Source organism: Kitasatospora sp. MMS16-BH015, from assembly GCF_002943525.1.
GTDB lineage: Bacteria > Actinomycetota > Actinomycetes > Streptomycetales > Streptomycetaceae > Kitasatospora.
The window spans coordinates 7,975,758-8,029,641 of the sequence record NZ_CP025394.1; the positions used below are offsets into that span (position 1 = coordinate 7,975,758).

At 73.3% G+C, this 53,884-nt stretch carries 57 protein-coding genes (2 of these 57 only partly in view); 29 read left to right on the forward strand and 28 right to left on the reverse strand.

The window, feature by feature from the left end; translation table 11 throughout:
• Window positions 1–190, forward strand: partial view of a solute carrier family 23 protein gene (locus tag CFP65_RS34275; RefSeq protein WP_254552715.1) — the 3' portion only. 1,142 nt of this gene lie to the left of the window's left edge; only the last 190 of its 1,332 coding nucleotides appear in the window; its start codon lies off the left edge, out of view; the stop codon is at window positions 188–190.
• A gap of 17 nt (window positions 191–207) precedes the next feature.
• On the opposite strand, the gene CFP65_RS34280 is transcribed toward CFP65_RS34275, so the two are convergent.
• Window positions 208–825 carry an FMN-binding negative transcriptional regulator gene (locus CFP65_RS34280; RefSeq protein WP_104819826.1) on the reverse strand — a complete coding sequence of 206 codons (618 nt, stop codon included), beginning with the start codon at window positions 823–825 and terminating at the stop codon, window positions 208–210.
• A gap of 12 nt (window positions 826–837) precedes the next feature.
• Complete coding sequence (locus tag CFP65_RS34285; protein ID WP_104819827.1) at window positions 838–1,494, reverse strand: pyridoxamine 5'-phosphate oxidase family protein; 657 nt, start codon at window positions 1,492–1,494, stop codon at window positions 838–840.
• A gap of 34 nt (window positions 1,495–1,528) precedes the next feature.
• Here CFP65_RS34285 and CFP65_RS34290 point away from each other — a divergent pair, with 34 nt between their 5' ends.
• Both CFP65_RS34290 and CFP65_RS34295 read left to right on the forward strand, forming a co-directional pair.
• Complete coding sequence (locus CFP65_RS34290; protein WP_104819828.1) at window positions 1,529–2,881, forward strand: aminotransferase class I/II-fold pyridoxal phosphate-dependent enzyme; 1,353 nt, start codon at window positions 1,529–1,531, stop codon at window positions 2,879–2,881.
• A 248-nt stretch (window positions 2,882–3,129) separates the two neighbouring features.
• Window positions 3,130–4,278, forward strand: a complete 1,149-nt coding sequence (locus tag CFP65_RS34295) for a GDSL-type esterase/lipase family protein (protein WP_254552716.1) — start codon at window positions 3,130–3,132, stop codon at window positions 4,276–4,278.
• A 1-nt stretch (window position 4,279) separates the two neighbouring features.
• Here the strand turns inward: CFP65_RS34295 and CFP65_RS34300 are convergent, their stop codons facing one another.
• Together CFP65_RS34300 and CFP65_RS34305 are read right to left on the reverse strand one after the other, a co-directional pair.
• A complete protein-coding gene (locus CFP65_RS34300; protein WP_104819829.1) occupies window positions 4,280–5,689 on the reverse strand; it encodes a glycoside hydrolase family 47 protein in 1,410 nt (469 codons plus the stop codon).
• A 135-nt stretch (window positions 5,690–5,824) separates the two neighbouring features.
• Window positions 5,825–7,183: an NAD(P)/FAD-dependent oxidoreductase gene (locus tag CFP65_RS34305; protein WP_104819830.1), complete on the reverse strand. Its 1,359-nt coding sequence runs from the start codon at window positions 7,181–7,183 to the stop codon at window positions 5,825–5,827.
• Window positions 7,184–7,372: 189 nt separating this feature from the next.
• Here CFP65_RS34305 and CFP65_RS34310 point away from each other — a divergent pair, with 189 nt between their 5' ends.
• From CFP65_RS34310 to purB, 4 genes are all read left to right on the forward strand, one after another.
• The gene (locus CFP65_RS34310; protein ID WP_104819831.1) at window positions 7,373–8,146 is read left to right on the forward strand and encodes a HipA family kinase; all 774 of its coding nucleotides are present in this window, start codon (window positions 7,373–7,375) and stop codon (window positions 8,144–8,146) included.
• Window positions 8,143–8,535, forward strand: a complete 393-nt coding sequence (locus CFP65_RS34315) for a DUF3037 domain-containing protein (RefSeq protein WP_104819832.1) — start codon at window positions 8,143–8,145, stop codon at window positions 8,533–8,535. The genes CFP65_RS34310 and CFP65_RS34315 overlap by 4 nt, the downstream gene beginning before the upstream one ends.
• 100 nt (window positions 8,536–8,635) lie before the next feature.
• Window positions 8,636–9,079 (forward strand): MarR family winged helix-turn-helix transcriptional regulator, encoded by a 444-nt coding sequence (locus CFP65_RS34320; RefSeq protein WP_104819833.1) that lies wholly within the window; start codon window positions 8,636–8,638, stop codon window positions 9,077–9,079.
• A gap of 83 nt (window positions 9,080–9,162) precedes the next feature.
• Complete coding sequence (gene purB, locus CFP65_RS34325; RefSeq protein ID WP_104819834.1) at window positions 9,163–10,593, forward strand: adenylosuccinate lyase; 1,431 nt, start codon at window positions 9,163–9,165, stop codon at window positions 10,591–10,593.
• A gap of 68 nt (window positions 10,594–10,661) precedes the next feature.
• On the opposite strand, the gene CFP65_RS34330 is transcribed toward purB, so the two are convergent.
• The 4 genes from CFP65_RS34330 to CFP65_RS34345 all read right to left on the reverse strand — a co-directional run bounded on the left by CFP65_RS34330 (window position 10,662) and on the right by CFP65_RS34345 (window position 14,055).
• Window positions 10,662–12,125, reverse strand: a complete 1,464-nt coding sequence (locus tag CFP65_RS34330; RefSeq protein WP_254552717.1) for an MFS transporter — start codon at window positions 12,123–12,125, stop codon at window positions 10,662–10,664.
• A gap of 70 nt (window positions 12,126–12,195) precedes the next feature.
• The gene (locus tag CFP65_RS34335) at window positions 12,196–12,459 is read right to left on the reverse strand and encodes a hypothetical protein (RefSeq protein WP_104819835.1); all 264 of its coding nucleotides are present in this window, start codon (window positions 12,457–12,459) and stop codon (window positions 12,196–12,198) included.
• Between the two features lie 39 nt (window positions 12,460–12,498).
• Window positions 12,499–12,819 carry a hypothetical protein gene (locus CFP65_RS34340; protein WP_104819836.1) on the reverse strand — a complete coding sequence of 107 codons (321 nt, stop codon included), beginning with the start codon at window positions 12,817–12,819 and terminating at the stop codon, window positions 12,499–12,501.
• A gap of 207 nt (window positions 12,820–13,026) precedes the next feature.
• A complete protein-coding gene (locus tag CFP65_RS34345) occupies window positions 13,027–14,055 on the reverse strand; it encodes a hypothetical protein (protein WP_104819837.1) in 1,029 nt (342 codons plus the stop codon).
• 231 nt (window positions 14,056–14,286) lie between these two features.
• Here CFP65_RS34345 and CFP65_RS34350 point away from each other — a divergent pair, with 231 nt between their 5' ends.
• A complete protein-coding gene (locus tag CFP65_RS34350; protein WP_104819838.1) occupies window positions 14,287–14,853 on the forward strand; it encodes a DJ-1/PfpI family protein in 567 nt (188 codons plus the stop codon).
• A 54-nt stretch (window positions 14,854–14,907) separates the two neighbouring features.
• Window positions 14,908–15,579, forward strand: coding sequence for an NAD(P)H-binding protein (locus CFP65_RS34355; protein WP_104819839.1), 672 nt, complete (start codon window positions 14,908–14,910; stop codon window positions 15,577–15,579).
• Here the strand turns inward: CFP65_RS34355 and CFP65_RS34360 are convergent.
• Window positions 15,563–16,003, reverse strand: coding sequence for a MarR family winged helix-turn-helix transcriptional regulator (locus CFP65_RS34360; protein ID WP_104819840.1), 441 nt, complete (start codon window positions 16,001–16,003; stop codon window positions 15,563–15,565). The genes CFP65_RS34355 and CFP65_RS34360 overlap by 17 nt on opposite strands.
• Before the next feature lie 67 nt (window positions 16,004–16,070).
• Between CFP65_RS34360 and CFP65_RS34365 the strand changes: the two genes are divergently transcribed.
• Together CFP65_RS34365 and CFP65_RS34370 are read left to right on the forward strand one after the other, a co-directional pair.
• A complete protein-coding gene (locus CFP65_RS34365) occupies window positions 16,071–16,457 on the forward strand; it encodes a VOC family protein (protein ID WP_104819841.1) in 387 nt (128 codons plus the stop codon).
• A 57-nt stretch (window positions 16,458–16,514) separates the two neighbouring features.
• Window positions 16,515–16,787: a hypothetical protein gene (locus tag CFP65_RS34370; RefSeq protein WP_104819842.1), complete on the forward strand. Its 273-nt coding sequence runs from the start codon at window positions 16,515–16,517 to the stop codon at window positions 16,785–16,787.
• A 51-nt stretch (window positions 16,788–16,838) separates the two neighbouring features.
• Here the strand turns inward: CFP65_RS34370 and CFP65_RS34375 are convergent, their stop codons facing one another.
• From CFP65_RS34375 to CFP65_RS34385, 3 genes are all read right to left on the reverse strand, one after another.
• Entirely contained in the window at window positions 16,839–17,069 is a 231-nt protein-coding gene (locus CFP65_RS34375; RefSeq protein WP_254552718.1) for a hypothetical protein, read from the reverse strand.
• Window positions 17,070–17,359: 290 nt separating this feature from the next.
• A complete protein-coding gene (locus tag CFP65_RS34380) occupies window positions 17,360–18,286 on the reverse strand; it encodes a M56 family metallopeptidase (protein WP_104819843.1) in 927 nt (308 codons plus the stop codon).
• A 2-nt stretch (window positions 18,287–18,288) separates the two neighbouring features.
• Window positions 18,289–18,711 carry a BlaI/MecI/CopY family transcriptional regulator gene (locus CFP65_RS34385; protein WP_104819844.1) on the reverse strand — a complete coding sequence of 141 codons (423 nt, stop codon included), beginning with the start codon at window positions 18,709–18,711 and terminating at the stop codon, window positions 18,289–18,291.
• A 263-nt stretch (window positions 18,712–18,974) separates the two neighbouring features.
• Here CFP65_RS34385 and CFP65_RS34390 point away from each other — a divergent pair, with 263 nt between their 5' ends.
• On the forward strand, window positions 18,975–19,553 hold the full coding sequence (locus CFP65_RS34390) for a TerD family protein (RefSeq protein ID WP_104819845.1): 579 nt from the start codon (window positions 18,975–18,977) through the stop codon (window positions 19,551–19,553).
• Here the strand turns inward: CFP65_RS34390 and CFP65_RS34395 are convergent.
• The gene (locus CFP65_RS34395; protein WP_104819846.1) at window positions 19,502–20,737 is read right to left on the reverse strand and encodes an MFS transporter; all 1,236 of its coding nucleotides are present in this window, start codon (window positions 20,735–20,737) and stop codon (window positions 19,502–19,504) included. The two genes, CFP65_RS34390 and CFP65_RS34395, sit on opposite strands and share 52 nt — an antisense overlap.
• A gap of 67 nt (window positions 20,738–20,804) precedes the next feature.
• On the opposite strand from CFP65_RS34395, the gene CFP65_RS34400 reads away from it, so the two are divergent.
• Window positions 20,805–21,770, forward strand: a complete 966-nt coding sequence (locus CFP65_RS34400; protein WP_104821334.1) for a helix-turn-helix domain-containing protein — start codon at window positions 20,805–20,807, stop codon at window positions 21,768–21,770.
• A 79-nt stretch (window positions 21,771–21,849) separates the two neighbouring features.
• Here CFP65_RS34400 and CFP65_RS34405 read toward each other — a convergent pair whose 3' ends face one another.
• Window positions 21,850–24,240 (reverse strand): germacradienol/geosmin synthase, encoded by a 2,391-nt coding sequence (locus CFP65_RS34405; protein WP_158702499.1) that lies wholly within the window; start codon window positions 24,238–24,240, stop codon window positions 21,850–21,852.
• A 378-nt stretch (window positions 24,241–24,618) separates the two neighbouring features.
• On the opposite strand from CFP65_RS34405, the gene CFP65_RS34410 reads away from it, so the two are divergent.
• Together CFP65_RS34410 and CFP65_RS34415 are read left to right on the forward strand one after the other, a co-directional pair.
• The gene (locus tag CFP65_RS34410; RefSeq protein WP_158702500.1) at window positions 24,619–25,113 is read left to right on the forward strand and encodes a GNAT family N-acetyltransferase; all 495 of its coding nucleotides are present in this window, start codon (window positions 24,619–24,621) and stop codon (window positions 25,111–25,113) included.
• Between the two features lie 214 nt (window positions 25,114–25,327).
• On the forward strand, window positions 25,328–26,701 hold the full coding sequence (locus tag CFP65_RS34415; protein ID WP_104819848.1) for an FAD-dependent oxidoreductase: 1,374 nt from the start codon (window positions 25,328–25,330) through the stop codon (window positions 26,699–26,701).
• A 31-nt stretch (window positions 26,702–26,732) separates the two neighbouring features.
• Here the strand turns inward: CFP65_RS34415 and CFP65_RS34420 are convergent, their stop codons facing one another.
• The 7 genes from CFP65_RS34420 to CFP65_RS34455 all read right to left on the reverse strand — a co-directional run bounded on the left by CFP65_RS34420 (window position 26,733) and on the right by CFP65_RS34455 (window position 32,694).
• Window positions 26,733–27,098 (reverse strand): DUF6188 family protein, encoded by a 366-nt coding sequence (locus CFP65_RS34420; protein WP_104819849.1) that lies wholly within the window; start codon window positions 27,096–27,098, stop codon window positions 26,733–26,735.
• Window positions 27,099–27,338: 240 nt separating this feature from the next.
• Window positions 27,339–27,530: a DUF1508 domain-containing protein gene (locus CFP65_RS34425; RefSeq protein ID WP_104819850.1), complete on the reverse strand. Its 192-nt coding sequence runs from the start codon at window positions 27,528–27,530 to the stop codon at window positions 27,339–27,341.
• Window positions 27,531–27,686: 156 nt separating this feature from the next.
• Window positions 27,687–28,394, reverse strand: coding sequence for an HAD family hydrolase (locus CFP65_RS34430; RefSeq protein WP_104819851.1), 708 nt, complete (start codon window positions 28,392–28,394; stop codon window positions 27,687–27,689).
• 80 nt (window positions 28,395–28,474) lie between these two features.
• A complete protein-coding gene (pyrE, locus tag CFP65_RS34435; RefSeq protein WP_104819852.1) occupies window positions 28,475–28,999 on the reverse strand; it encodes an orotate phosphoribosyltransferase in 525 nt (174 codons plus the stop codon).
• 77 nt (window positions 29,000–29,076) lie between these two features.
• On the reverse strand, window positions 29,077–30,474 hold the full coding sequence (locus tag CFP65_RS34440) for an FAD-dependent monooxygenase (protein WP_158702501.1): 1,398 nt from the start codon (window positions 30,472–30,474) through the stop codon (window positions 29,077–29,079).
• A 159-nt stretch (window positions 30,475–30,633) separates the two neighbouring features.
• Window positions 30,634–31,635 (reverse strand): sphingomyelin phosphodiesterase, encoded by a 1,002-nt coding sequence (sph, locus tag CFP65_RS34445; protein ID WP_104819854.1) that lies wholly within the window; start codon window positions 31,633–31,635, stop codon window positions 30,634–30,636.
• A 471-nt stretch (window positions 31,636–32,106) separates the two neighbouring features.
• The gene (locus tag CFP65_RS34455) at window positions 32,107–32,694 is read right to left on the reverse strand and encodes a 3'-5' exonuclease (protein WP_104819855.1); all 588 of its coding nucleotides are present in this window, start codon (window positions 32,692–32,694) and stop codon (window positions 32,107–32,109) included.
• Between the two features lie 111 nt (window positions 32,695–32,805).
• On the opposite strand from CFP65_RS34455, the gene CFP65_RS34460 reads away from it, so the two are divergent.
• Window positions 32,806–33,114: a putative quinol monooxygenase gene (locus CFP65_RS34460; RefSeq protein ID WP_104819856.1), complete on the forward strand. Its 309-nt coding sequence runs from the start codon at window positions 32,806–32,808 to the stop codon at window positions 33,112–33,114.
• Between the two features lie 66 nt (window positions 33,115–33,180).
• On the opposite strand, the gene CFP65_RS34465 is transcribed toward CFP65_RS34460, so the two are convergent.
• A complete protein-coding gene (locus CFP65_RS34465; RefSeq protein WP_104819857.1) occupies window positions 33,181–35,979 on the reverse strand; it encodes a right-handed parallel beta-helix repeat-containing protein in 2,799 nt (932 codons plus the stop codon).
• A gap of 227 nt (window positions 35,980–36,206) precedes the next feature.
• On the opposite strand from CFP65_RS34465, the gene CFP65_RS34470 reads away from it, so the two are divergent.
• A complete protein-coding gene (locus CFP65_RS34470; RefSeq protein WP_104821335.1) occupies window positions 36,207–36,935 on the forward strand; it encodes a class I SAM-dependent methyltransferase in 729 nt (242 codons plus the stop codon).
• An 80-nt stretch (window positions 36,936–37,015) separates the two neighbouring features.
• On the opposite strand, the gene CFP65_RS34475 is transcribed toward CFP65_RS34470, so the two are convergent.
• From CFP65_RS34475 to CFP65_RS34485, 3 genes are all read right to left on the reverse strand, one after another.
• A complete protein-coding gene (locus tag CFP65_RS34475; RefSeq protein ID WP_104819858.1) occupies window positions 37,016–37,594 on the reverse strand; it encodes a 1,4-alpha-glucan branching protein in 579 nt (192 codons plus the stop codon).
• 107 nt (window positions 37,595–37,701) lie between these two features.
• Window positions 37,702–38,817, reverse strand: coding sequence for an SDR family oxidoreductase (locus tag CFP65_RS34480; RefSeq protein WP_104819859.1), 1,116 nt, complete (start codon window positions 38,815–38,817; stop codon window positions 37,702–37,704).
• 631 nt (window positions 38,818–39,448) lie between these two features.
• Window positions 39,449–40,024, reverse strand: a complete 576-nt coding sequence (locus tag CFP65_RS34485) for a TetR/AcrR family transcriptional regulator (RefSeq protein WP_104819860.1) — start codon at window positions 40,022–40,024, stop codon at window positions 39,449–39,451.
• Window positions 40,025–40,342: 318 nt separating this feature from the next.
• Between CFP65_RS34485 and CFP65_RS34490 the strand changes: the two genes are divergently transcribed.
• The 10 genes from CFP65_RS34490 to CFP65_RS34535 all read left to right on the forward strand — a co-directional run bounded on the left by CFP65_RS34490 (window position 40,343) and on the right by CFP65_RS34535 (window position 49,410).
• Complete coding sequence (locus CFP65_RS34490) at window positions 40,343–40,801, forward strand: hypothetical protein (RefSeq protein ID WP_104819861.1); 459 nt, start codon at window positions 40,343–40,345, stop codon at window positions 40,799–40,801.
• Window positions 40,802–41,159: 358 nt separating this feature from the next.
• Window positions 41,160–42,386, forward strand: a complete 1,227-nt coding sequence (locus CFP65_RS34495; RefSeq protein ID WP_104819862.1) for an MFS transporter — start codon at window positions 41,160–41,162, stop codon at window positions 42,384–42,386.
• A gap of 301 nt (window positions 42,387–42,687) precedes the next feature.
• On the forward strand, window positions 42,688–42,990 hold the full coding sequence (locus CFP65_RS34500; protein WP_104819863.1) for an urease subunit gamma: 303 nt from the start codon (window positions 42,688–42,690) through the stop codon (window positions 42,988–42,990).
• Complete coding sequence (locus CFP65_RS34505; protein ID WP_104819864.1) at window positions 42,987–43,310, forward strand: urease subunit beta; 324 nt, start codon at window positions 42,987–42,989, stop codon at window positions 43,308–43,310. Before CFP65_RS34500 ends, CFP65_RS34505 begins: the two co-directional genes overlap by 4 nt.
• Window positions 43,303–45,045: an urease subunit alpha gene (locus CFP65_RS34510; protein ID WP_104819865.1), complete on the forward strand. Its 1,743-nt coding sequence runs from the start codon at window positions 43,303–43,305 to the stop codon at window positions 45,043–45,045. Before CFP65_RS34505 ends, CFP65_RS34510 begins: the two co-directional genes overlap by 8 nt.
• Window positions 45,045–45,755 (forward strand): urease accessory protein UreF, encoded by a 711-nt coding sequence (locus tag CFP65_RS34515; RefSeq protein WP_104819866.1) that lies wholly within the window; start codon window positions 45,045–45,047, stop codon window positions 45,753–45,755. Before CFP65_RS34510 ends, CFP65_RS34515 begins: the two co-directional genes overlap by 1 nt.
• Window positions 45,745–46,482: an urease accessory protein UreG gene (gene ureG, locus CFP65_RS34520; protein WP_371682495.1), complete on the forward strand. Its 738-nt coding sequence runs from the start codon at window positions 45,745–45,747 to the stop codon at window positions 46,480–46,482. Before CFP65_RS34515 ends, ureG begins: the two co-directional genes overlap by 11 nt.
• Window positions 46,479–47,309, forward strand: a complete 831-nt coding sequence (locus CFP65_RS34525; protein ID WP_104821337.1) for an urease accessory protein UreD — start codon at window positions 46,479–46,481, stop codon at window positions 47,307–47,309. Before ureG ends, CFP65_RS34525 begins: the two co-directional genes overlap by 4 nt.
• A 173-nt stretch (window positions 47,310–47,482) precedes the next feature.
• On the forward strand, window positions 47,483–48,028 hold the full coding sequence (locus CFP65_RS34530; RefSeq protein ID WP_104819867.1) for a hypothetical protein: 546 nt from the start codon (window positions 47,483–47,485) through the stop codon (window positions 48,026–48,028).
• Window positions 48,029–48,078: 50 nt separating this feature from the next.
• Window positions 48,079–49,410, forward strand: a complete 1,332-nt coding sequence (locus tag CFP65_RS34535; protein WP_104819868.1) for a DUF2254 domain-containing protein — start codon at window positions 48,079–48,081, stop codon at window positions 49,408–49,410.
• Window positions 49,411–49,422: 12 nt separating this feature from the next.
• On the opposite strand, the gene CFP65_RS34540 is transcribed toward CFP65_RS34535, so the two are convergent.
• Together CFP65_RS34540 and CFP65_RS34545 are read right to left on the reverse strand one after the other, a co-directional pair.
• On the reverse strand, window positions 49,423–50,400 hold the full coding sequence (locus CFP65_RS34540) for a cytochrome c oxidase assembly protein (RefSeq protein ID WP_104821338.1): 978 nt from the start codon (window positions 50,398–50,400) through the stop codon (window positions 49,423–49,425).
• A gap of 160 nt (window positions 50,401–50,560) precedes the next feature.
• On the reverse strand, window positions 50,561–51,355 hold the full coding sequence (locus CFP65_RS34545; RefSeq protein WP_104819869.1) for an alpha-N-acetylglucosaminidase C-terminal domain-containing protein: 795 nt from the start codon (window positions 51,353–51,355) through the stop codon (window positions 50,561–50,563).
• A 371-nt stretch (window positions 51,356–51,726) separates the two neighbouring features.
• On the opposite strand from CFP65_RS34545, the gene CFP65_RS34550 reads away from it, so the two are divergent.
• Both CFP65_RS34550 and CFP65_RS34555 read left to right on the forward strand, forming a co-directional pair.
• Window positions 51,727–52,602, forward strand: coding sequence for an SGNH/GDSL hydrolase family protein (locus tag CFP65_RS34550; protein ID WP_104819870.1), 876 nt, complete (start codon window positions 51,727–51,729; stop codon window positions 52,600–52,602).
• Between the two features lie 278 nt (window positions 52,603–52,880).
• Window positions 52,881–53,222 carry a cyclic-phosphate processing receiver domain-containing protein gene (locus CFP65_RS34555; protein WP_254552719.1) on the forward strand — a complete coding sequence of 114 codons (342 nt, stop codon included), beginning with the start codon at window positions 52,881–52,883 and terminating at the stop codon, window positions 53,220–53,222.
• Window positions 53,223–53,268: 46 nt separating this feature from the next.
• Here CFP65_RS34555 and CFP65_RS34560 read toward each other — a convergent pair whose 3' ends face one another.
• Window positions 53,269–53,884, reverse strand: the 3' portion of a protein-coding gene (locus tag CFP65_RS34560; RefSeq protein WP_104821340.1) for an ATP-grasp domain-containing protein. Its footprint extends 137 nt past the window's final position; 616 of the gene's 753 nt are visible here — the last part of the coding sequence; the start codon falls outside the window, past its right edge; it ends in the stop codon at window positions 53,269–53,271.

Below are 53,884 nucleotides of genomic sequence, written 5' to 3' on the forward strand. Positions count from 1 at the left end.
CGCGGGCCTGGCGGTCACGGCCGGGCTGCTGCCGGTGGTGACTCCGGCGCTGTACGGGGCCTTCCCCGGCTGGATCCGCCCGGTGCTGGGCAGCGGCGTGGTGATGGGCACCCTGACCGCCGTCCTGCTGCACGCCCTGCTCGCCACCGCCCGGACGCACCGGAGCGGGGCCGGGGCCGCCCCGGCCTGAGCGGCCGGGGTGGCCGCTCAGCCGGTGCGCCGGTCGAGGCGGCGCAGCAGCTGGGTGCGGGCGGCGGCGTCGAGGGGGCAGCCGCGGGCGGCGAGCTGGTCGGCGATGGCGGCCTGCTGCTCCGGGGTCTTCTTGTCGTCGTACTTGAACTTGGCGTCCACCCGGTCGATGGCCAGGCGCAGGCCGCGGATGCCGGAGAGCTGGGGGCCGAACGGGGCCTGGCCGGGGACGACGCGGTCCTCGGGGGTCTCGGGCTGGAAGTGGGCGAGCTGGCGGTTGAGGATGTCGGCCTTGGCCTGGGCGCCGTCGACGAGTTCGGCCGTGCAGTGGAAGTGGACGGCGGTGTAGTAGCTGGTCGGGGTGCCGGGCTCGCCGCGCCAGTGGCCCGGGGCGAAGGCGTAGTCGCCGGTGACGCTGAGGGTCACGTGCGGGTCGGCGCGCAGGGCGGCCCAGATCGGGTTGGGGGTGGCCAGGTGGAGCAGGATCTCGTCGCCGTCGAGGAGGAAGTGGGTGGGGACGAGCACCGGGCCGCCGCCGGCCGGCGCGTTGGCGGCCAGCAGGCCGAAGTCGCGGCCGGCGGCGATCCAGCCGCGCCACTCCTCTTCGGTGCCCCGGTCCCAGGTGCGGATCAGCATGGTGGTGGCTCCTCAGACGGTGTGCAGGTAGGCGGGCAGGGCGACGGTGGTGTACGGACTCGGCTCGGGGGTGCCCTGGACGGTGGCCACGGGCAGCACGCCGGCCCAGTACGGGAGGTCGTGGTCGGCCTCGTCCTCCTGTACGCCGCCGGCCCGGGCCTTGGCGGAGACCTGGTCCAGGCGGAGCCGGACCACGGCGGTGGCGGCGATCTCCTTGGCGCTGGGGCGGCGCACGTCGCCCGAGCGGCCCGGGACCACCTGGTCGACCAGCGCGTCCAGCGCGACGGCCAGCTCGGCGGGGTCGGTGACCTGGTGGGCGGTGCCGTGGGCGACCACCGAGCGGTAGTTGACGGAGTGGTGGACGGCGGACTTGGCGAGCACCAGGCCGTCCACCAGTGTCACCGTGACGCAGACCGCCAGGCCCTCGTCCTCGCCGGCGCCGCGCAGCGGGCGGCTGCCGGTGGAGCCGTGCAGGTAGAGGCGGTCGCCGACCCGGGCGTACAGGGTGGGCAGCACCACCGGCGCGCCGTCGGCTATGAAGCCGAGGTGGCAGAGGAAGGTGCTGTCCAGGACCGCGTGGATCGCCTCGCGCTCCCAGCTCGCGCGGTCGCGGTACCGGGTGGGGGTGGTGCGGTCGGTGCGGGAGTAGGGGGCAGCGGTGTCCGACATGACAGCCTCTATGTACTAGTGCATAATTGCTTTTGTGCTAGGAGACTATCGGATCACAGGTCGGCGTGCCAATGAGATCGCGGCCGACATCGAGCGGGCCGTCGGCGCCGGGCGGCTCCAGCCCGGGGCGGCGCTGCCGCCGCTGCGCGACCTCGCGGGCGAGCTGGGGGTCAACCCCAACACCGTGGCCGCCGCCTACCGGCTGCTGCGCGACCGGGGCGTGATCGAGACCGCCGGCCGCAAGGGCAGCCGGGTCCGGCCCCGGCCGGTCACCACCCCGCGCGACCAGGTCCGCATCCCGGTGCCGCCCGGCGCCCGCGACCTCTCGCTGGGCAACCCCGACCCGGCGCTGCTGCCCGCCCTGGCCCCCGCGCTGGCCGTCGCGGCCGCCACCGCCGACCGCACGCCGGTGCTCTACGGCGCCCCGCCCGCCGACCCCGCCCTGCTCGCGCTGGCCGGCGCCTCCTTCCGCGCCGACGGCGCCCCCGAGGGCGAGCTCGCCGTCTGCTCCGGCTCGCTGGACGCGATCGAGCGGGTGCTCACCACCCAGCTGCGCCCCGGCGACACCGTGGCCGTCGAGGACCCGGGCTGGGGCAGCCTGCTCGACCTGCTGCCCGCGCTGGGGCTGCGCCCGGTGCCCGTGCTGCTGGACGACGAGGGCCCGCTGCCCGCCTCGCTGGCCGAGGCGCTGGCCGCCGGGGCCCGGGCCGCCGTGGTCACCGTCCGCGCGCAGAACCCGACCGGCGCCGCGCTGACCGCCCGGCGGGCCGCCGAGCTGCGCGCGGTGCTCGCGGCCCACCCGGAGACGGTGCTGATCGAGGACGACCACGGGCACGGCATGGTCGACCAGCCGTACGAGTCGCTGGCCGTCGGGCCGGGCGGGGTGCTCACCCTGGCGCGCTGGGCCGTGGTGCGTTCGGCCTCGAAGGCGTACGGGCCGGACCTGCGGCTGGCGGTGATGTGCGGCGAGCCGGACGTGGTGGCCCGGGTGCTCGGGCGCCAGCGGCTGGACACCGGCTGGGTCAGCCTGCTGCTCCAGCACACCGTGGCCGAGCTCTGGCGCACCGACGCGGCGCCGGCCGGCCGGGTGGCCGCCGCCTACCGCGAGCGGCGGGCGGCCCTGCTGGCCGCGCTGGCCCAGCGGGGCATCCGGGCGCACGGGGAGAGCGGGTTGAACGTCTGGGTGCCGGTGCCGGAGGAGTCCGGGGTGGTGGCGGCCCTGGTCCAGCACGGCTGGGTGGTAGCGCCCGGGGCGCGGTTCCGCCTCCAGTCGCCGCCCGGGGTGCGGATCACCGTGGCGGAGCTGAGCCCGGCCGAGGCGACGCGGCTGGCGGCCGACCTGGCCTCGGTGCTCGGCTCGGCGGTAGGGCACTCGCGGCTGAGCTGAGTGCCGCCCGGATCGAGTTGATCTTCAACTCGGCGCGGTGCGTGTGGGGTTGGGCACGGAGTGCTGCGTTACCGGTGGTACGGACTAACGGGGGCGTACTCATCGGTAACGCAGCGAGTTTTCCGTGTGAGATACCTAGCGGTAACAAGCGCGCGCATGTCACATTCATCGCGCCACCGGCCGGCGGCCCCACCCTCACCCGAGCCTCTCCGACCCCACGCGGGGAGGCCGTCCGCAGGAGTTCCGCCGTGCTCACTTCCCCCCGAAGAAGCCTCAGTCGCACCGTCCTCCCGCTGCTGGCCGCCGGCGCCCTGGCCGTGCCGGCCGTCGCGCTCGCCACCCCGGCCCACGCCGCGACCGGCCCCACCGCCAGTGTCGCGATGGGCGACAGCTACATCTCCGGCGAGGCCGGCCGCTGGAAGGGCAACGGCGACGACACCGCCGGCAGCCGGGACGGCACCGACCGTGCCTGGAACGGCAGTTCGTACAATCCGGCAGCCGTCTACGGAGCCACCTACGCCAGCGGGTGCGACCGCTCGGACGGCTCCGAGATCCGCACCGCCGGCATCGCCCAGACCCAGCTCAACCTGGCCTGCTCGGGCGCCGTGACCGCCAACGTGCTCCGCGCCGCCGACGGCGGCCAGTCGTACAAGGGCGAGGCCCCGCAGGCCGACCAGCTGGCCGGGGTGGCCGCCGCGAACAACGTCAAGCTGATCACGCTCTCGATCGGCGGCAACGACCTCGGGTTCTCGGACGTGATCACCACCTGCGCCAAGGATTATTTGATCTGGTACTCCTATTGCCACGACGACCAGCAGGCCGCGATCGACGCCAAGATGGACTCGGCGATGGCCGGGGTGGCCCGGTCGATCGAGTCGATCCGTACGGTGATGGCCAACGCGGGTTACGCACAGGGCAGTTACCGCCTGGTGCTGCAGTCGTACCCCTCGCCCATCCCGCGCAGCAGCGAGATGCGCTACCCCGAGAGCGGCTGGAGCCGGGCCTCCACCGGCGGCTGCCCGTTCTGGGACGAGGACGCCGACTGGGCCCGGGACACCGTGATCCCGGAGATCTCCGACCACCTGGCCGCCGTGGCTTCGGCCGAGGGCGCGGAGTTCCTGGACCTGCGGGACGTGTTCCAGGGCCGCGAGGTCTGCTCCACCTCCGCCCGGATGGCCACCACCAGCTCGGCCCCCTCCGCCAGCACCAGCGAGTGGGCCCGCTTCGTGGACGCCGGGATGAGCGCCAGCCAGGGCACCGTCCAGGAGTCGATGCACCCCAACTACTACGGCCAGCAGGCCCTCGGCCGCTGCCTGAGCCTGGAGTACGCCAGCCCGGGCAACCACGCCTGCCGCAACACCCCCGGCCGGGACGGCTCCGGGATGTACCTGGGCTGATTCAGCGACGGACGGCGCCGCGCAGCAGCTTCCCCTCGGTCGAGAGCAGGCCGGTGCGGTAGTCGAAGCGCGGCGTCGCCGCGAAGAGCAGGTAGAGGTACTTGAAGTTCTCCGCGAAGAGGTAGCCCGGGGTGAGATCGCCCAGGTGGATCGGGGAGGTGGTCACGTCGCGGGCCACGGTGTAGCCGCCGGGCACGCGCTGGCCGGAGCGCAGGCCCTGGAAGTAGCGGTAGGCGGTCTGCTTGAACTCGGCCTCCCCGGTGAGGCGCCAGAGGTCGAGGGCGGAGTTCGCGTACTCGGGGCGCAGGTCGTTGCGGGTGTCCAGGACCTGGCCGGAGTCGTAGTCGAAGACCTCCGGCAGCACCGGGTAGCGGTCCAGGGTCAGGCTCCAACTGCGGTAGTACTCCCGGGCGGTGGCCAGGTCGCCGCCCTTGCCGAGCAGGCCGGCGTAGAAGGCGCCGAGCTCGGACTGCCGGCGGCCGGTGGTCTCGCCGGTGGCGTAGTCGACCTGGGCGAAGTAGAGGTGGCCGTTCGGCCGCTGGGCCTGGTGGCGCAGCACCGCGGCGGTCAGCATCCGGTACCAGCCGCGCAGCTCGTCGTCGGCGAAGAGCTCGGCGCCGGCCCAGAGGTACTCGTAGAAGGAGTCCACCGGCGGGTTGGGCGCGCAGGAGGTGGTGTCCGCCCAGCGGCCGGACTCCACGTCCAGGGAGGTGCCGAGCAGGTCGAGCGAGGAGCGGCGGGCCACCACCGCGCGGGTGGCCCGCTTGGCGCAGCTCCAGTACCTGTCGTCGCCGGTCAGGCGGGAGAGCAGGCCGAACTCGACCAGATTGGTGCCGAGTTCGGCCAGCGGGCTGACCGTGCCGGAGACCGCGCCGGTGCGCAGGTTGACGTACCGGTAGGGCAGCTCGGTCGGTGACTTGGTGAAGGCGGGCAGCAGGCGGTCGGCCAGCTGGCGGCAGCGGGTGAGCAGGGCCGGGCGGCCGGTGCAGAGGTAGCCCGCGAGCAGGCCGCCGACCAGGCGGATCACCGTTTCGAAGAGCTGCACCTCGGTGTCCTGGGCCGGGTCGAAGTGCTGCTCGATCCAGTCGGCGGAGAGCTTGACCTCCTCGTCCAGACCCATCAGCCACAGGGTGTCCAGCGCCTCGACGATGGAGAGCCCGAAGGTGTGGCCGTCGGCGAAGAAGTCGTGCCGGGTGCCGGAGACCGGCCGCACCTCGTCGTACCCCCAGGCGGCCCGCTTGTAGCCCTCCCAGGCGTGCCGGAACTCGGCCAGCACCTCGGCCGCCGCGGTGGCGTCGGCGGGCAGTCCGGCCGCCCGGGCGCCCGGGCCGGGGAGCACGGCGGTGGCGGTGGCAAGGCCGGCGGCGGCGCCGAGCAGGGTCCGGCGGCGGGGGTGGGGGAGCGGTCGCATGGCGCTGGAGGCTAGCGCCGGGGCGCGGCCGGGCCGAGCACCGGCCGGGTACGCGTGTCGGCGCTCCCGCCCAGGTCAGGACGGGAGCGCCGGAATGGGGCTGCCGGGTGGTTTCACCCGATCGGTGGGCCCGGATCAGCCCTTGGAGAGCAGCGACTGGGCGTGTGCGGCGACCTGGTCCTTGGTCAGGTAGGCGTCGGTGTACTCGAAGTCGCGCAGGCGGGCGGGCTGGCGGGCCAGGAATCCGGTGCGGACGAAGTCGTCGCCGGCCGTGGCGTTGAGCAGCCAGTTGGCGCCGACCCGGAACTTCGCCGAGTTGGTGCGCATGGCCATCAGGTGGTAGCCGCGGGCCACCAACTGGGCGGGTACGCCCTTGAGTTCGATGCCGATCGGCTTGGAGACGGCGTCCTTGCCGCCGAGGTCGACGACCAGGCCGAGGTCCTTGTGGTAGTACGGCTCCAGCGGCTGGTTGCGCAGCGCGGCGATCAGGTTGTTGGCCACCGCCTTGCCCTGGCGGGCCGAGTGCTGGGCGGTGGGCGGGCAGACCGCGCCGTCGCCCTTGGCCAGGTCCGGCACGGCCGCCGCGTCGCCGAGGGCGAAGATGCCCTCGAACTGCGGCACCCGCATCTCGGCCGTGACCGCGATCCGGCCGCGCACCGTCTCCGCGTCCAGGGTGTTGATCAGCGGGCTGGCCGCGACCCCGGCCGTCCAGATCAGGGTGCGGCTGGGCAGCACCCGGCCGTCGGTGAACTTGACCGTCTCGGCGCCGACTTCGGCCACCGAGACGCCGAGCGAGACGTCGATGCCGCGCTCGCGCAGGATCTTCATCGCGGTGGTGCCGAGCTTGTCGCCGAGCTCGGGCATCAGCTTCGGGGCGATGTCGATCAGGTGCCACTTGATCAGCTGCGGGTCGAGCCGGGGGTAGCGGCGGATCGCGGCCGTGGTGAGGCGCTGCAGGCAGGCCGCCGTCTCGGTGCCGGCGTAGCCGCCGCCGACCACCACGAACTGCAGCCGCGACTCGCGCTCGCGCTGGTCCAAGGTGGCCGAGGCCAGGTCGAGTTGGGCGATCACGTGGTCACGGACGTAGGCCGCCTCGGCCAGCGTCTTCATGCCGCGGGCGTAGTCGGTCAGGCCCGGGATGTCGAAGCTGCGGGTCACGCTGCCCGGGGCGAGCACCAGGTAGTCGTACTTCTCCGCCACCACCTCGTCGGTGATCTTGCGGACCACGCAGACCTTGGAACGCGGGTCCACCCCGATCGCGCCGCCCGGGATGATGTGGGTGCGGCGCAGCGAGCGGCGCAGCGAGACGGCCACCGACTGCGGGGTGAGCACGCCGGCCGCGACGTGCGGCAGCAGTGGCAGGTAGAGCTGGTAACTGAAGGGCGCGATCAGCGAGATCGACGCCTCGGAGGGGGCGAGCTTGCGTTCCAGGCGGCGCGCGCACTCGAGCCCGGCGAATCCGCCGCCGACGATCAGGATTCTCGGTCGCTCCATCGTCCATCCCTTACCCGTGCCAGCCCGTGCGCGGTACGCCCACGGGATACAGGACAACTCCTCGTCACCTTGGCACGGCCCCCTTGAGCCTGCCACCGCAGTGCCGCGCAGGGGGGACGCAAGGCCGGCTGAGGCGGTGTCGGGCGCCGGGGCGCGGGAGCGGGGGGAAAGGGTGGATAGGCTGGCCCGATGCTTCATGAGGTGACGGCGGTGCGGTACGTGACACCCCTGCGCGAGGGCGGGTCGATGCCCGGGCTCGTCGAGGGGGACGACCACCGGCTCTACGTGCTCAAGTGGGTCGGCGCGGCGCAGGGCCGCAAGGCGCTGATCGCCGAGGTGCTGGCCGGCGAGCTGGGGCGGGGGCTCGGCCTGCCGGTGCCCGAGCTGGTGCTGCTCGACCTCGACCCGGTGCTCGCGCGCAGCGAGCCCGAGGTGATGATCCAGGACCAGATGCGGGCCAGCGGCGGCGGCAACCTGGGCATGGCCTACGTCAGCGGGGCGCTCAACTTCGACCCGCTCTGCTTCGAGGTGGATGCGGAGCTGGCCGCCCGGGTGCTCTGGTTCGACGCGCTGATCGGCAACGTGGACCGCTCCTGGCGCAACCCGAACATGCTGGTCGCCACCGGCGGCCTGCGGCTGATCGACCACGGCGCCAGCCTGATCTTCCACCACCACTGGCCCGGGGCCCAGGGCTGGCGGCTGAAGCCCTACGACGCCTCCGACCACGCGCTGCGCCGGTCGGCCGGCCCGCTCGCGGCGGCCGAGGCCGAGCTGGCGCCGCTGGTGCCGGCCGCGCTGGCCGCCGCCGTGGCCGCGATCCCCGAGGTCTGGCTCGTGGAGGAGCCCGGCTTCGAGACGCCGGAGGCGGTGCGGGCCGCGTACGTCGAGCAGGTGACGGCGCGGTGGGAGGGGCGGTCGGTGTGGCTGCCGGAGCTGATCGAGCTGGTGGAGGTCGCGGAGTGAGCGGGTCCGTGGAGCTGTACGAGTACGAGTACGCGGTGCTGCGGGCGGTGCCCCGGGTCGAGCGGGGGGAGTGCGTGAACATCGGCGTGCTGCTCTACTGCCGGCGGCACGAGCACCTGGGCGCCCGGACCCACCTGGACCAGAGCCGGCTGCTCGCGCTCGACCCGGTGGCCGACGTGGCCGGCGTGCGGCGGGCCCTGCACGGCGTGGAGGCCGTCTGCGCGGGCGGCCCGGCGGCGGGCCCGGCGGCCGGGGACAGCCCGGGGCAGCGGTTCCGCTGGCTCACCGCGCCGCGCAGCGCCGTGGTGCAGCCCGGGCCGGTGCACACCGGGTTCACCGCGGATCCGGAGGCGGAGCTGCGGCGGCTGTTCGAGCAGTTGGTGCTGTAGTCGCTTCCGGGAGCGGGGGTGCGCCGGGGCAGGGGGCGCGCGGGAAGCTTGGGCGGGTCAAAGCTGGAGTCGCTTAAGCATGTGCGCGTACGCTGGGCTCATGGGCTCCACTCTCACCCCGGGTGTTCCGACCACTGCCGACCTGATGGAGGCGGTGGCCGCCGTCGGCACGGCGTACTTCCACGACTTCGCCGCCGCCGCGGCCCGGCACGGGCTGACCTCCTCGCAGGCCAAGGCGCTCAAGGCCGTGCAGGAGCCGGTGCCGATGCGGGCGCTGGCCGGCCGGCTCGGCTGTGACGCCTCGAACGTGACCGGCATCGTCGACCGCCTCGAGTCGCTCGGGCTGGCCGGGCGGGAGGCCGCCGCGGCCGACCGGCGGGTGAAGATCGTGACCATCACGCCGGCGGGCGCGCGGACGCTGGAGGCGATCCGGGCCGACATGACCCGGGCGCACGAGGCCTTCGGCTCGCTGGACGAGGAGCAGCGCGAGGCGCTGGGGCGGCTCTGCCGCCAGGTGCTGCCGCTGCTCACCGGCGGGCAGTAGTCGGCGGGCAGTAGCCGGCGCGGGCAGGCCTGCGGCGGGGTCGCGCGCGGGGTGGCTGAGCTGGACTGTTAGGCTTGCGAAGCGTGAGCGCGAAGCCCCAGATCCCCAATGTCCTGGCCTCCCGGTACGCCTCGGCGACCCTGGCGCACCTCTGGTCCCCCGAGCACAAGGTGGTGCTGGAGCGGCAGCTCTGGCTGGCCGTGCTGAAGGCGCAGCGTGACCTCGGCATCGAGGTGCCCGAGAACGCCGTCGCCGACTACGAGCGGGTCATCGACCAGGTCGATCTCGACTCGATCGCCGCGCGCGAGCGCGTGACCCGGCACGACGTCAAGGCCCGGATCGAGGAGTTCAGCGACCTCGCCGGCCACGAGCAGATCCACAAGGGGATGACCTCCCGCGATCTGACCGAGAACGTCGAGCAGCTGCAGATCCGCCAGTCGCTGGAGCACGTCCGGGCCCGCACGGTCTCGGTGCTGGTGCGCCTCGGCCGCCTCTCGGCCGAGCACGCCGAGCTGGTCATGGCCGGCCGTTCGCACAACGTCGCCGCGCAGGCCACCACGCTGGGCAAGCGGTTCGCCTCGATCGCGGACGAGCTGCTGGTCGCCTTCCGCCGCCTGGAGGAGCTGATCGCCCGCTACCCGCTGCGCGGGATCAAGGGCCCGGTCGGCACCGCCCAGGACATGCTCGACCTGCTCGGCGGCGACGCCGAGAAGCTCGCCGAGCTGGAGCGCCGGGTCGCCGGCCACCTCGGCTTCGAGAACGTCTTCACCAGCGTCGGCCAGGTCTACCCGCGCTCGCTGGACTTCGAGGTCCTCACGGCCCTGGTCCAGCTCGCCGCCGGCCCGTCCAGCCTGGCCAAGACCATTCGCCTGATGGCCGGCCACGAGCTGGTCACCGAGGGCTTCAAGGCCGGCCAGGTCGGCTCCTCGGCGATGCCGCACAAGATGAACACCCGGTCCTGCGAGCGGGTCAACGGCCTCGCCGTCATCCTGCGCGGGTACGCCTCGATGACCGCCGAGCTCGGCGGTGACCAGTGGAACGAGGGTGACGTCTCCTGCTCGGTCGTGCGGCGCGTGGCGCTGCCGGACGCGTTCTTCGCGTTCGACGGGCTGATCGAGACCTTCCTGACCGTGCTGGACGAGTTCGGCGCCTTCCCGGCCGTGATCGAGGCCGAGCTGGACCGGTACCTGCCGTTCCTGGCGACCACCAAGGTGCTGATGGGCGCGGTGCGCGCGGGCGTCGGTCGCGAGACCGCGCACGAGGTCATCAAGGAGCACGCGGTGGCGGCGGCGCTGGCGATGCGGGAGGGCGTGCGGGAGAACGCGATGCTCGACCGGCTGGCCGCCGACGAGCGGATGCCGCTGGACCGGGCCGCGCTGGACGCGCTGCTGGCCGACCGGATCTCGTTCACCGGGGCCGCGGGGGCGCAGGTGGACGCTCTCGTGAAGCAGATCGCGGAGGTTGCGGACCGGTATCCGGAGGCTGCTTCGTACGCTCCCGGGGACATTCTGTAGGTCCTGATTTGCGGGCGCGGGGAGGTGCGTGGTCGGTCGCGCAGTTCCCCGCGCCCCTTTCGCATGCCCTAGTCGAGTGGGGGGTTGGTGCTGTCGCAGTACCAGGTGCAGTCGGGGGTGGGGGCCGGCGTCCGGGGGTTGCGGATGGTGAGGGCGGCCAGGAGGGCTCCGGTAGTGAGGAGGGCGGCGCAGATGAGCATGGCGGTGCGGAAGGCCGCGTCCACCTCGGTGGGGACCTGGTAGGAGTCGCCGGAGAGGCCGGACAGGGCGGGGAGGGCGGCCACGGCGAGAAGGCCGGCGGCGCGGGCGGCGGCGTTGTTGACACCGCTGGCGATGCCGGCGCGGCGGTCCTCGACGGCGGCCAGGACGGTGGCGGTGAGCGGGGCGACCAGGACGGTCATGCCGCAGCCGAGGACCACCACGGCGGGCAGCACGCCCAGCCAGTAGGAGGAGCTCGGGCCGATCCGCAGCATCAGCAGCACCCCGGCCGCGCAGACCAGCGGCCCCAGGGTGAGCGGCAGGCGGGGCCCGACCCTGCGGCCGAACTGACCGGCCCGGCCGGAGAAGGCCAGCATCAGCAACGTGATGGGCAGCAGGGCGAGACCGGCGACCAGCGGGGCGAAGCCGGAGACGGTCTGGAGCTGGACCATCAGCAGCAGGAAGATCCCGCTGAAGGCGCCGTAGACGCAGAGCGTCACCAGGTTGACCGCCGTGAACAGGCGGGAGGAGAACAGCTCCGGCGGCAGCATCGGCTCGGGGCTGCGCCGCTCCGCCACCACGAAGGCCGCGCCCAGGAGGAGCCCGGCGACCCCGGCCAGGGCGGAGAACCCGCGCCCGCCCTCGGTGAGCGCGTAGGTGACACCGGTGAGGGCGAGGGCGGCGAGCACCGCGCCCCGGACGTCGAAGTGGCCGGAGGCCTGCTCGTCGCGGCTCTCGGGCACGTGGCGGGTGGTGACGGCGATGACCAGGGCGGCCAGCGGCACGTTGATCAGGAAGATCCATCGCCAGCCCGGCCCGTCCACCAGCCAACCGCCCAGGAAGGGCCCGACGGCGGCCGCGATGCCGCCGAAGCCGGACCAGACGCCGACCGCGCCCGAGCGGTCGTCCGGGTGGAAGGTGGCCTGGAGCATGGCGAGCGAGCCGGGGGTGAGCAGCGCGCCGCCGATGCCCTGGAGGGCGCGGGCGCCGATCAGCACGCCGACGTTCGGGGCCACGGCGCAGAGCGCGGAGGCGAGGGCGAACCAGGCGACGCCGATCAGGTAGATCCGGCGGCGGCCGAAGCGGTCACCGAGCGAGCCGCCGAGCAGGATCAGCCCGGCGAGGGTGAGCAGATAGGCGTTGACCGTCCACTGCAGGGCGGCGATCGAGGCGCCCAGGTCGGTGCCGATCCGGGGGAGGGCGACGTTGACGACGGTGCCGTCGAGCAGGGCCATCCCCGAGCCGAGCGTGGTCGCGGCGATCACCCAGCGCCCCCGCGCCGTGCCGAGGCGCAGGGCGCCGGCGTCCTGGTGCTGTTCGAGTCCCTTGGTCACACCCCCACCATCCTCCACGGCACCGCCCGGCGCACGCCGTTCGCCGGGCCTGCCTGACCTGCCGTCAGGCTCAGGGCCCCGCGTAGACGGTTTTGAAGGTGTAGTCGGTGAGCCGGGTGGGCCTGGCGAGCGTGACGCCGTGCTCGTCGACCATGGTGATGGCGTCGCCCGAGGTGAGCAGCCGGGTGCCGCTGGTGGTGTAGGCACTGATCTCGTCGAAGTAGACGACCCCGAACCGGGCCAGTGGGTGGAAGGGCTGGTCGAGGTCCCCGCGCGTGATCCCCGCGTTGATGGTGACGGCGGGCGGGAACCCCGTGTCCACGGTGGAGTTCATGGTCTGCAGCGAGGTCTCGTTGGCCAGGACGTAGTGCGCTCAGCCGGGCGGCTTGGTGTCGAGGCAGAGCGAACCGCTGATCACGTCGCCCGGCCGGACCGGGAGGTTGATCTGCCCGACGCTCTGCGCCCACAGCTGGCAGCTGACGTTCTGCGCCGTGTTCACCGTCATCTCCACGTGCAGGTCGAGGAAGCCGAGACCGACGAAGGTGTGGAAGTGGTTGACGCCAGCCGGGCTCGGGCTGAACTGCAGGTCGGGAACGGTCCAGGTGATGAACAGGGCGGTGAACGGGGCCGAGAGGCTGTCGAGGCTGTAGCCGCAGGACTCGATCGGGTCGGGCCCCAGGGCGCTCAGGGGCATTGCTTTCTTGGTGGCGGTGGCCGTGTCGGGCTGGGGCTGGAGGTGTTCGAAGCCCTAGTAGCGGCGTGCCTGTCGCGCCCACAGGGCGGCCAGCCCGGGTTGCGTCCGGGGGTCTGGCCATTGCGGCAGGCCGTGCCGCTCCAGGTCCGCCGGGCCGGCCGTGAACGGATCGAAGCCGCTCGGTGGAGGCGGCCGGAGCCGCTCCGGTCACCGGGAGGCCGGTGCGTGCGCCTTGTTGGACCACATGAGCTGGACCGGCACCTCGCTGCTGCCGTCCGTGAGTGCCACGAACCGGAAGACCCTGGTGAGGTCGGGTTCGGTCTCGCTGATGGGGAGATCGCCGATCTCGCCCCTGCCGGTCTCCGAGTACCAGCCGATCTTCGAGATGTCGTTCAGCCGGATGGCATCCTCCACATCGGGGTCGGTCCGTGCCTCGTTCAGCTCGTGGTAGAAGGTGGCGACGACGTTCGCCCAGGCGTGGTCCGCGTCGCCGAACACCGGAATGCCGTTGGCGCCCTCGGAGAACACCCCGACGGCGTAGTAGCAGGTGACGGTCTGGCCGTGCTGCGGCACGTGCACCGAGCCGTGGTAGCCGCCCAGCCCCACGGTCGAGTCGCTCGCGTCGTCGTCCACCTTGATCAGTGCGCGGGTGCGGCGGCCGTGGGTCTCCTCGTCACCGGCCGCCGGGCGGAAGCCCGGAGAGAAGTCGTCGACGAGGATGACCCCGCGCGGCAGCATCATGTTGACGACGCTCTGCGCGGGATCGTTGTCGCCCAGCACCCCGGCCGAGAAGAGCTCGGCGGCGAGTGCCTCCGCGTCGTCCTTGAAGAACCTCGACCCCGCAGGACGGGCCCCCTCCACCACGTCGGACGGCAGCATCGTGGAGGTGATCGGACCGTGGTAGTACTGGGCCATCACGGCCTGGAGCGTGGGGTCCGACATCGCGGCCTCGAGGGTCAGGTCGATGTTGTCGACGTCGCGCTTGTCCCAGGCCGCCGCGCCGCCGAGGAAGCGGTTGACGAAGACCAGGTCCGCGATCGTCCTCCCGCCGTGGGGTTTCAGGTCCCACTGCGGTCTCGGGTGGAAGCCGTCGGGCGTCGTCGTAGCCGCAGTGGCGGTGGCGGCCGTGTTCGGGGTGAGGGCTGCTCGCTGCTCGGCGTAGGCCCGGTGAAGCTTGGAACCGGGGCGCACCACGACGTTGAGCGGTCTGATTTCCCCGTGCTCGGAATGGAGCATGACAATCCCCTTTCTCCGTGAGTTGCCAGGGGTTGCCTCCTCGATCTCAGCCTGCCACCCTCCGCCGCCACCGCAACGCGGCGCGCCTGCGTGGGGTCAGGGGGGGTGGGGGCGCACACGGGGGGCGCATGTGGTGCGAAGGGTGTGCGCGGGATTGCCTGACGTGCCGTCAAGCGGAAGGCTGGGGCCGGGCCCACGGACGGTGGGCGGACGAACGGAGGGTGCTGGGGTATGGCTGCGAAGATCCTGATCGTCACGGGGGACGCGGCGGAGTCGCTGGAGGTGTTCTACCCGTACCAGCGGCTGCTGGAGGAGGGGTACGAGGTGCACGTCGCTGCGCCGAGCCGCAAGACGCTGCAGTTCGTGGTGCACGACTTCGTGGACGGCTTCGACACCTACACCGAGAAGCCCGGGTACACCTGGCCGGCCGACCTGGCCTTCGAGGAGGTGGACCCGGCCGAGTACGTGGCGCTGGTGCTGCCCGGCGGGCGGGCGCCGGAGTACCTGCGGAACAACCCCGAGGTGAAGCGGATCACCGCGCACTTCTTCGCGGCGGACAAGCCGGTGGCCCAGCTCTGCCACGGCCCGCTCATCACGCTGGCCGCCGGTGCGCTCGCCGGCCGGCGGACGGCGGCCTACCCCGCGCTGGAGCCGGACGTGGTGGCGGGCGGCGCCGGTTTCGTGGACGGGGACGCCGTGGTGGACGGCGTGCTGGTCTCTGGCCGGGCCTGGCCGGACCACCCGGGGTGGATGCGGGCCTTCGTGCAGGTGCTGCGGGAGAAGGCGCCGGTCGAGTAGCCCGGCTGCCGCGCCGGGGTGCCGTGCGCCTGCCGGGGGCTGATCCTGGGGCGTATGGACGTGGTGATCGCTGGTGGACACGGCAAGATCGCGCTGCGGCTGGAGCGGTTGCTCGCCGGGCGCGGGGACACGGTGACCGGACTGATCCGGCGGGCCGGGCAGGCGGGGGCGTTGGAGGCCCTCGGCGCCCGGCCCGTGCTGTGTGACCTGGAGGCCGTGGCGGCGGCCGAGCTGGCGGAGGTGCTGCGGGGCGCCGACGCCGTGGTCTTCGCGGCCGGGGCCGGCCCGTCGAGCGGGAGCGCCCGGAAGGAGAGCGTGGACCGGGGCGCGGCGGCGCTGTTGGCCGATGCGGCCGAGCTGGCCGGGGTGCGGAGCTATCTGATGATCAGCTCGATGGGCCTCGGCGCCGCCGAGACGGATGCCGTGGACGAGGAGTTCCGGGTCTACCTGCGGGCGAAGGCCGCCGCCGAGGAGGACCTGCGGAGCCGGGCCGGCCTGGAGTGGACGGTGCTGCGGCCGGGCGTGCTGACCGATTCGCCCGGGGGCGGGTCGGTCCGGTTGGCGGAGCCGCCGGTGCCGATGGGGGAGGTCTCCCGGGACGACGTGGCGGCGGTGCTGCTGGCCCTGTTGGACGCGGGCCCGGCGGTGGCCGGCCTGACCCTGGAGCTGACGGTGGGCGGGGTGGGGGTGACGGCCGCCGTGGAGGCCCTCACGCGTGGGGCGTGAGGCGGCTCAGGAGGGTGTGGAGCTGGGTGCGCTCGGCGGGGGTGAGTGGGGCGAGGATCTCGTCCTGGACCTCTTCGGCCTCGGTGGTGAGGGTGGCGAGCAGGGCCAGGCCGGAGGGGGTGAGGGTGACGCTGAAGCGGCGGCGGTCGGTGGTGTCGCGGCTGCGTTCGACGTAGCCGGCGCTGCCGAGCTCGTCGAGGATCTTCACCACGTCGCTCGGGTCGATGGCCAGGCGGTCGGCGAGTTCGCGCTGCGCGTGCGGCCCGAAATCGGCGAGGGCGGCGAGGACGGCCATGTGCCAGAGCCGCAGGCCGCGGGCGGCCAGGCGGGTGGTGAGACGGGTGCGGGCGGCCTTGCCGGTCTTGGAGAGCAGGTAGGTGGTGAGATCCGTGAGGGTGGGCGGGGCCGTCCGCGGGTTCGTCATGTGAGCTATCGTAGGCGATCTCCAATCATTGGTGTTGTCCTATGGATATCTTGAGGGGCGGGGCGGGATGGACGCGTTGCATCCGCGGTTGCTGGTGGGGGATTTCGGGGCGAGCTTCCGGTTCTACGCGGCGGTGCTGCCCGAGCTGGTCGGGGCGGAGCTGGCGCGGGGTTCGGCCGAGGGGCCGTACGCGAGTTGGGACGTGGGCGGGGAGGGCGTGCTGGCGCTGTTCGACCGGGCCGGGATGGGCGGGGCGGGCGATTCCGGTGGGGGTGGGGGCGGGGTGATGCTGGTGAGCCGGGTGGCGGATGTGGACGCCGGGTACGGGCTCTGCCTGCGGCACGGCGCGGTCGGCGTGGCCGAGCCGGCGGACCGGCCGGAGTGGGGGCCTGGGCTGCGGGTGGCGCACCTGCGGGATCCGGAGGGGAACCTCTGGGAGCTGCAGGCGTACTGAGAACGGGAGCGGGGTGCGCGGCCGGGAGCCGTGGTGGGGTGGGTTAGCCTTCCCGGCATGAGCAGGGAGAACGTCATCGCGGTAGCCACGGCCGGGCAGCGGATCACCGGGTGGTGGCTGCTCTTCCCGTTCGCCTTCGGGGTGGCCGCCGTGCTGTGGGGGCTCTCCGTGGTGATCGGGTACAACTCGCTGACGGCCCGGATCGAGGAGCGCGCTCGTGACCGGGCCGCACAGCGCACGGTGAACAGGCTGGTCGGCTACGTCTTCCTCGTGCTCGGCGCCTTCATGGTGGTCTCCACGCTGGTGCAGGGCGTGGCCGAGCTGATCTGATCCGGGCGGTCCGGAGCCGCCGGTCAGGTGCCTGCGGTCAGGTGCTTTCGGTCAGGTGCCTTCGGTCTGGAGCAGGCGGAGGCGGGCGGGGTCGAAGGTGACCCAGTGGGGGGCCTGGCCGCTGCGGGGGACGCGGAGGCGGCACCAGCGGCGGCCGTCGGGGGCGTGCCACCAGGCGTTGATCCGGCCGAGCTGCCAACTGCCGTCCTCGTGATGGATCTCCACGGGCTGGTAGACCCGGTGGACCTCGGTCTCGGGGGGTGTCGGGGGCTGGATCGTCACGGGGCTCGACTCTACAGGGGTGTAGTAGGTGGGCCGGTCGGGGGCGGGGATAGCTCGTCACGTTCGGCAGGGGCCATGTGTCGGGCGCGGGCTCGGTGGACACGGCATGAAGAAGCTCACCATGCGGGTTCGGCGGCCGCGGTGGGACGGGGCGGAGTCGGCGAGGGACGGTCAGGCGTCGGGGTCGACTTCGGGGTGGGTGAACCGCACGGGCTTGCCGAGGGACCGGGCGTAGCCGATTTCGGCCCGGGTGCTGTCCCCGATGTAGTCGCCGACCACGAGCACGTCGTCTAGAGCGGGGTGGCGGCCTTGAGGACGAGGAGGAGGGCGATGGCCGCGTTGGTGGCGGAGGCGGCCGAGGCGGCGGTGCCGGCGGCGGCGATGAGGGTGGCCAGGGCGGTGGGGGTGTGGGGTGGGGGCCAGTGGTGGGACGGGGGGACGGGGGCGAGGAGGGCGGCCACGCGGCGGGGGACGGGGCCGGATTCGGCGAAGGCGGCGAGGCCGGGGTGGGGGGTGCGGTGGGTGTGCAGGGCGGCCTTGCCGACGGCGCGGGCGGTGAGGCGGCGGTCGCCGACGGCCTGGGCCGCGTCCTCGTCGGCCCAGCGTTCGGTGCCGAAGGCGACGGCGGTGCGCAGCGGGCGGAGGAAGGGGTTGAGGCCCGCCGCGAGTTGGGAGGTGAGCAGGAAGCGGTGGTGACGGCCGGTCAGGTGGGCCCGCTCGTGGGCGATCAGGGCCCGGCGTTCGGCCGGATCGAGGCAGTCGAGCATCCCGGTGGAGACCACCACCCGCCCCGGGGCGCCGGGCAGGGCGTACGCGTACGGGTCCGGATCGGGCAGCACGGCGAGGGTGGCCGGCAGGCCGGCCAGGGCGCGGCGGGCGCGGTGGCGGACGCGGTAGTGCCGGGCCAGGATCAGGCCGCAGCGGAGCAGGACGGCCGCGAGGGCGGCGATGGCCACCGTGCCGGAGACCTCGGCGTACGGCACGGCGGCCCGCACCTCGGGGTCGGACCAGCTGTCCGGCAGCGGGTTGCCCGGGAGTTGGGCGGTGCCGACCACCATCAGGAGGGTCAGGCAGAGCGTGCTGCAGAGCGCGAGCACCGCGCCGACGGCCGTGAGCAGGCGGGTGGTGGCCCGGGGGTGCAGGGAGTGGCCGGCCAGTCGGGCGATCGGCAGGGCCGTCAGGGGCAGGACGAGCGGGAGGAAGACGAAGACGCCCACGGTCAGCCCTGGCGGCCGTGCTCTTCGGGGCCGGCATCGGCGAGGAGGGTGCGGAGCAGCTCCTCGTCGTGCGGGAGCAGGGCCGAGACGAAGCTCGCCAGGACGGCGCCGCGGTCGTCCTCGCTGTCGAGCACGCGGCGCATCCGCAGCGCGGCCAGCCCGGCCTCGTCGGCGGCGGCCAGCCAGACGTAGGAGCGGCCCGAACGGCTGCGGGAGACGGCGCCCTTGGTGTGCAGGCGGGAGAGGATGGTGACCACGGTGGTGTAGGCGAGGTCGCCGTCGAGGTGCTGCTGCACCCAGCCGGCGGTGGCCGCGCCCGGGGCGCGGCGGAGGGCGCCGAGCACCTGGGCCTCCAACTCGCCCTGGCCGCGGCGGCGGGCGCGCTGGTGCCGCGCGGTGGCGGGGGCCGTCCTGTCCTCTCCCACGGGGCGGGCTCCCTCTCCGTCGACTGGGGTTCCCGGGCATCCTACCGAGCCAGGGGAAGGGGAAGGAGCGGAGCGGACCCGAGGCGGAGGGGCCGAAGGAGGGTGCGAGAGGGGAGGGGAAGGTGGGTGGGGGTGCGGCGCCGAGGCCGGGGTGTGGTGAATACCCGGGGGCGAGGAGGGGGCCAAGTCTCTACAGTGTTGTAGATTTCAGAGGCGGGCAGGCCGGGCATCGGGTCTGTCATCCGGAACACCAGGAGGGGACCGTGGGAGTCACACTCGCCAAGGGCGGCAACGTCTCGCTGACCAAGGAGGCGCCGGGGCTGACGGCCGTGTCGGTGGGCCTCGGGTGGCAGGCGCGTACCACCACGGGCGCCGACTACGACCTGGACGCGAGCGCGCTGCTCTGCGGGCCGACCGGGAAGGTCATCTCGGACCTGCACTTCGTGTTCTTCAACAACCTCAGCAGCCCGGACGGGTCCGTGCAGCACACCGGTGACGAGCTAGCCGGTGGCACGGGTGAGGACGACGACGAGACCATCAACGTGGACCTGTCGATGGTGCCCGCCGAGGTCGCGAAGATCGTGTTCCCGGTGTCGATCTACGAGGCCGACACCCGGGGCCAGACCTTCGGTCAGGTCCGCAACGCGTACATCCGGGTGGTCAACCGGGCGGACGGCCGCGAGCTGGCCCGCTACGACCTGACCGAGGACGCCTCCACCGAGACGGCGATGCTCTTCGGGGAGCTCTACCGGTACGGCGCGGAGTGGAAGTTCCGGGCCGTCGGGCAGGGCTACGCCTCCGGGCTGCGCGGGATCGCGCTGGACTTCGGCGTCAACGTCTGAGTCGGTGAAGGGAGTCGGCCCGGCGCCACGGGAGTGCGGAGGCGCCGGGCCAAGGTGAGGGTGACCGCGACGGAGAGCGCGGCCATCAGCGCCATCGTGCGGGCCGGGGTGAGGGCCGCCGCCAGGGCGCCCGCGAGGGCTGCGGCCAGCGCCTGGCAGCTGAGCATGCCCGAGGTGTGCAGGCCCAGGGCCTGGCCCCGGACTTCGGCCGGGGTGAGGGCCAGCAGCCGCTCCTGGAGCGGCAGGCTGACGCTGAAGCCGGCCGAGGCGAGCGCGACCAGGGCGAGGGCCGACGCCGGGGCGGGGTGCAGGGCGAAGGCCAGGTAGGGCGTGGCGAGCAGCAGCGGGGCGAGGGTCAGCAGCGGGCCGCGCCAGGCGGGCGGGACGAAACGGCCCATCAGGGTGTCGCCGGCCAGCATGCCGAGCGCCGAGGCCATGAAGAGCGCTCCCGCCGCCGCGCCCCCGTACGGGACGAACATCGCCTCCGCGCCCACGATCAGACCGTTCGGCAGCCAGAGCGCCAGGTAGACCGCGCGGACGGCCGGATCGGCCAGCAGGCGGCGGTTGACCCGCCAGGTGGCCGAGACCGAGGGCCGGCCGGTGGCCCGGGCCGGGCGGCGGCGCAGGCCGAAGCGGGCGATCAGGGCGCCGAGGGCGTACAGGCCCGCGCTGAGCAGCAGGGCCGCGCGGGGCGAGAGCAGGTGGATCAGGGCGGCGCCCAGGCCGTTGCCGAGGATCTGCACCACGCCGCTGGTCATGCTGAGCACCGAGCGCCCGAGCAGGTAGCCATCGGCCGGCAGGATCTCGGTGACCAGACCCCAACGGATCGCGCCGCCAACTGAGTTGACCAGGCCCACGAAGAGCACCAGGCCCAGCTGCGCCGCCACCGAGATGCCCGGCCGGGCGAGGACCAGGGCGGTGGCGGCGAAGATCAGGGCGAGGCCGGCGGTGGCCCGGCGCGGTGGCAGGTGGTCGCCGAGGGAGAGCAGGGTGGTGGCCCCGAGCACCTGGGCGAAGGAGGCCCCGTACATCGAGAGGGCGGCCAGCAGGGCCGAGCCGGTGCGGTCGAAGACCAGGGTGCCCAGGGCCAGGCCGGTCACCGTGCCGCCGGCCACCAGACAGGTGACCACGGCGAACAGGGCCGGGAATTCGGGGACTTGGAAGAGGGAGCGGTACGTGCGCATGGTGGGGAGTCTGGGGTCGGCCCGGTGGCGGCCCTAGAGTTTCGGCCAGGGACGAAAGGTGGGCTTCGTGGGGCTCTGGCTGGTGGATGCGGACGTGCTGGCGCGCAGCCGGTTCGTGCTGTCGCCGTTGATCGAGACGGTGGCCGCGCTGGGGGTGCTGAGCGACGAGCGGCCGGAGCCCTGGCAGCGGCCCTGGCTGGCGCGGCACAAGGCGGCGTACCGGACCTACCTGGCCGGGGATCCGGTGGCGCGGGCCTGGGTGGGGTCGGTGCTGCGGACGCGGTGGATGCCGGATTTCGTCGGGATGCCGCCGCGGCCCGGGGAGGGCGACTTCGCGGCGGAGTTGGCCCGCTTGCGGGCCACGCCGCCGGAGCGGGCGCTGGCGGAGGTGGTGTACGCCTGCCGGGGCGAGGTGCCGGAGGTGTTGCGGGAGGCCGAACTGGCCGACCGGATCGGCGACTTGCTGGAGTGGACCTGGGAGCAGGCGGTGCAGCCGGACTGGGAGCGGCGGGCCCGGGTCTACCAGGCGGACGTGGTGAGCCGGATCAGCCTGCTGGCCCGGGAGGGGTGGGCGGCGGCGGTGGCGGGGCTGCTGCCCCAGATGCGGTGGCTGGGGGACGGGCGGCTGCGGATCAACGAATCGGACCGGCCGGACCGGGACTTGGCGGGTGCCGAGCTGGTCTTCGTGCCGAGCAGCGCCCGGCGGGGGTGGGTGGCCTGGGACCTTCCGGAGCGGTACGCGGTGATCTATCCGGCCTCGGGGGTACTGGCTGCGCCGACGGGGGCTGCGGCGCCGGCGGCGCTCGGCCGGTTGCTCGGCGGCACCCGGGCGGGGTTGCTGGCGCGGCTCGAACCGCCGCACAGCACCAGCCAGTTGGCGGCGGTGACCGGGCTGGGGATCGGGACGGTGGGGGATCACCTGCGGGTGCTGCTGGACGCGGGGTTGGTGGCGCGACGGCGGTCGGGGGCGTCGGTGCTGTACTACCGGACGGAGTTGGGGGAGCGGTTGCTGGGGGCGGGCGCGGGGAGCTGAGGTCGCCGGGGCGGGAGGTGAGCAGGGACGGGCGAGGGGCCGCACCCGGGTGGGTCCGGCCCCTCGGGGGCTGGGTGGGTCAGGAGGCGGTGGGGAGGCGCGCGGCGGAGGTGCCGAGGCCGGTGGGGCCGGTGAGGAGGGTGGTGAGGGCCGCGACGGGCTCGGGGTCGGCGGTGGGGGCGGGTGCGGGAGCGGGAGCGGCCGGGGTGTGGGTCGGGGGCTTGGGGACGGAGGTGGCCACGGCGGGGCGGGGGTTGGGGATGCTGGTGGCGGGCGGGGTGGCGGGGGTGAGCTGGGCCATCAGGGTCTCCTCGTCGTAGCGGCGGCAGTGCTGGTGCCAGTGGAGGACGGCGGCCAGCCAGTCCTGGAGTTCGGCGGCGTGCTGGTCGAGGGCCCGGCGGGTCTCCTCCGGGAGGTCGAACTCCTCGTACATGGCCGGGAGGGCCGTACTGACCAGGTGTTCGAACTCGCGCATCCGGGAGTCCATCAGGTCGGCGACGATGTCGCGGGCCTCGGTGCGGGTGCAGTCGAAGAAGTTCTGCACGACCAGGACGGCGTTGTGCAGCTCGCCCTCGTACTGGAGCTCCTTCTGGTACGAGAACAGGTCGTTGGTGAGGCAGCCGTAGTCGGAGGCGGTCTTCTCCAGCGCCTGGACGGGGCGCAGGGCGAAGACCTCGTCCGGAACGGCGGGGCCGTGGCGGAGGCGGGCCAGGCCGATGGTGAGGTCGGAGCCAAAGGTGGCGCGCCGCATCTCGATGTAGTCGACCGGGTCGGGGATGCGGTTCTGGAACTGGTTGGTGAGCTCCCAGAGCCAGCTGGCCGTCATGGCCTCGACGGCCTCGCGGAAGCGGCGGCGGGTGGAGGGGGAGAGCGGCGCGGCGGTGCGCTCCCAGAGGTCGGCCAGGCCGCGTTCGAGCGCGGTGAGCGGGGCGGGCGCCGGGGTGCCGTCGACCGGCATGAGCTGGGCGAGGCGCTCGGTGCAGAGCTTGGCGCCGGCCAGGTCGAGGGTGCGGCCGAAGACGGCCGGGTAGTAGTCGTCGGCGTAGGTGCCCCAGGAGAGCCAGTCGGTGGCGAGGTCGAGCGCCTCCTGGTCGGAATCCGGGTCGATGCCCGCCGCGCAGAGGGCGAAGTCGTAGCCGCGCAAGGCCTGTTCGGTCCAGATCGGGCCGCCGGGCGCCTCGGGAACGGGGGCGAAGAAGCCCATCCGGGCGCACCACTCGACGGTGTGCTCGCGGGCACCCGGCAGGTGCGGGTTGTGCCGGACTGCGAAGGGCATCCGGAAGGCGGGCAGCGGGAGCGGGCCGGTGGGTTCGAAGGGCACGTGGGTGAAGGCGCGGGCCCGCTTGGGCAGCGAGGCGGCGATCGAATCGAACATCCGCACGGCCGAAGTGCCCAGGCCCGAAGGGAGGTTGGGCAGGTGGGCGAGGCCGGGGAGGGCGGAGAGCGCGGCGGCAGAGGTGTCCGTAGGGGCGTCGAGGACGGCTTGCTCGTTCATGTAGCGGCTGGAGCGCAGGTGCCACTCGTGGCCGCCGGACTGCCAGTCCTGGAGGCCCTTGGCGTAGGCGAGCACGGCCGCCCGGGCCAGTGGGTCGAGCCCGGCCTCCTGGAAGAGCGGGGGCAGCTCGGTGAGCGTGGTGTGCTCGAACTGCTGGAGCCGGGAGGTGAGCAGGTCGTTGACGGCCTCGGCGGCCTCCTGGGTGGGGCAGCCGAAGAAGCGCTCCAACACCAGGATGCCGTTGGAGAGTTCGCCCTCGTCGAGGATCTCGCGCTCGTAGCTGAAGATGTCGTTGCGCAGGTGGACGGCGTCCGAGAAGGTGTCCCGGAGCACCCGCAGGGGCCGGCTGAGGGCCACCTCGGCGGGCACCTCGGCGGTGGCGTGCTCGACCAGGCCGGCCGACCAGGGCGCGCCGCCGACCTTGCGGCGCATCTCGATGTACTCGACCGGGTTGGCCACCCGGCCGGCGTCGATGTTGGCCAGCTCCCAGAGCGACTCGTCGAGCAGGTGCTTGGTGGACTCCGCGAAGCGGGCCAGCCAGCTCTCCGACATCCCCGGCACGGTGCGGGCCCAGAGGTCGGCCAGGCCCTGCTCGACCTGGTTGGTCGGCTCGGGCACCGGTGCGCCGGGCTTGACCGGCATGAAGGCGGGCAGCCGGTCGAGGTACTCCTTGGCGCCCGCGTGGTCGAGGGTGCGCTTGAAGATGTCCAGGAAGTGGTCGTCGAAGAAGAAGACCCAGACGTACCAGTCGGTGATGAGCGAGAGCTCCTCGGCCGAGCAGTCCGGGTGGGTGTACGCGCAGAGCAGCGCGTAGTCGTGGGAGTCGAAATCCTGTTCGTCCCAGATGTTCGAGCCTTCGATCATTCCCATGGTGCGGGCCCACGCCTTGGTGTGGCTGCGGGCCGCTTCGAGGTGCGGGTTCAGCCGTGCGGGGTACGGCAGGTAGAAGTCGGGCAGCGTGAACGGCTGGGGCATCTGCCGAGGCGCCTTTCCGGTCCGGGGATTTGCTGCTCACGGTAGGGCGACAGTCGTACGAGCGGGTCGGATCAGCCCTACCTTCGCCCGAACGGGTGATGAGGGTGGCGGATGGTGGCGAACCCTGGCGAATTGTGGCATACGGCGGAATTGCTCGGACGGACGGAGTAATTCCGTGCCGGATGGCGTAAATCGAGTAGGACTAGGTCATGAATAGGCCGCACCGGTAATCGTTGGCAACGGAAAAGGAAATGGCTTGCCCGGGGCTCCCGGGCGTGGATATCCTCGCGTCCCATGAATGAAGCGCCAGTGCTCCAAGGGCGCGTTCCGGCCCGTGTGAAGAGCCTGAATACCTATGGCGGCCCACACGGTTCGCGAATGCAGCTGCCCCGGCTGACCAAACTGCCGACCGGTGTCATGACGGTCACCAGAATTGCCAAGATGGCCGATTATTCGGACGTTGCGAGCATGCACAGCCGCTGTTCCGTGCAGAGCCGGACCATACGGTATTTCGCCGCCACCACCCGGCCCTCGGCCCGGGACTGGTGGGAGCTCTGCGACCGCGACCAGGGCTTCACGCTGCTCACCACCCCCAAGGACTCCCGCCGGGTGATCGCCGTCACCAACGTGCTGCACACCCGTGAGGCCGGGGTGGCCGAGTTCGCCGTGCTGATCGAGGACGCCTGGCAGTCCCGCGGGCTGGGCACCGCGCTCGCCTCCTACGCGCTCGAATCGCTGCGGCGGCAGGGCGGCAAGGCGCTCACCGCCTCGGTGCTGTCGGTGAACGGGCGGGCCATGCGGATGCTGCGCCGGATCGGCGCGACCGGTCGGCCGGAGGGCGGCGAGGTGGACTTCCGGGTGGACTGCGACTGAGGTCTGCCGGTGGGTGCGGCGGCGCGGTGGTCGGTGCGGCTCCGGCGGCTGGTGCGGACGAGCGCACCGGCCGCCGGCCGTACCGGCCGTACCGCTTGTCGAGCTGACGGGGTGCCGGGATTGTCGGTCTGCGGAGGGCGGGTTTCGCGGGCCCCGCCGCCATGATGGGAGCCGGACTTTCGGAACACCGGAACAGAGCAGAGGGCGGTCGGGCATGACGGAGCATCTGGTGGTCATCGGCGGTGACGCCGCCGGGATGTCGGCGGCCTCGCAGGCGCGGCGGCGCCGGAGCGCCGAGGAGCTCCGGATCACCGCGTTCGAGCGCACCGGCTTCACCTCCTACTCGGCCTGCGGCATCCCGTACTGGGTCGGCGGCCAGGTGGCCGAGCGGGACGAGCTGATCGCCCGCACCCCCGAGCAGCACCGGGCCAACGGCATCGACCTGCGGACCGGCACCGAGGTGGTCGAGATCGACCGGGTGGGCAGGCGGGTGCGCAGCCGGGAGCTGGCCACCGGCGCGGAGGAGTGGACCTCCTACGACCGCCTGGTGATCGCCACCGGCGCCGAGCCGATACGCCCCGCGCTGCCCGGCTTCGACGCGCCCGGCGTACACGGCGTGCAGGACCTGGGCGAGGGTGGCGCGCTGCTCGACTCGCTGCGTACCGGCCCGCAGAGCGCCGTGGTGGTCGGCGGCGGGTACATCGGGGTCGAGATGGCCGAGGCGATGGCGCTGCGCGGCCTGAGCGTGACGCTGCTCAGCCGCTCCGCGGAGCCGATGCCCACGCTCGACCCGGAGCTGGGCCGACTGGTGCGGCTCGGCATGGAGAAGCTCGGCATCACCGTGGTGGCCGGGGCCGCCGCTGAGGAGGTGCTGCTCGGCGCGGACGGCCGGCCGCGCGCCGTGCGCAGCACCGAGGGCGAGCACCCCGCCGACCTGGTGGTGCTCGGGCTGGGCGTCCGGCCGCGCACCGAGCTGGCCCGGGCGGCCGGGTTCGCGCTCGGCGAGCACGGCGGGCTGCTGACCGACGAGACCATGCGGGTGGTCGGCACCGAGGAGGTGTGGGCCGGGGGCGACTGCGTCGAGGTGCTCAACCTGGTCTCCGGCACCCACCAGTACGTGGCGCTCGGTACCCACGCCAACAAGCACGGCCTGGTCGCGGGCACCACGATCGGCGGCGGCCGGGCCGCCTTCCCCGGCGTGGTCGGCACCGCGATCACCAAGGTCTTCGACCTGGAGATCGCCCGGACCGGCCTGAACGAGCGGGAGGCCGCAGCGGCGGGTCTGCAGGTCACCTCCGCCGTGATCGAGTCCACCGCGATCGCCGGGTACTACCCCGGCGCGGCCCTGATGACGGTCAAGATGCTGGCCGAGACCGGCACGGGCCGACTGCTCGGCGCGCAGATCGTCGGCGGCGCGGGCGCGGGCAAGCGGATCGACATCGCGGCGGTGGCGCTCACCGCCCGGATGACGGTCGGTCAGCTGATCTCGCTGGACCTGGCCTACGCCCCGCCGTTCTCGCCGGTCTGGGACCCGATCCTGGTGGCGGCCCGCAAGGTCGCGGGCAAGGTCGGGCAGGGCCCGGCCTGACGCACGATCCGGACGAACCGATGCCCCGTGATCAGGTGGTGTAGCCACCCGGGAGGGCCGTGAAGAGCGGGCCCGCCGGGTTGGCCACCTGCCAGGGCCGGTCGGTGGAGTCGGGCGGGACGGTCAGGGTCAGCCCGCTGTCGAGGGTGAGCACCAGAGCGCCCGCCAGGGTGGTGCCGGCCTCGGTGATCAGGCTGCCCGGCAGCCGCTTCAGGCCGCCGGTGGGGTGGGTGACCAGGCCCGGGTAGTAGTGCTCGACGCCGCGCGGGCCGGCCAGCCGGAAGTCGCCGGCGATCCGGATCAGCAGGCCGTCGGAGAGGTCGAGCAGCGGCTCGGGGCCGCAGCGGAGGGTCTCGATCCGGCGGCCGGTGAGCGCGGCGGAGAGTGACGGGGTCATGGCACCTCCCGGGAGTTGATCCATTGTGCCCCCTGCCCCGGCCCGGCGGCGAGGGGTGCGACCGGGTGAGACGTACGCCGCGGGGCGGCGCCGAGCGGGCCGTACGCCGAGCGGGCCGTACGCCGGGCGGGAGGTATGCCGGGCGGGCCGTACGCAGCGCGGGAGGTACGCCGAGGGGCGCGAGGGGCGGCGGCCGGAGTGGCCGCAGGCCCGTCGCGCCCCCTGGGCGGTGACCGGGTGCTACGCGGGTGCGGCGGCGGCCTCCTGGACCTGCGCGTACGGCGCGAGCTTGCGGATCGACTCGATGCTCTTCAGGCACAGCTCCTTCGACTCCTCCGGGGCACCGGTGAGCACGACCGAACCGTTGCTGGCCTTCAGCCGGAAGCGGTGCATGCCCGCCTCGTCGGTGTAGAGCTCGAACTTGCCTGCCATGGAGATTCACCTCTCGTGTGGGTAGCCCCCTCATGACGCACCGTAGGCCGGGCCGTGCACGGTCGCACGCCGACTGCTCCCCCGGAGGGACGGGCCGGCGGTCGGCCACGTGTGCGCGTGGGTGGCGCGCGAGGCCGGTGCTTCGGGGCAGCACCCTCAGTTGGTGATCAGGGTCGGGTCGCAGGCGGCGGGGACGACCTGGGACAGCGTCGAGAAGAACGGTCCCGGCCAGCCGTCCTCGCGGGCGTGTGCGTCGTTGATCGCCCAGTCGCCGGCCCGAAGCATGACTGCGGTCATTCCCTGCGCGGTCGCGCCGCTCAGTTCGTCGCCGCCGCCGTCGCCGACGTAGAGGCAATCGTCGGCCCGCGTGTCCAGGGCCCGGGCGATCCGGCGGAACAACTCCGGGTCCGGCTTCCTCCGCCTCTCCTGGCAGGACAGGACGACCGCATCGACCAGAGGTGCGATCGGCAGGGTCGGCCAGGTCTCGGCGAGTTCGATCGTGCAGTCGCTCAGGACCCCGATCCGAAGGCCGTCGTGGCGAAGGCGCTCCAGGGTGTCGAGCGCGTCGTCGCGAAAGACGAACAGCTCGCGCTGACAGGCGAGCCTGGCCGCTGTCGCGGCTGCCAGTGCTTCCTCGTCCGGGTCGACCCCGCAGCGCCGGGCCAGGGTCCGGAACGTCCGGGGCAGATCGCCGAGCGCCCCCACGGCCCGCTCCGGGAAGGACTCGTCAAGGGCCCGGCGCCACTGCTGCGTCGGGATCCCGAGCGGGGCCGCGCTGCGGGCCGCATGCGTGTCCCAGAGCCCGGTGGGGGTGCTGGGGGTCAGGGTGCCGAAGAAGTCGAAGATCACCGCGGAGAAGGGCATGGCCGGGACCCTATCGGCCGCACGACGCAGCGGGCCCGTCGACCATCGGTCGGCGGGCCCTGCCACGGCGGGAACGGAGATCAGGCAGAGGCACGCAGGTCGGTTGCCGTCAGCAGCGACAGCAGGTCGATCCCCTCCGCCTTGAGGGCCTCGGCGCCGCCCTGCTCGCGGTCGATGACGCAGAGGGCCGCACGGACATCGGCCCCCAGGGCCCGCAGATCGGCAGTGGAGAGCACGATCTGCCCACCACTCGTGACGACGTCTTCGACCACCAACACACGCCGGCCGACGATGTCCGCCCCCTCGGCCAGGCGGCAAGTGCCGTACTCCTTGGCCTGCTTGCGGACGAAAGCGCACGGCAGGCCGGTGTGCCGGCCGAGTGCGGTGACCACGGGGATGCCGCCCATCTCCAACCCCGCCAGCACCTCGACGTCGGCCGGCACCAGCGCGGCCATCTCCTTGGCGATGGCATCCAGGAGCACGGGGTCACCCTCGAAACGGTACTTGTCGAAGTACTCGGTGGCGGTCCGTCCCGATCGAAGGACGAACTCACCGGTGAGGTGGGAAACGGAATGAATACGACTGGCAAGCTCGGTACGCGTCACAGGCAACCAGTCTCCCAGCACGCCGCTGCGACCCCGCAGTCGGGGCGACCCAGAGCCGAGTGCGCTCGCCTCGCCGGTCAACCGGTGGGTGCCGGGGCGGGGTCGGGCTGCCTCCTGATGTTGTGTCGGGCGATCTTGGCGAGTACCGAGGGGTGCATCAGGAGAGAGGACGGGGCGGTCATGTTGGCCACCTTGACGAAGCGGGTCCAGACGTCGGGGTCGTGGCGGGCCAGGGCGAAGACCTGGCGGTTGTACCAGTGCGCGAAGCGGGCTGCCGCCGACCGGCCGGCCGGGCTCCACATCAGGTCCGAGGTGGTGGAGAGCGACCACGGCACCTTGATGATGGCGGCCGCCGTGCGCAGGTACTCCCGGCTCAGGCCGGTCAGGCCGGTGGTGTCCGAACGGCGGCGGCGGAGCAGGGTGGCGAGGGCGTCGGCCTCGACGGCGGCCACCGTCAGGCCCTGGCCGTAGACCGGGTTGAAGACGCAGAGGGCGTCGCCGATCGCGATCAGCCCCTCCGGCCAGCGGGGGTTGCGGTGGTGCTGGCGCCAGGTGCTGCCCGGGTTGGTGTAGCGGTGCACCTCCTCGTGGCTGCTGCGGCGGGCGATCTGCTCGGCAAGGCGCGGGTTGTCCAGGCTGCGCGCGTACGCCAGGAAGCCCTCCGGGTCGGTGGGCGGCTGCTGCTCGAAGCCGAACAGCGAGCAGACCCAGCGGCCGTGCTCCACGGCGAGCATCGCGCCGCCGCGCCGCACCGACGGCGCGAAGGTCATCTGGTAGGCGAGGTCGTACTCCTGCTCCTCGGCGGCCCGGTCGAAGACCATCGTGGTGTAGGTGATCTTCGCCCTCACCGTGTTCTTCGCCGACGCCGGGAGCCCGGCGCCGAGCAGCCAGGCGTCGATGGAGGTGCTGCGGCCCGAGGCGTCCACCACCAGGTCGGCGGTGACCTCCTGCTCGCCGTCCTCCTCGGTCCGGTACCGGACCCGGTCGATCCGGCCGCCCGGGCCCCGGCCCAGACCCAGCACCCCGGCCCCGCCGACCACCCGGACCGGCTCCAGGTCGAGCACCCGCCCCCGGATCCGGCGCTCCAGCTCGTCCCGGGTGAAGGACTGCACCAGCACGCCGGTGCCGGTGCGGACGGCGTAACCGGTGGGCAGCAGGAAGCTGATCCGCTCCCCGTAGTCGAAGACCGGGGCGCCCAGCTGCTCCAACTCCGTGCGCAGGCCCGGGAAGAGCTTCTCCAGCACCTCCGCGCCCTTGGCCAGCATCGCGTGGGCGTGGTACGCCTGCGGGGCGCTCGGGTGGGCACCGGTCTCCCGGCCCACCACGTCCCGCTCCAGCACCAGGACCTCGGTGAAGTGGTCGGCCAGCGCCCGGCCCGCCAGCAGACCGGCGAAGCCGCCGCCGATCACCACCGCCCGTCCCCAGCCCGAGCCGCCCCCACCCGGAGCCCGGGTGCCCTGCTCGACCTCTGCCATGCCGCTGCCCACCCAATCAGACCAGCAGCGGCCCGATCCGGCCGCTGTCCGGACCAGCTCAGCGCGTCGTACGGGGACGATCAAGGCACGCAGGGAGGCGTGCGGGAGCACGGGGGCGGCGCACGGTCCTGCGCGGTGCGCGCGCCGAGCCCTTCGGGGTCAGCCGGCGACCACCGGGTAGTGGTCGGAGAGGTCGGAGTAGGTGTAGCTCCTGCCCCAGCTGGAGACCGTCCACGGGGCGGAGTGGAAGCGGACCACCTGGTCGGTGTACTGCGGCGGCCGGGCGTGGTCGGCGCGGTAGAGGACGTAGTCGATGTCCTCCTTGGCGTCGTTCGGGTAGCGGTCGTGCGCGATGGAGTTGTCGGCGGTGTCGAAGGAGTACGGCCAGCCGGTGCGGGCCGTGGCCGGGGCGACGTCGGCCGTGGCGAGCATGGCCGGGTACTCGGGGCCGCGGGAGTCGATGTTGAGGTCGCCGACCAGCAGGACCGGCTCGTTCGCCGGGATGTTCCTGCCGTCCACGAAGGCGCGCATGGCGGCCAGCTGCGCCGTACGGATCTGGGCCGGCTGGCCGCTGCGGCAGCCGGAGTCGGTGGACTGGAGGTGGGTGCCCAGCACGTGCGTCCGGACGCCGTCGACGTTTAACACCGCATAGAGGAAGCCCTTGTTGGAGTACCAGTCTGAGCCGCAGGCGTCCTTGTACACGTACTGCTCGCGGTGCAGGATCGGCCACTTGCTGAGCAGCACCACGCCGCCGTCCTCGGGCGTGGTCGAGCTGTACGAGCCGCTGGTCGCGTCCCAGCCGGCGGTCGAGCGGCCGACCACGGGCGTGTGGTACGGGTAGGCCGCCGAGGCGGCCGACACCAGGCGGTCCGAGGCGCTGTTGTCGAACGCCTCCTGGAGCACCACCACGTCGTGGCCCTGGAAGACCGGGGCGGCGGCGATCGCGTCGGCGCGCAGCTGCTGGCCCCAGTTGGGGTAGAGGTTGGTGCTCATCAGGAAGGTGTTGTAGGTGAGCACGTTAAGGGCGGGGACGGGGGAGAGGGCGGAGGCGGGGGTGGGGGCCTGCGGCGCCTCGGCGAGGGTCGGGGTGGCGGGGGCGGCGAACAGCGTGGCGGCGGCCGTGGCCGCGGCGGACGCGAGGGCGAGGACGGTCTTGGACACGAGGTCTCCGGGGGTGGTGGCCGAGGGATGTTGTGCAGTCAACTCGGCGTCGGCCACCGGCTACAAGACTTCGGACGATCATCGGGTGAACCCGTCCGGAACTCGCTCGACCTACCCGGTGGTAGCGGGGTCTATCGGGAGGGTCTGCGCTGGTGCCCTGCGCCCGTGCCGCGGACCCGAGTTGGGCCAGTCCGACCGGACTGAAATCGGTGGCCAGCACCTCGAAGCCCAGGCGGGCGAAGTACAGCGCGTCCCGCCCGTGCCCGGCCCCGAGCTCCAGCACCTCCCGCGCGCCGGCCGCGCGGAAGACCTCCGCCGCGTGCACCGCCGGCGCGGAGGGCTCCTCGCCGTACATGGTGGGGTGGGTGCTGTGGGTGCTCTCCCAGTGCGCGCGCTGCGCGCCCGCCAGGTCGGGGGTGCGGGGATGGGCTCGGTCATGGCGCTCTCTGCCGGGGGCTGTGCGGAGCCGGCCTAGGCGGGGGCGGACGGCCAGGCGTTGCGGGCGAGGAGGTCGAGGACGAGGGCGGCGATGTTCCAGGCGTCGTCCTCGCCACGGTGGTGGCGGCCTTCGAGGGGGAGGCCGGCGAGGTGGAGGGCCTGGGCCATGCCGGGCTTCTTGGGGAGGCCGTAGGCCGTGGCGAAGACGGCCTTGGCGTTGGTGTGGGTGCGTTCGGTCGGGTAGCCGAAGGGGTAGAGCACGCCGTCGGCCTGGCTCTGGCGGGCGAACTGGCGGCGGTCGTACTCGCCCCAGCTGGCCCAGGGTCGGCCGGCTGCGCCATGCTCCTCGGTGAGGATGCGGCAGGCCTCGGCGAAGGTGACGCCCTGTCGGACCTCGGCCTGGGTGAGGCCGGTGAGCTCGGTGCAGAACGCGCTCACGGAGGAGCGGGTGGGTCGGACCAGGATCCGGTGCCGGGAGATCCGGCGGGCCGCCGGTACGTCCACCACGGTGAGGCCGATCTCGATGATCTCCGAGACGGAGCCGGGCGGCGGCTGCCCGTCCCAGCAGGTGGCTTCGAGGTCGATGACGTTGAGGAGGGCGGCGGGTGATGGGTGGGCCATGCGGCCGAGGGTAGGGGCGGGGCTGGGGGGCGGCACGTCATTTTCGGGTGCGTGATCTCGGTGGGCGGGACGTGACCGCCGGGGGTGGGCCGGCTGGCTAGGCTGCCGCGCATGTCGCAGCAGCAGCCCGTGAGACTCGTCATCCTGATCACCACCCAGCCGGGCCGGGGCCCCGAGCAGGTCGCCGCGTACGAGCGGCTCGCGCCGCTGGTGCGGGCGGAGGAGGGGTGCCTCCAGTACGACCTGCACCAGGTGAGCGGCTCCGCCGAACGGTTCGTGCTGATCGAGCGGTGGGCCTCCGAGGAGGCGCTCGCCGCCCACGACCTGACGCCGCACATGATCGCGGCCGACGCCGCGAGCCCCGCGTTCCGGGCCGGGCCGGCCGAGGTGATCCGGTTGGTGGACGGGGCGCTGGCCTGAACGGCCGTTGCCGCGTCGACGGGCCGTCACCTCAGCCGAGGTGACGGCCCGTCGGTCGGTCCTTGGCTACTGCTTCACGAAGTAGCCGAACAGGTCGGCGACGACCTGGGTGCTGCCGCTGAAGTTGTAGACGTCGAACTTCCCGGCCGGACTCAGCGGCGTGGTCACGTGGTTCGGCACGGTCTCCCCGGCGAGGAAGTTGAGGTTGCTCGTGCCCGGGCGGGCCGCGCCGTCGGCCCACACCGTCAGGTACCCCGGGTTGGTCGGTGCGGTGGCCGTCACGTTCAGCACCGCGCCGGTGGCCCCGGCCGGTGCCCCGGCGGACACGGCGATGGAGCCGCCCGCGCCGAGCGGGCCGTGGCCGGCGCCTCGGGTGTCGACCAGCCGCACCGGCGTGGTCGGCCGGAACAGGCTCTGCCCGCTCGGGCTGTAGTAGCCGAAGAGGTCGACCACGGCGTCCGCGCTGCCGGCGAAGTTGCTCAGCCGCACCTTCCCGTCCGCGCCGATCGGCACCAGGACCTGGTTCGCCACGGTCTGCCCGGCCGCGAGGTTCAGGTTCGAGGTGCCGGTCGGCTTCCCGGCCTCGGGGTATAGCGAGAAGTACCCCGGCCTGGTGCCCCTGGTCGCCGTCACGTTGAGCACGGCCGCCGTGGCGTCGGCCGGCACCCCGTGCTGACCGCGGACCTGCAGCTCGACGGGCGCACCGGCCTGGACCGCGTGCTGGCCCGGGGCCCGGGTGTCGAGCAGCCGGGTGGGCGCCTGGGCGGTGAAGCGGTCACCGATGACGCCCTCGTTGGTGGTGCCCTGGTAGTAGCCGAACAGGTCGGCCACCACGTCGGTGTTCCCGCTGCTGTTGAAGAAGGTGACGGAGCCGTCGGCGTTGACCGGCACGGTCACCAGGTTCGGCACGACCTGCCCGCCGGTGAAGTTGACGTTCGAGGTCTTCGGCCGGTCCGCACCGGCGGGGTAGACCGTCAGGTAACCACCACCGCCGTGGTTGACCGCCGTCACGTTGAGCACCACGGCCTGCGGCATCGGGGAGAGCGAGGGCCCCACCCGCCAGGTCAGCGACTGCCCCGGCCCGAGCGTGCCCCCTCCGCTCCGGGTGTCCAACACCCGCGAGGGCGTCACGGCGTGGAAGGCACCCAGCTGGTACCTGGCGTGCACCACCTGGGTGGTCCTCGCCGTCCGGCCGCCGCTGTCGGCCACCGTCATGGTGACGGTGTAGTCGCCCTCCTGCCGGTACTGGTGCCGGCCGCCCCAGCCCTTCGCCTGGGCGGTGCCGTCCCCGTAGTCGAAGGTGTAGCCCGCGATGCTCCACGGCGTGGACGAATCCCCGCCCGAGAAGAAGTAGTCGAGCGGTCCCAGTCCGTCGGTGACCGACATCTTCGCCACCAGTGGCGCGTCGGCGGTGACCAGCACCGCGCCCCCGTAGCTCAGCACGTCGCCGTTGGCCAGTAGGACGCGGACCGACGCGTTGTAGAGACCGACGGCGGTGTACGCGTGCTGCACCGAGCCGTCCGTGGTGGCCACGGGCTGCGTACCGTCGCCGAAGTCGTACCGGTACGAGACCACCGGGGACCAGGTCGCCTCGGGCTTGCCGGTGAGCGTCACGGTGCCGCCGACTGGCGCCTTGGGCTGGTCCAGCAGTTGGTGGAAGAGGTCGTTCGAGGTGGTGAACTCGTACGCACCGCGGTCGAGGTAGCCCACCCCGGTACCGGAGTCGGCGTCGTTCGGGTCGTCGATGCGGTGGTAGCCGTAGACGTCCGTGTCAGTGGCGCCGGGCGCGTTGGCATCGGCCGAGTCGATCGCCGGCGAGCCCTCCCGTAGGTCCAGCTCCGCCCCGTACCCGGGGTCGGCCGTCAGGTCGTGGGTGCCCTGGCCGGCCACCGCCTTGGCGAAGGCCGCCGAGGTGGCGTAGGTCTGACCGCCCCAGCTGTAGCCCGGCAAGCCCCGGACCGGGTCGACCAGGTTGTAGTCGACCTTCGTCCCGGCAGTGGAGGCCGCCGAGACGGTCAGGTTCACCCCGGCCGAGGGCTGGCCGCAGGACTGGTGGTCGGCCGCGTACGCGGTGGCCGCGAGGACGTTGTTCTCCACCACCGCGTTCCCCGAGGCGCCCAGCAGCGCGATGGCCGGCCCGCACACGGTGTCCACGGTGTTGCCGGTGACCACCGCGCCGGGCGCGTCGGTGATCTGCACGCCGTCGCCCGCCGGGTCCTCGATGGAGTTCCCGTTCACCAGGACGCCGGAGATCCCGGCGTCCACCACGACCGAAGTCCGGCCGCCGTGCAGCTTGTTGCGGGTGATGCCCACCCCGCTCGTCGCCCCGCTCACCCGCACGGCGGCGGTGGACGGCGAGCTGTCACTCCCCGAGTAGGCCTCGTTCCCCTCCAGCGTGACCCGGGTGGCGTCGCTGACCACGAAGCCCTCCCCGGTGGTCTCCGTGGTGAACCCCGAGATCCGGATGTCCTGCACGCCCTTGAGTACGAAGCCGTTCGCCATCCGCCCGCCGCCGGACCGGTCGATCCCGACCCTCGGCGGGTTCGTACCCCGGACCAGCCGGGTGGCGCCGAGGAAGGTGATCGGCTTGCCCGGTGCGCCCGAGTGCGTGATGGTCACGGTCTCGTCGTAGTTGTCGCCGGCGACCTGCACGGTCTGCCCGGGCTGCGCCGCGTCGGCCGCGGCCTGGATGGTGCAGTACGGCTGCTGCTTCGTGCCCGCGTTCGCGCCGATGTCGGCGCAGTGCGCGGAGGTGCTCTGGTCGACGTACAGCGTCGACGAATCCGCCACGGCCAGCCCGGGCATCCCGATGCCCAGGACGACACTGGTGGCGGAGGCGAGGCCGGCGAAATTACGCAGGCGCACGATGACCCCCTGATGAGTTCTGAGTCCGCGCCCGGCCGAGCCGGGGGACGCGAGCCATCATCCGGGAGACGTGCGAGGGCTGTCACTGATGGGGCGCCAGAGAGAGCAGTGAGCCTTCCCACTCCGGTTCCGTACAACCTTCCGGCCTCGTCCGCTTGGGGCGGATCCGGTGGGGGGTGCCGGGAAGCCCCGGTGCCGGCGGCGCGGCTGTGGGTACGCTCGCCGGCATGACCACTTCTGCGCTGTCCTTCGGTGCCGCTGCCCGTCTGTACGACTCGATCCGGCCCACCTACCCGGTGGCGGCCGCGAGTTGGGCCCTCGGGGAGGAGCCGGCGCGGGTGTTGGATCTGGGGGCGGGCACCGGGCTGCTGGGTGCGGTGGTGCGGGAGGCCGGGCACGAGGTGATCGCGGTCGAGCCGGACGAGCAGATGCGGGCCGTGGCTGCCGAACGCCTGCCGGGGGCGCGGGTGTTGGCCGGGAGCGCCGAGGAGATCCCGCTGGCGGACGGGTCCGTCGACGTGGTGGTGGTCGGGCAGGCGTACCACTGGTTCACTCCGGAGGCCGCGCTGCCGGAGATCCACCGGGTGCTGCGAGCGGGCGGCGTCTTCGCCGCGCTGTGGAACGTCCGGGACGACCGGACGCCGTGGGTGGCCGGGCTCTCCGGCATCATCGGCGCCGAAGGGTACGGCCTGGAGAGCGCTTGGCAGTACGGGCCGGTGGCGCCGTGGTTCACCGAGCCCGAACTCGGCCTGACCGAACACGCCGTGACCGTGCCGACGGATCGGCTGGTCGACCTGGTGCGGTCCCGTTCCACTTACCTGACGGCCGAGGCCGGCGAGCAGGCCCGGTGGGAGCGGGAGATCGCCGAGTTGGTCGCCACCGATCCGGCGCTGGCCGGCCGGGAGAGGGTCGAGATGCCTTATCGGACCTGTGTGTATCGGATGCGGCGGGCCTGACCACGGGATGGGCCCGGCGGCTTGGGGTGGCCGTCGCGGGTGGTTCGGTCGCGGCGGCCACCGGTGTGCTCGGGGTGTGGTCAGTCGGCGCTGACGAAGACGGCCCGGGCCGGGGTGCCGTCGGGCCAGGTGAAGCCCCCGTGGAGGCCGGGCTGCTCGTCCGCCTCGGTGACGGGGCGGAGGACCCGGGCGAGGTGGTAGGACCCCGGGGTGGTGGGGCCGGGGTGGACGGTGACGGTCGGGTCCGGGGTGTCGTCGATGCTCTGGTGCTGCGGGGTGGCCTCACCGCGCAGGAGGGCGAGCAACTGGGCCGACACCACAGGGTCGTGGGGGCCGTCGTAGATCCAGCGGGTGCCGAGGACGCCGTGCTCCGAGGTGCCGATCAGACCCTCGGCGGCACCCTCGGTGGCGCCCTCGGTGATCGGTGCACCGCGGTAGCCCATCGGGACCAGGTAGGCCACCGGAGTGGGGTCGGCGGTGTCCACGACGACCATGAACTCGATGCCGACCTCGCCCGCCGGGTCGTCCAGGCGGAAGCCGCCGGCCTTGTGCAGCTCCGCTGCGCCCGAACTCCCCTGGTACCAGCTCTGCTTGGGCAGCCAAGCGGTCAGGAGCTCCAGCTTGGTGGGCTCCATGGTGGTCTGGTGGATGGTGGCCATACGAGGTTCCTCACGGTGGTCCGGGCCCGCCCGGGTTCGACGGGACGTCAGCCAAGGTAGCCGACTCGGCGAGGGTGGGCGGCGAGGGTCGCAGGGGAGACGGGCCGTCAGGGGGTCGGGCCGATGGAGGCGCCGAAGTCCTCGGCGACCAGGCGGGTGGCCCAGCGGCGGAGGAGGTCGGCGACGGGCGGGTGGGTGAGGCCGGCAGCGGCGGCGAGGCGGTCGGCCGAGGTGGTGTCGTAGCGGTCCTCGGAGAGGAAGGAGAGGGATTCGGCGTCGAGGCCGGTGAGGCGGCTGGGGAGGTAACGGACCAGGCCGACCGGGACGGTGCGGCGCGGGGCGGGGACACCGAGGTGGTCGGCGAGGAGGTCGACCAGGGCCGGGAGCGCGGGGGTGGCCGGGTCGAGGACGGTGTGGCGGCTGGTGGGAGCCGTGTTGGGGGTGGCTGCGGCGTGGTGGCTGTGCTGGGCGTGGTCGTGGGAGGGGACGGCGGCCAGGAAACGGGCGAGGTGGTCGACGGCGACCACCGGGAGGAAGGTGCGCGGGGTCGCGGGAAGGACCGGGAGACGGCCGCGCCAGAGGCGTTCGACCAGGGGCGCGAGGCCGATGTACTGACCGGCTTCGCCGGTGACGGAGTGTCCGATCACCACGCCCGGGCTCACCACGCTGAGCGGGACGCCGAGTTGGGGCGCGAGGGTGCGGACGGCCGAGTCGCCGGCCCGCTTGGACGCCTCGTAGGCGCCGAGCTTGCGGTAGAGGCGGGTGGCCTCGGCGGACGGGAGGGGGTGGGGGACGGGGGTGGCGGTGCTGATGCGGTAGCCGGAGAGGTGGACGAAGCGGCGGAGCTCGGGCAGGCGGGCCGCCCAGTGGAGGGCGTGGACCGGGCCGTCGGTGTTGGCGGCTTGGGCCTCGGGGCGGGAGAGGCCGAAGCGGTAGCGGGCGGCGAGGTTGTGCACGTCGCGGACCGAGCGGAGGGCGGCGTCGGCCTCGGGGGTCAGGGCGAGGGTGGGGTGGGTGAGGTCGGCCTGGAGGGTGGTGAGGGAGGTGGTGTCGGCCTGGTGGGCGTGGAGCCAGTCGCGGAGGGCGGCGGCCGAGGCGGGGGTGGTGGTGGCTGCGGCGACGGGGTGGCCCTGGGCGAGGAGTTCGAGGGTGAGCCAGCGGCCCAGGAAGCCGGCGGCTCCGAGGACGAGGGTGGTGGGGGTGGCGGTGGGGCGGGGAGGCATGGTGGCTCCTGAGGGTGAGGCGAGGGGTGTGTGTGGGTGTGGTTTGCGAATGTCAGGTAGACCGGTCTACATATTCTGGAGGCGAGAAAGGGTGGTGGTGGGAGTGAGGCGGGGTCAGGGGTGGCTGGTGGGTGGGGGCGCGGTGGTCGGGCGGGGCAGGGGGGCGGCGAAGGTGGGAGGGCGAGTCGGGAGGCCCGGTCGGGGTGTGGGGCCAGGGGGGTTGGTGAGGGTGCGGGCAGCCTGGTCGAGGGGCTGGGGGGTGGGACCGGGGCGGGGTCAGGGGTTGCTGGCGAGTGGGGAAGCAGCGGCCGCGCGGGGGCGGGGGCGGGGCGGCGAAGGTGGGAGGCCCGATCAAGGGGGTGAGGTCAGGAGGCGGCCCGGTCAGGTGGGCGGGGTCAGGAGGCGGCCCGGTCAGGTGGGCGGGGTCAGGTGGGCGGGGTCAGGAGGCGGCCCGGTCAGGTGGGCGGGGTCAGGTGGGCGGGGTCAGGAGGCGGCCTGGTCAGGTGGGCGGGGTCAGGTGGGCGGGGTCAGGAGGCGGCCTGGTCAGGTGGGTGGGGCCAGGTGGGCGGGGTCAGGAGGCGGCCTGGTCAGGTGGGTGGGGCCAGGTGGGCGGGGTCAGGAGGCGGCCTGGTCAGGTGGGTGGGGCCAGGAGGGTGGTGAGGGTGCGGGCGGCCTGGTCGAGGGGGTGGCGGGAGCGGTGGACTCGGGCCAGGAGGAGGGCGCCCTCGATGAGGGCGAGGGTGGTGGAGGCGGTGGCCTCGGCGGTGGCCGGGGGGTGGCCCTCGTGGGTCAGCAGGTCGGCGAGGGCGTGCTGCCAGTCGGTGTAGGCGGTGGCGCAGAGGCGGCGGAGGGGTTCGTTGGAGGCGGAGACCTCCAGGGCGACGGTGGCCAGGGGGCAGCCCTTGGTGTAGTCGGAGTCCGCCATGCGGGTGGCCAGGGCGGTGATCAGCCGGTCGACCACGGTGGCGGCGGGGGAGCCGTCGGCGCAGGCGGCGATCAGGGTGGAGATCTCCCGGCCGGCCTCGGTGAGGGCCTGGCCGACCAGCTCGTCCTTGCCGGAGGGGAAGTGGAAGTAGAGCGAGCCGCGCGGTGCGCGGCTCTCGCTCAGCACCTGGTTGAGGCCGGTGCCGAAGTAGCCCTGAGCCTCGGTCAGGGCCCGGGTGGCCTGCACCAGTCGGGCCCGCGTCTCCTCGCCTTTTGCTCCCATGGGCATCGATGGTAGACCGGTCTGCATATTGCCTTCAAGTGAAGATCCAGAACGGCTAGTTTCGGACAGTTGCACGAATCGTGGAGTGCCCGTGGTGACGGTGGGGAGGAAGTGGTAAGGGGGCTGGCTGGGACTCCGTCAGGTGACGGAACGTCAGGTCAGGGGCCGGATCACAGGTTCATTGCCTCAGGGTAAAGACAGTGGCTTGAATCGTTAATGGGAAGGCTACGTAGCATTAAGAACCATGGTGCAATGTCACATACCAAGTGGTTCACCGGAGCACCGGTGGACCCGGACTTCGAACAGGGAGAAACCCTCATGAGTCGACTCGCCCTCACCACGGCGGGTGCGATCGGGCTGGCGCTCATCGCGGCCGCCCCGGCCGTGGCGGCCCCCGCCACCGCGACCACCACGGCGACCACGGTCACCACCTGCAGCTACTCCGGTCTGCAGTCCGGCCTCTCCACCAAGGTCTGCGCCGACATCACCGGCAACAACGTCGTCCTGTGGGGCCAGATCGGCCTGGCCGGCCCGCCGAGCCCCGGCACCGTGCTCCAGCCGCAGCAGCTCTGGACCGTGCTGGACGGCAGCGTCGTCAACGGCCAGTCGCTCGGCACCTCCTCGAAGTGGGTCAACTTCTTCGCTTCGACCACCCGCGTGGACGGCGTCTCCGGCACCGTCGCCTGTGGCTCGACCGTGCACGCCTCCTTCAGCGTCGACGGCCCGCAGGGCTGGGGCCCGCGTCCGGTGTACCTGGACGTTCCGGTCAACTGCTGAACCCACAGCAGGTCAGGACCCGCAGCAGGTCCAGGTGAGATCCACCTGAGTGCCGGCTGACCGGTCGGGTGTGCCGCCGCAAGGGCAGTCGGTGGCACACCCGACCGGCTCCGCGTTCCCCGGCCGCTTCGCGATCTGCGGCGGCCGGGGGCCAGGACAACAGGCGATGGCCGGGAAATTATTCGGTGGCGGGAGGCCCGGGGCAGGGGCTACCCTCCGGTTCGTGAAGACCTCCGAGCCGCACTGACGCACCGTCGACGGCCGCGCACCCGAGTGGGTGGGGCGGCCCACGGTCCGTCATGCCCTCGCGCGCCCGGCCGTTCCGGCCCCTGGTGCGCCGTTCTTCGGAGACTTTCCCATGTCACGCCCTGTTCCGGGCGGCGCGAGCTACCGTGCCGTCCTCGCCCTGCCCCATGCCCGCCGCCTCTTCACGGCCGCCATGCTCGGCCGGCTCTGCTACGGACTGATGGGCCTGCCGCTGCTGCTCGCGATCCGCGGCGCCACCGGCTCGTACACCCTGGCCGGGACGGCCACCGGCCTGGCCGGCCTGCTCACCGCGCTGCTCGGACCGGCCCGGGCCCGGTTGGTGGAACGGCACCGGCCCGCCCTGCTCGGGCTGGCGCTCGGGTACACCGTGCTGCTCGCCGCGCTCGCGCTGGCCTGCGCCGCGCGGTCGGCTCCCGCGGTGGTGGTCGCCCTCGCGGTGGCCGCCGGGGTTTGCCCGCCGCCGGTCGGTCCGTTGATGCGCACGCTCTGGGGTCGGCTGGTGGCCGACGAGGAGCAACTCCAGTGCGCGCTCAGCCTGGACACCGCCGCCGAATCCACCGTTTTCGCGCTCGGCCCGGTGCTCGGCGGCTACCTGGTGGTGGCGGTCGGCGCGCCCGCCGGGCTCGGGGTCTGTGCGGCCGTGGTGCTGATCGGGTTCGGGCTGCTGGCCCGGGCGCTGCGCGGGGCCGCGCCGGTGGTCGCGGGCGAGGCGGCGCCGCGCGGGCGGCGTCCACTGCGGGGCACCGGCCTGCTGCCGTACGGGCTGCTGGTGTGCGGTGCCGCGGCCGGTCTCGCGCTGGCCGAGATCGGGGTGGTGGCCGCCTGGGGCACGGTGGCGGCCGGGGTGCTCGCGATGTGCTTCTCGGTGGGCGGGGTGCTCGGCGGGCTGGTCTACGGCCGGCGCCGCTGGAGCGGCCGACTCGCCCACCGTCCGCTGCTGTTGGGGGCCGTCGGCGCGGTCGGGTACGCGCTGCCGGTGCTCTGGTACGCGCCGCCGGCCGCCGCCGGGGCGCTGCTGCTCGCCGGGGCCTGCTGCGACGTGCTGCTGATCACGGCCTACCAGTTGGTGGACGCCCGGGTGCCCGAGGGTGCGCGGACCGAGGCGGGGGCGTGGATGAACACCGCGTACAACCTCGGTGCGGCGGCCGGCGGTGCGCTCGGCGGGTTGGTGGTGGACCGGCACGGGCCGCCCGCCGCGTTCCTGGTGACGGCGGTACTGATCGGCGGCTGCGTGGCGGTGGCCGGCGCGCTGGTGGTGCGGCGGGACCGGGTGCGGGTGGTGGGGTCGGTGACGGCCGGGGCGGTCGAGGCGCGCTGATACAGTTCTGAAACTGTTTCGGAATGCGGAATTAGCATGCGGATGGCAAGGTCGGCGGATGCTGATCTGATCGTCTGAGAATTGTAGAGATTTGGTTCTTCAGATACGGCGAAACAGGCTGCCGGCCAGGCCGGGAGCGGTCCGTGCGCGCCCGGAAGGGTTGGGAAGGGCAAAGCGCGCGGGCCGTTCCCGGCCGTAGGCAAAATGCCTGCCGACACGCCTGGCGGACGCCACTGCCGAGGGATTCCGTCGGTCCGCTACGGTGTGCCGAAATCCGTGACCTACCCCCAGAGGTACGCAGATGAGGCTCACTCCGCACGAGCAGGAACGCCTGCTCGTCCACGTCGCCGCCGACGTGGCCCGTGGCCGACAGGCCAGGGGCCTGCGGCTCAACCACCCCGAGGCCGTCGCGCTGATCACCTCGCACGTACTGGAGGGGGCACGCGACGGTCGGACCGTCGCCGAGTTGATGACCTCCGGCCGCAAGGTGCTCTCGCGTACGGACGTGATGGACGGGGTGGCCGAGATGATCCCGGACGTGCAGGTCGAGGCGACCTTCCCGGACGGCACCAAGCTGGTCACCGTGCACGAGCCGATCCTGTGAGCGGCCGGTTCGTCCCCGGCGAAGTCCTGTACGGGGCCGGGGAGATCGGGCTCAACGCCGGGCTGCCGGTGACCCGCCTGGAGGTGGTCAACGCGGCCGACCGGCCGGTGCAGGTCGGCTCGCACTACCACTTCGCCGAGGCCAACCCCGGGTTGGACTTCGACCGGGTGGCGGCGCGCGGGCAGCGGTTGAACGTGCCGGCGGGCACCGCCGTGCGGTTCGAGCCGGGCATCCCGGTGGAGGTCGAGCTGGTGCCGCTGGGCGGGCTGCGGGTGGTGGCGGGGTTGCGCGGCGAGACGGGAGGGGCACTGGATGGCTGAGGGGCACGTGGCCACGGGCGGTTACGCGTTGCGGCTGAGCCGGGGCCGGTACGGCGCGCTGTACGGGCCGACGGCGGGTGACCGGATCCGGCTCGGGGACACCAACTTGCTGGTGGAGATCGAGGAGGACCGCAGCGCGGGCGGCGACGAGGCTGTCTTCGGCGGCGGCAAGGTGATCCGCGAATCGATGGGGCAGGCCCGGACCAGCCGGGCCGAGGGTGCGCCCGACACGGTGATCACCGGTGTGGTGGTGCTCGACCACTGGGGCGTCGTCAAGGGCGACCTCGGCATCCGGGACGGGCGGATCACCGCCCTCGGCAAGGCCGGCAACCCGGACACCATGGACGGCGTTCACCCCGAGCTGGTGATCGGCCCCGAGACCGAGGTGATCGCCGGCCAGGGCAAGCTGCTCACCGCCGGGGCGATCGACGCCCATGTGCACTTCATCTGCCCGCAGTTGGCGGACGAGGCGCTCGCCGCAGGCATCACCACCCTGGTCGGTGGCGGCACCGGCCCGGCCGAGGGCAGCAAGGCCACCACCATCACCCCGGGCAGCTGGCACCTGGCCCGGATGTTCGCCGCGATGGACGACCTGCCGGTCAACATCGGCCTGACCGCCAAGGGCAACACCGTCAACCCGGCCGCGCTGCACACCCAACTCCGGGGCGGGGCGGTCGGGTTCAAGATCCATGAGGACTGGGGGGCCACCCCGGCGGCGATCGACGCCTGCCTGCGGGTCTGCGAGCAGACCGGTGTCCAACTCGCCATCCACACCGACACCTTGAACGAGGCCGGGTTCGTCGGTGACACGCTTGCGGCGATCGCCGGGCGCGGGGTGCACGCCTACCACACCGAGGGCGCCGGCGGCGGGCACGCCCCGGACATCATCACCGTGGTCTCCGCGCTCAACGTGCTGCCCAGTTCGACCAATCCGACCCGGCCGCACACCGTCAACACGATCGAGGAGCACCTCGACATGCTGATGGTCTGCCACCACCTCAGCCCGCACGTGCCCGAGGACCTGGCCTTCGCCGAATCCCGGATCCGCCCCTCGACCATCGCCGCCGAGGACGCCCTGCACGACCTCGGCGCGATCTCGATCATCAGCTCCGACTCCCAGGCGATGGGCCGGATCGGCGAGGTGGTGCTGCGCACCTGGCAGACCGCGCACGTGGGCAAGGCCCGCTGGGGCGCCCTGCCCGGCGACGGCGCGGCCGACAACCACCGGGCCCGCCGGTACGTGGCGAAGTACACCATCAACCCGGCCCGGGCCCAGGGCCTGGACGGCGAGATCGGCTCGGTGGAGCCCGGCAAGCTGGCCGACCTGGTGCTCTGGCAGCCCGCCTTCTTCGGGGTCAAGCCGGATCTGGTGATCAAGGGCGGCCAGATCGCCTGGGCCCAGATGGGTGACGCCAACGCCTCCATCCCCACCCCGCAGCCGGTCTTCCCGCGCCCGATGTTCGGCGCCACCGGCCGCGCCCCGGCGGGCAATTCGGTCAACTTCACCTCGGCGGCGGCGCTCGCCGACGGCCTCCCGGAGCGGCTCGGCCTCGGCAAGCCCTTCGTGGGGATCCGTGACACCCGGGGCGTCACCAAGGACCACATGGTCAACAATGCGGCCCGCCCGGACGTCCGGGTGGACGCCGACACCTTCGCCGTCACCATCGACGGTGAGCTGGTCACCCCGCAGCCGGTCGCCGAACTGCCGCTCACCCAGCGGTACTTCCTCTTCTGATGGCGGCTGATCCCGCACCGGGGGCAGCCGCTCCCGGCGCGCTGCTGCTGCTCGCGGACGGCCGGTTCCCGGCCGGTGGGCACGCCCACTCGGGCGGGGCCGAGGCCGCCTGCCGGAGCGGGCGGGTGCACGATGCCGACACCATGGCGGCCTTCCTGGCCGCCCGGCTGCGGACCGTCGGGCTGGTGGGCGCCGCCCTGGCGGCTGCCGCCGCCGGTCGCCAAGTGGTCGACTGGCTGGCCGAGTTGGACGAGGCGGCCGATGCCCGGACCCCCTCCGGGGCGCAGCGGGCGGTGAGCCGGCGCCTCGGCCGGCAGCTGCTGCGGGCCGGGCGGGCGGCCTGGCCGGGCCCGGTGCTGGACGCACTGGCCGAGCGGTGGCCCGGCGGGGCGCACCAGGCCGTGGTGCTCGGGGTGGTCGGCGCGGTGGCCGGGCTCGATCCGGCGGCGGTGGCGGGCGTGGCCGCGTACGAGAGTGTCAACGGCCCGGCCACCGCCTGCGTCCGGCTGCTCGGCCTCGACCCGTACCAGGTGGCGGCCCGGCTGGCCCGGCTCGCGCCCGAGGTGGACGCGGTGGCCGGGCGGGCCGCCGAGGCCGCCGGGGCGGCGCTGCGGGAGGGCGCCGAGCTGCTGCCCGCCGCCTCGGCACCCCTGTTGGACATCTACGCCGAACAGCACTCCTCCTGGAAGGTACGGCTCTTTGCATCGTGACCACGTCGACCCGTTCGACGCCCTGACCGTCCGGCACTCCTTCAGCGCGCAGGAGCACAGCGCAGAGGCGGCGCACCGCGCGCTGCGGATCGGGCTCGGCGGCCCGGTCGGCTCCGGCAAGACCGCCACCGTCGCCGCGCTCTGCCGGGCGCTGCGGGAGGAGCTCCAGCTCGCGGTGGTGACCAACGACATCTACACCACCGAGGACGCCGAGTTCCTGCTCCGGCACGCCGTGCTGCCGCCCGAGCGGATCACCGCCGTGGAGACCGGGTGCTGCCCGCACACCGCCATCCGGGACGACATCTCCGCCAACCTGGAGGCTGTGGAGGAGCTGGAGCGCAGCCTCGCGCCGCTCGACCTGGTGCTGGTCGAATCCGGCGGCGACAACCTGACCGCCACCTTCAGCCGGGGTCTGGTGGACCACCAGATCTTCGTGATCGACGTCTCGGGCGGCGACAAGATCCCGCGCAAGGGCGGCCCCGGCGTCTCCGGTGCCGATCTGCTGGTGATCAACAAGACCGATCTCGCCCCGCTGGTCGGCGCCGATCTGGGGGTGATGGCCCGGGACGCGAAGGCGCAGCGCGGCGCCCTGCCGACCGTCTTCACCTCGCTGGCCGCGCCGGACGGCGTGCGGCCGGTGGCGGAGTGGGTGCTGGCCCGGCTGGCCGAGCGGCGGGCGGCGGCGGGGGCAGCCGGCGCCGCCGGGGCGCCGGGGGCGGCGGGGTGAGCCGGTGGCCGGATGCCCGGGTCGAGGCCGTGCGGGACGGACGTGGCGGCACTGCGCTGGCCCTGCTGGAGAGGGCCGGGCCGTTGGCACTGCGGCGCTCGGACGGTGGGGAGGTCGGTGCCGCCGCGCGGGTGGTGGTGGTCGGTGCGATGGCCGCCCCGGTGGGCGGTGACCGGTACGGGCTGGAGGTGGGGGTCGGGCCCGGAGCTTCGCTGGTGGTGACCAGTGCGGCGGCGACGGTCAGTCTGCCGGGGGTGGACGGTGCCGAGTCCGCGTACGAGCTGACCCTGCGGGTGGCGGCGGGGGCCTCGCTGGACTGGTACCCCGAGCCGGTGATCGCGGCCGCCGGCAGCTCGCTGCGGCTGACCACCCGGATCGAGTTGGCGGCGGGCGCCCGGCTGCGGTTCCGGGAGGAGCAGGTGTTCGGCCGGCACCACGACTGGGTGCGGGGCGCCGCGCCCGGCCGGCTGGTCTCGCGGCTGACGGTCCGCCAGGCCGGTCGGTTGATCCTCGACCAGGAGACCGACCTCGGGCCGGGCGGTCTGGCGAGCCCCGCCCAGCTCGGCCCGTACCGGGCCGTCGGGCAGCTGCTGGCGGTCGGGTGGCCGGTCCGGGCACCGGAGGATTCGGCCGAAGGGGAGGCGGTGGTGATGGAGCCGGCGGGGGAGGGGGTGAGGCTGGTGTCGGCGGTGGCGGGCGACGGGCTGCGCCTGCGGCGGCTGCTGGTGGCGGCGGAGAGTACGGGGACTGCGGCGGGAGAGGCGGCGGGGACTGCGGCGGGGACTGCGGCGGAGGAGGAGGTGGAGCGGGTGGTGGTGTCGGCCTGAGTGCGGGGGCCGTGCACCGTGGTGGGGCTCCGACTGCGGCAGGATGAGGGGTCGCAGGGAAGGAGCGAGGGTTGGGCGAGCAAGCGGAACGGCGGACGGGGGACCGGCCGGACAGGGAGGCGCGGGGCTCGGTGGTCCGCGGTGGAGCGGCCGTCCGGCCAGGTGGGGAGTCGGTGCCCGAGGTGTCGGCGGTCCGGGCCGGGGTGGTCCGCGGTGGGGTGCCTGTGCGGATGGCGGAGGAGTCGGTGTCCGAGGTGCCGGTGGTGGTGTCGGTCGAGTACCTCGCGACCAGTTCGACCCTGATGGCCATCGAGGGGGAGCCGGACACGGTGCCGTGGCTGGCCGGGGGCGGGGTGCGGGTACTGGTGGAAGGGACGGCCGGGCGGATGGTGGTGCTGCGCGGGCTGCGGGTGGTGGTGGACTCGCGGCGGGTGCCGCGGCCGGCGCGGGAGACGGGCACCAGGTGGTCGAGCATGGCGGTGCGCGACTTCACGGTCGACCTCGACGCGGAGCGGCCCGTCCTGGTGGCGAGGGGCGCGGATCTCCCGTTCACGGTGCACGGCACCGACCCCGCCGTGTTCTCGATCGCGCCCCACTCCGCCTTCGAGGCGGCCTGGCACCTCGAGCTCGACTGGACGAGCCAGGGCCGCAGCGGCACGGTGGTGGTCGACTGGGACGGCCGTCCGTTCGAGTTCCTCCCCGAGCCGCCGGACAGCTGACCCGGTGTGCCGCGCCCGGTTCGCGGCCTGGGCGTGCCTAGGGTGGACGGATGACCGTCCGTCGGAACCGGGTGTGGCGGGTGCTGCGCCGGCGTCCGCTCTCGCCGTTGCGGGAGCACCTGCGGGAGGCGTTCTGGTTCGCGCCGCTGCTGGCCTGTCTGGGGGCGGTGCTGCTGGCGCCGCTGACCGACTGGCTGGATCTCGAGCTGACCTCCGAGGAGATCGCGACCGCCGGGAACGCCGCGCAGATCGCCTCGTTCTCGGGGGCGGCCAAGAGCGTGATCTCCACCACCAGCTCGGCGATGCTCACCTTCATCGGTGTGGTGTTCTCGATCTCGCTGGTGGCGCTGCAGATGGCGGCCAGCCAGTTCAGCCCCCGGGTGCTGCGGCTGTACGTGCGCAGTCGGCTCACCAAGGCCACGTTCTCGGCCTGTCTGGCCACCTTCCTGTTCACCCTCTTGGTGCAGCTGGGCTTCGAGGACACCACCGACCCGACCAAGGTGACCACCGTGCCGGTGTTCTCCACCCTGGTCGCGGTGCTGCTGGTGATGGTCAGCCTGGTGCTGTTCGTGCTGTACGTGCAGGCCACGCTGCGGCTGCTGCGGGTGCCGCACGTGATCGACCGGGTGACCAACGAGTCGGTGGCGGTGCTCGCGCACTACCGGTGGCTGGCCCCCGAGATCGGTGGGTCGGGGGAGCGGGACGGCGGTCCGGGCGAGGGGGTGACGCTGCTGCACGAGGGCCGGTCCGGGGTGCTGCGGGACGTGCACATCGCCCGGCTGGTGCGGCTGGCCCGGCGGCACGGCGCCGAGCTGCACCTGGTGCCGCGGATCGGTGACTTCGTCACCCCCGGCACGCCGACCGTCCGGGTGGTCGGCGGCAGCTCGCCGAAGCCCCGGCGGATCGCCTCCGCGCTGAACGTCGGGGTGGACCGGACGATGCACCAGGACCTGAGCTTCGGCTTCCGCCAGCTGGTCGACATCGCGATCCGGGCGCTCTCGCCGGCCGTCAACGACCCGACCACCGCCGTGCAGGCGCTCGACCGGGTGCACCAGTTGCTCGGCCTGCTGGTGCACGTCCCGATCGGTGAACTGCGGTACCGCGACGCGCAGGGCGTCGTGCGGCTGGTGCAGCCGGTCGCGAGCTGGGCCGCGACCATCGACCTGGCCTGCACCGAGATCCGGATCTGCGGCGCGGGCCAGCCGCAGGTGACCCGGCGGATGTCGGCCATGCTGGACGACCTGCTGCGGATCGCGCCCGAGGAGCGGCGGGAGGCGCTGCTCGTGCAGCGGGAGCTGCTGGGACGGGCGGTGGCCGCGGAGGTGCCGGACCCGGCGAACCGGGCGTTCGCGCTGGCGCCGGACCGGCAGGGGATCGGCTGATCGGCCGGGGACTCAGCCGGCGTCTGCGACGCCCGGGGTGGCACGGCGGGTGCGCTGTTCGAGGGAGGCGAGGTAGGCGTTGTACGCCTCCAGCTCGGCGTCGCCGTTGCGGTCGGCCGCGCGGTCCTTGCGGCGGGCCTGGCGTTCCTCGGACTTGGCCCACTGGAGGGTGAGGGCGATCAGCACCACGGCGGTGGGGATCTCGCCGAAGGCCCAGGTGATGCCGCCGGCCAGCTTCTGGTCGGCGATCAGGTCGGTGCCGGCCGGGGCCATCGTGCCGTCGAAGGTGGTCACCAGCGGGTGGGTGGCCATCATGACCGCCACGCCGAAGAAGGCGTGGAAGGGCATGCCCATGAACAGCTCGATGATCCGCATCACGAAGCCGGGCCGGTTCGGGCCCGGGTCGACGCCCATGATCGGCCAGAAGAAGAGCATGCCGGAGAGCAGGAAGTGCACCATCATCGCGATGTGGCCGACGCGGTACTGCATCAGGTAGTCGAACAGCGGGGTGAAGTAGAGCCCGTACAGGCTGCCCACGAAGAGCGGGATGGTGAAGGCCGCGTGCGAGATCACCTTGACGTACCGGCTGTGCAGCAGCGCCACCAGCAGCTCGCGCGGGCCGCGGCCGCTGCCCTTGGCGGCCGGGCGCAGGGCGCGGAGGGCGAGGGTGATCGGCGCGCCGAGCAGCAGGAGGATCGGCGAGAGCATGGAGAGCACCATGTGCTGCATCATGTGCGCGCTGAACAGGGCCATGCCGTAGTCGTTCAGGCCGCTGCAGGTGACCGCCACGATGGTGCCGAGGCCGGACAGCCAGGCGAGGGAGCGGCCGGTCCCCCAGCGGTCGCCGCGGCGGTGCAGCCGGACCACGCCGGCCGCGTACAGCCCGAGCGCCAGCAGGCAGCCGATCAGGAACGGCCAGTCCGGCGACCAGGTGAGGGCGGTGGAGGCGGTGAAGGGTGGGAGCTGCTCCATCCCCCCGTGGTGGTGCATCCCTGCCATGCCGTCGCCCATCGGGCGGCCCCGCTTTCCCTCGTCCGTCCGGACCCGGCCGGCCATTGCCGGGTCCGGTTTGGTCCGTTTTGCTTCGGCCCAAGCCTAGGCGGCGTTTATCCCGGGAGCTGCACCGGGCCCGGGGCTGGGGGACGCGGGGTCAGCCGGGGAGCGTCCAGCGCTGGTTCGCCGAAGCGGTGCAGGTCCAGATGATCAGTGCGGTGCCGGGGGCCGAACCGCCGCCGGAGGCGTCGAGGCAGAGGCCGGACTTGAGGTTCTGCAGGGTGCCGTCGGAGCGCGGCGTCCAGGACTGGGCGGGCGTGCCGTTGCAGGAGTAGAGCTGGACGACGGTGCCCGGGGTGGTGATGATCGAGCGGGCGTCGTACCGGAGCTGCCCGCGCTCGGTGTCGGTGGCGCCCCAGGCGTCCACGCCGGCCAGCCAGCCGCCGGTGAGGAAGCGGGGGTCGGCGGCGAGCAGCTGGTCGAGCGCGGCCTCGTCGCCGTTCCACTCGGTGACCAGGGCGCGGAAGGCGGTGAGGTCCTTCCGGCCGTAGGCGGCGGAGATCTGCGGTAGCAGGGCGCGGCTGCGGTCGGCCAGCGCCTGGCGGGCGAGGTTGACCACGTCGAAGCGGTAGGCGTCGGTGGCCTTCCGGGCCGGTACGGCGTTCAGCAGGCTGGTCAGCGCGGACCGCACGGTCGAGGGGTCGTAGCGCAGGGAGCCCGGGCTCCAGCTGGCGGTGCTGCTCGCAGTGAGGGAGGGGCGGGCGGTGAACAGGCTGTCCTGGGGCTCGGCCCAACTGCCGGAGGGCATCGCGTAGGGGCCCTGGGCGAGCTCGGCCCAGGCGGACTCGGCGCCGGCGTCGGCGCCGCCGTAGCGGGTGTCGGCGTAGGAGCGGAACCAGGCGGTGCGGTCGACGGTGCCCGCGGACCAGGCCAGGTCGGCGAAGAGCGCCAGCGCGGCCGGGGCGGAGCCGGTGCTCGGTCCGGTCCGGTCCGGTCCGGACCGAGCACATCCGGCGGCACACGTTGACGGACACCCGGATCACGGCCTCGGCCCTGGGCGAGCGGGCCGTGGCGGTCGGGGTGGTCCGTCGGGCCCTGGACCTCGTCGAGCCGCACCTGGCCGCCGCCCTGGGGTGAGCGGTGCCCGGGCCCGTGGCCAGGGGGCGCGGGGCTGTGTGACAGATCGTGCCGGAGCCGTTGACCGCGCTCTGACCAGTGGGTAACTTCCCGGCGAGTAACTTCGTTCATTCCCCTGGCCCGGCCGCCCCCACGGCCGGTGGCCCACTCCGGCACGCCCCCACCCACGGTTGCAAGGAGACCCCCATGCCCCTGCGCCCCCGCCGCTTTGCGGCGGCCCTCGCCGCTGCCGCCACCCTGGTCGGTCTCGGCCTCACCCTGCCGGCCCAGGCTCAGGCCGATCAGCCGCTCAACTACGTTGCCATCGGCGACAGTTACAGTGCCGGGTCGGGCGTGCTGCCGCTCGATCCGAGCGCTCCGCTGCTCTGCGCGCGATCGACCGCCAACTACCCGCACGACCTGGCCGCCGCAGCCGGGCTCGACCTCACCGACGTGACCTGCGGCGGGGCGCAGACCAAGGACTTCGCGGGCGCCCAGTACCCGGGAGTGGCGCCGCAGTTGGCCGCGCTCGGGGTGGACACCGACCTGGTCACCATGACCATCGGCGGCAACGACAGCAACACCTTCATCGACGCCATCCTGGCCTGCGGCTCGGCCGGGGTGGTCACGCTCGGGTTCGGGCACCCGTGCCAGTCGATCTACGGCTCCGGCTTCGACGACACCATCGACAACACCACCTACCCGGCCGTCCGGGCGGCGCTGGCCGCCGTGCACGCGAAGGCGCCCAACGCGCGGGTGGCGATCCTGGGTTACCCGTGGATCGTGCCCAGTCAGGCCGTGCCCGGGTGCTTCGCCAAGATGCCGATCGCCGCCGGCGACATCCCGTACCTGCGGGACCTGCAGACCCACCTCAACGCGGCCGTCCGGCAGGCCGCCGCCGACACCGGGTCCACGTACGTGGACATGTCCGCCGCCTCGGACGGCCACGACGCCTGCCAGCCGATCGGCACCCGGTGGGTCGAGCCGGTGCTGTTCGGTACCAACTACGTACCGGTGCACCCGAATTCGACCGGTGAGGCGGCGATGGCCGCGCAGGCCGCCGACACCCTCGGCCTCGGCTGACGGCGAGCCGGTGGCACCGCCTTCCGCCGCCCGGCCAAGTGCCGGGCGGCGGAGGCCTGTTCAGGAGCGCGCCGGAGGGTGTGCCCCGGGGTGGCCGAGCCGCGGCCGGTCACGTCGTCGTAGCCGGGGGTGGGCTTGAGGCTGCTGTCCTGGTCGAGGGTGGCCAGGTAGTCGGAGAGCGTCGGCGTGATCGTCGTGGGACCCTCGTGGGATCGGAGTGGCGGGAGGGGGGCTGATATTCGGTGGGGGTAGGGGGTGGGCACGGCGAGAATGGGCGGGTGAACGAGACCCGATCCGCACTGCCCCGGCCCGTCGTGCTTGGCATCGACGACCTGCGGCCCCTGCCGCAGGCCACCCGGATCGCCCGGACCAGCCGGGCCGGCATCGAGCTGCTGCGCGAGCACCGCGACACCTTCATCGACGAGCTCTGGCTCGACCACGACCTCGGCGGCGAGGACAGCATCCTGCCCGTGGTGACCCTCCTGGAGGAGGCCGCCTTCCACGGCGAGCCGTACCGGATCGGCACGGTCTTCGTGCACAGCGCCAACCCGATCGGTGCCGAGACCGTGGTCCGTTCGCTGCTGCGCTGGGAGTACCGCGTCCGCCGGGCCGTGGCCTGAGGGCAGGTGGCCTGGTGGATCGGGTGATGCTGCCCGGTGGTCGGGGTCAGTGGCGGATGAAGGGGAGGTCGGCCGGGCTGACCCGGTCGCGGGGGCCGGCGGCGCGGAGGACCACGTCGAGGACACGGGCGGGGTCGGCGGTGTAGGCGTGGGAGAACCAGGCCATGTTGGCCTCGACCACGGACCAGCGGTGGCCCGGGCGGTAGGGGTGGAGGAGTTGGCCGAGGTCGAGGACGACGGCGCTCGGGAGGGTGGGGCCGGTGGTGGCGAGCAGGTGGGTGACGAACTCCTGGAGCTCCGGCCCCTCGGTGGTGAGGGGGCGGGGGTCGAGCCGGCCGTGGGCGGCGTAGCGGCCGGCGGTGGCGATCTCGCCGTCGAGCAGGAAGAGGCGGTACTCCGCCGCGAAGGTGACCACCTCGGAGAGCAGCACCGGAGTGGCCGGATCGAGGTCGGCGGGCAGCTGGGAGCCGTGGGAGTAGACGGCGGCCGGGAAGGACTTCTCCCGGGGCGGCTTGACGAAGGTGGGGCGGTCGATCGCCCGGGCGTCGGCCACGGTGGCGGAGCGGATCTCGCGGCCGGTGAACTCGGAGGGCAGCTCGGCGAGCCAGTCGTCGGTCGGTTCGAGCAGCGCGAAGCCGAGCCGGTCGGCCAGTCGGGCGCCG

What these genes read in the sequence shown, in the direction of transcription:
- CFP65_RS34430 (WP_104819851.1), bottom strand. Translation starts at nt 28,394, where the DNA reads ATGCCCTTCTCCGCGGTGATCTTCGACTTCTTCGGCACCCTGACCCCC.
- CFP65_RS34510 (WP_104819865.1), top strand. Translation starts at nt 43,303, where the DNA reads ATGGCTGAGGGGCACGTGGCCACGGGCGGTTACGCGTTGCGGCTGAGC.
- CFP65_RS34485 (WP_104819860.1), bottom strand. Translation starts at nt 40,024, where the DNA reads ATGGGAGCAAAAGGCGAGGAGACGCGGGCCCGACTGGTGCAGGCCACC.
- CFP65_RS34425 (WP_104819850.1), bottom strand. Translation starts at nt 27,530, where the DNA reads ATGGCAGGCAAGTTCGAGCTCTACACCGACGAGGCGGGCATGCACCGC.
- CFP65_RS34305 (WP_104819830.1), bottom strand. Translation starts at nt 7,183, where the DNA reads ATGGAGCGACCGAGAATCCTGATCGTCGGCGGCGGATTCGCCGGGCTC.
- CFP65_RS34340 (WP_104819836.1), bottom strand. Translation starts at nt 12,819, where the DNA reads ATGCCCCTGAGCGCCCTGGGGCCCGACCCGATCGAGTCCTGCGGCTAC.
- CFP65_RS34470 (WP_104821335.1), top strand. Translation starts at nt 36,207, where the DNA reads ATGACCACTTCTGCGCTGTCCTTCGGTGCCGCTGCCCGTCTGTACGAC.
- CFP65_RS34500 (WP_104819863.1), top strand. Translation starts at nt 42,688, where the DNA reads ATGAGGCTCACTCCGCACGAGCAGGAACGCCTGCTCGTCCACGTCGCC.
- CFP65_RS34455 (WP_104819855.1), bottom strand. Translation starts at nt 32,694, where the DNA reads ATGGCCCACCCATCACCCGCCGCCCTCCTCAACGTCATCGACCTCGAA.
- CFP65_RS34495 (WP_104819862.1), top strand. Translation starts at nt 41,160, where the DNA reads ATGTCACGCCCTGTTCCGGGCGGCGCGAGCTACCGTGCCGTCCTCGCC.
- CFP65_RS34535 (WP_104819868.1), top strand. Translation starts at nt 48,079, where the DNA reads ATGACCGTCCGTCGGAACCGGGTGTGGCGGGTGCTGCGCCGGCGTCCG.
- CFP65_RS34415 (WP_104819848.1), top strand. Translation starts at nt 25,328, where the DNA reads ATGACGGAGCATCTGGTGGTCATCGGCGGTGACGCCGCCGGGATGTCG.
- CFP65_RS34540 (WP_104821338.1), bottom strand. Translation starts at nt 50,400, where the DNA reads ATGCACCACCACGGGGGGATGGAGCAGCTCCCACCCTTCACCGCCTCC.
- CFP65_RS34490 (WP_104819861.1), top strand. Translation starts at nt 40,343, where the DNA reads ATGAGTCGACTCGCCCTCACCACGGCGGGTGCGATCGGGCTGGCGCTC.
- CFP65_RS34365 (WP_104819841.1), top strand. Translation starts at nt 16,071, where the DNA reads ATGGACGCGTTGCATCCGCGGTTGCTGGTGGGGGATTTCGGGGCGAGC.
- CFP65_RS34420 (WP_104819849.1), bottom strand. Translation starts at nt 27,098, where the DNA reads ATGACCCCGTCACTCTCCGCCGCGCTCACCGGCCGCCGGATCGAGACC.
- CFP65_RS34410 (WP_158702500.1), top strand. Translation starts at nt 24,619, where the DNA reads ATGCAGCTGCCCCGGCTGACCAAACTGCCGACCGGTGTCATGACGGTC.
- CFP65_RS34320 (WP_104819833.1), top strand. Translation starts at nt 8,636, where the DNA reads ATGGGCTCCACTCTCACCCCGGGTGTTCCGACCACTGCCGACCTGATG.
- CFP65_RS34370 (WP_104819842.1), top strand. Translation starts at nt 16,515, where the DNA reads ATGAGCAGGGAGAACGTCATCGCGGTAGCCACGGCCGGGCAGCGGATC.
- CFP65_RS34550 (WP_104819870.1), top strand. Translation starts at nt 51,727, where the DNA reads ATGCCCCTGCGCCCCCGCCGCTTTGCGGCGGCCCTCGCCGCTGCCGCC.
- CFP65_RS34335 (WP_104819835.1), bottom strand. Translation starts at nt 12,459, where the DNA reads ATGAACTCCACCGTGGACACGGGGTTCCCGCCCGCCGTCACCATCAAC.
- CFP65_RS34285 (WP_104819827.1), bottom strand. Translation starts at nt 1,494, where the DNA reads ATGTCGGACACCGCTGCCCCCTACTCCCGCACCGACCGCACCACCCCC.
- CFP65_RS34480 (WP_104819859.1), bottom strand. Translation starts at nt 38,817, where the DNA reads ATGCCTCCCCGCCCCACCGCCACCCCCACCACCCTCGTCCTCGGAGCC.
- CFP65_RS34300 (WP_104819829.1), bottom strand. Translation starts at nt 5,689, where the DNA reads ATGCGACCGCTCCCCCACCCCCGCCGCCGGACCCTGCTCGGCGCCGCC.
- CFP65_RS34440 (WP_158702501.1), bottom strand. Translation starts at nt 30,474, where the DNA reads ATGGCAGAGGTCGAGCAGGGCACCCGGGCTCCGGGTGGGGGCGGCTCG.
- CFP65_RS34405 (WP_158702499.1), bottom strand. Translation starts at nt 24,240, where the DNA reads ATGCCCCAGCCGTTCACGCTGCCCGACTTCTACCTGCCGTACCCCGCA.
- CFP65_RS34460 (WP_104819856.1), top strand. Translation starts at nt 32,806, where the DNA reads ATGTCGCAGCAGCAGCCCGTGAGACTCGTCATCCTGATCACCACCCAG.
- CFP65_RS34395 (WP_104819846.1), bottom strand. Translation starts at nt 20,737, where the DNA reads ATGCGCACGTACCGCTCCCTCTTCCAAGTCCCCGAATTCCCGGCCCTG.
- CFP65_RS34475 (WP_104819858.1), bottom strand. Translation starts at nt 37,594, where the DNA reads ATGGCCACCATCCACCAGACCACCATGGAGCCCACCAAGCTGGAGCTC.
- CFP65_RS34515 (WP_104819866.1), top strand. Translation starts at nt 45,045, where the DNA reads ATGGCGGCTGATCCCGCACCGGGGGCAGCCGCTCCCGGCGCGCTGCTG.
- CFP65_RS34355 (WP_104819839.1), top strand. Translation starts at nt 14,908, where the DNA reads ATGGACGTGGTGATCGCTGGTGGACACGGCAAGATCGCGCTGCGGCTG.
- CFP65_RS34360 (WP_104819840.1), bottom strand. Translation starts at nt 16,003, where the DNA reads ATGACGAACCCGCGGACGGCCCCGCCCACCCTCACGGATCTCACCACC.
- CFP65_RS34310 (WP_104819831.1), top strand. Translation starts at nt 7,373, where the DNA reads ATGCTTCATGAGGTGACGGCGGTGCGGTACGTGACACCCCTGCGCGAG.
- CFP65_RS34280 (WP_104819826.1), bottom strand. Translation starts at nt 825, where the DNA reads ATGCTGATCCGCACCTGGGACCGGGGCACCGAAGAGGAGTGGCGCGGC.
- CFP65_RS34345 (WP_104819837.1), bottom strand. Translation starts at nt 14,055, where the DNA reads ATGCTCCATTCCGAGCACGGGGAAATCAGACCGCTCAACGTCGTGGTG.
- CFP65_RS34350 (WP_104819838.1), top strand. Translation starts at nt 14,287, where the DNA reads ATGGCTGCGAAGATCCTGATCGTCACGGGGGACGCGGCGGAGTCGCTG.